Source organism: Rhizobium sp. CG4, assembly GCF_023701965.1.
Lineage (GTDB): Bacteria > Pseudomonadota > Alphaproteobacteria > Rhizobiales > Rhizobiaceae > Agrobacterium.
The window spans coordinates 56,690-114,360 of sequence record NZ_JABAEG010000001.1 but is presented as its reverse complement, the minus strand read 5'-3'; the positions used below and the strand labels follow the sequence as shown (position 1 = coordinate 114,360).

The following is a 57,671-nucleotide window of genomic DNA, read 5'->3' as shown; positions in this document are numbered from 1 at the left end:
CATGGTGCGGTTATACCTGTCCCCAGACCGTCTGGGTCGACCTCTTTCTGGTGGTCGAGCGGGCGGTCGAAGGTGACAGAAATGCCCGCATGAAGCTGGATGCCGCGCCGTGGAGCTTCGACAAGATCCGCAAGCGCCTGCTCAAACATTCGATCTGGCTTGTCATCGGTGTTGCGACCGGTGGTGCCTGGATTTTCTATTTTGCCGATGCACCAACGCTTGCCATGGAGTTCATGACGGGCCAAGCCGCCATGGTAGCTTATTCGACCGTCGCTACGCTGACTGCCACCACCTATATTTTCGGTGGCCTGATGCGCGAGCAGGTCTGCACCTACATGTGCCCGTGGCCACGTATTCAGGCTGCAATGCTCGACGAACATTCACTTGTGGTGACCTATAATGACTGGCGCGGCGAACCACGCTCACGCCATTCGAAAAAGCTGATTGCCGCCGGGGAACCGGTGGGAGATTGCGTGGACTGCAATGCCTGTGTTGCCGTCTGTCCAATGGGCATCGATATCAGGGACGGGCAGCAGCTGGAATGCATTACCTGCGCATTGTGCATCGACGCCTGTGACAGCGTCATGGACAAGATTGGCAAGCCTCGCGGGCTGATCGCCTATGCGACACTCAGCGAATATGAAGCCAATATGGAGCTTGCAACCGGCAACAGCACGCATCCGATCCGCCCATCCAATATTCGGGATCAGGATGGCAAGTTCGTGGATGCCATCAGGCACTTCAATTGGCGCATCATCTTCCGGCTGCGGACCCTTCTTTACATGGGCATCTGGTCGGCTGTTGGTTTAGCCATGCTGTTTGCGCTGGCGACCCGTGATCGTCTGTCGGTCAACGTGCTGCATGACAGAAACCCGCAATATGTACTGGAATCGGATGGTTCGATCCGTAACGGCTACACGGTTCGTTTGTTGAACATGGTGCCGCAGCCGCGCCAGATCACGCTGTCGATCGAAGGCGTGCCGGAAGCGGTCATGAAGATCAACGGTGTGCAGGATGCGCCATCGCGCTCGTTTACCGTGATGGTCGAGCCGGACGAAGTCACGACGCTGAAAGTGTTTGTGACGCTGCCAGGCAAGGCAATCACCTCGACCTCAGAAGACTTCGATTTCATTGCGATCGACAATGAAATTCACGAAACTGCCCAATACAAGGCCGTCTTTATTGCTCCGGGAGCTAAGAAATGAGTGCTGAACAACAAAAACAACAGGGTTTCGTTTTTACCGGCTGGCATATGCTTGCAATCATGGTTCTGTTTTTCGGAACCATCATCTCGGTCAACATCACCATGGCCTGGAATGCAGTGACCAGCTGGAGCGGCCTGGTGGTGCCCAATACCTATGTGGCAAGCCAGCAGTTCAACGGCAAGGCAGCTGCTGCCAAGGCGCGTGCTGCCTCCGGTATCATCGGCAAGCTTGAGGTCAAGAACGATATTGCCCGCTACGAGATTTCGCATCCTGAACGCGGCGCCATCGATACCGATAGCGTGACCTTGCATTTCCGCCGTCCGGTTGGTGAAAAACAGAATTTCGACATGGAACTGCAAAAGGCCGAAACCGGTGTATTCTCGGGCCAGCATGACATTCCCGGCGGTCACTGGATCGTTGAGGCGATTGCCATGAAAGACGGCAAGGTCATCGTGCATGAGGGTGAACGCATTGCTGTAACGGGAGACGTGCAATGAGCTGCTGTGCACCGGGTACAGAAGGCGCGCTGGAGCAGGCCGGTTTCAACCGCACCCTGCCTTCATCGGAAGAGTTGTTCCTGGCAAGCCGGGACCTGGGGCAGGGGCTGCGCCAGACCGATCTCGGCGTTCCCGGTGTTTATTGCGGTGCCTGCATCACGACCGTCGAAGGCGCGTTGAGAAAGCTGCCGCAGGTTGAGAAGGCACGCGTCAACCTGTCTTCAAAGCGTGTTTCCATCGTCTGGAAGGAAGAAATTGACGGCGTGAAGACCGATCCGGTCATCCTGGCGCAGGCGGTGGTCTCGACCGGATATGAAACGCATCTGTTCACATCGCTGCAAGACAGTTCCGACGAGCTGCGCAACCAGTTGATCCGCGCGGTTGGCCTTTGCGGTTTTGCCGCCGTCAACATCATGCTGTTGTCGATTTCTGTTTGGTCGGGCGCCGATGCCTCGACCCGCGACATGTTCCACTGGATTTCGGGTCTGATTGCTGCGCCAGCCTTGATCTATGGCGGTCGTTTTTTCTACCAGTCAGCCTTTAATGCCTTGAAACATGGCCGTACCAATATGGACGTGCCGATTGCTCTGGCCATCACGCTTTCCTATTCGGTGTCGGTCTGGGAAACCATTCACAGCGGCCCACATGCCTGGTTTGACGCTACCGTATCGCTGCTGTTCTTCCTGCTGATTGGCCGCACGCTGGATCACGTCATGCGGGACCGTGCGCGCTCGGCCGTTGCCGGGCTTGCACGTCTGTCACCGCGTGGTGCCACGGTGCTGATGGAAGACGGTTCGCGGGAATATCTTCCAGTGACCGATATCGTGCCCGGCCATCACATTGCCATTGCCGCCGGCGATCGGGTGCCGGTTGACGGCCGTATCCTCAGCGGCACCAGTGATCTCGATGTGTCTATCGTCAATGGCGAAAGCGCCCCTTTGACAGTCCGTCAGGGTGACGCGGTTCAGGCCGGTACACTTAATCTGACCGGTGCTCTGGTAATCGAGGCAACCGCGCTGGCAAGGGATTCGTTCCTGTCGGAAATCATCGGCCTTATGGAGGCTGCCGAAGGTGGTCGGGCGCGTTATCGCCGTCTGGCTGACCGGGCTGCCCAATATTATTCACCGGTCGTGCATTTGCTGGCGCTGACGGCCTTTATCGGCTGGGGCGTTTTTGGCGGCGACTGGAAGCAGGCCATGCTGATTGCCATTGCCGTTCTGATCATCACATGCCCATGTGCGCTTGGTCTTGCCGTACCGGTCGTGCAGGTGGTTGCGGCCGGTCGTCTGTTCAAGCACGGCATCATGGTCAAGGATGGTTCGGCGATGGAGCGCCTTGCCGAAGCGGATACGGTTTTGTTCGACAAGACCGGTACGCTGACACTTGGTCGGCCACAGCTGGTCAATGCCAGTGAGATTGCACCTTCGCTGATGAAGACCGCCGCCGGCATTGCCGTCAATTCGCGGCACCCGCTGTCGCAGGCTTTAGCCCGTTCGGTGGATGGCCCATTGCCGGTGTTTGCCGGCGGTCGTGAAATTCCCGGTGCCGGTGTTGAGGTGGAAACCGCTGATGGTCTCTATCGTCTCGGCAGCAGACGTTTTGCGCTGCCTGACAGGGCAGGTGATTCGAACAGTGACTTTGCGTCGTCTGAAGTGGTGCTGTCGCTGGATGGCCATGAACTGGCGCAGTTCCTTTTTGAAGATACGGTTCGTCCTGGCGCGGCGGAAGCCGTTTCGAGGCTGCTTGGCGACCACATGAAAAGCGAAATTGTCTCAGGCGATCGTCCGGCAGCGGTTGAGACACTGGCGCGGCGGATCGGCATCACGCAGTGGAATGCCGGACTTGCTCCAGCCGAGAAAGCCGCCCGCTGCACCGAGCTTGCCGAACAGGGCCGGAAGGTGCTGATGGTGGGCGATGGCATCAACGATGCCCCGGCACTTGCCGCAGCCCATGTGTCGATTGCACCGGCAACGGCGGCGGATATTGGCCGTCAGGCCGCAGATTTCGTGTTCATGCAGGACAATCTGAGTGCGGTGCCGTTTGCGGTCGAGGCATCACGCAAGGCCGGACGGCTGATCCGCGAGAACTTTGCACTGGCCATCGGCTACAACATCATTGCCGTGCCAATTGCGCTTGCCGGTTACGCCACACCCATGATTGCCGCCATTGCCATGTCGACCTCGTCGATTATCGTGGTAGCCAACGCATTACGTCTTAACAGCCTTGCAAATACTGCACAGGCCGATATTGCCAGCAGCAATCGCAATATCAAAACGGACGATGCTAGCGGCGTGGAAAAAGGAGCGCGTTTCGCATGAACATGCTTTCGTTTCTTATTCCAGTTGCCTTGTTTCTCGGCGGTTTGGGACTTTTTGCTTTTCTCTGGTCGCTGAAAAGCGGCCAGTATGAAGACATGGATGGGGCCGGTTGGCGGGCGCTGGATGACGGAGACGACCACCCGGCGCAGTAAAATTTGCCTGCCTTATTTGAAGGCAAAGATGATTTTCGTCATCAAAATATAATCGTTTCGTTCATGTCCAGCCTTGCCGTTTTCCATTTACAGTGCCACAACATGCGCCATTGAACGAAAGATGGAGGCACATCCGTGGAACAGGCAGAAATCGGTTTGATCGGTCTCGGTGTCATGGGCTCTAACCTTGCCCTGAACATTGCAGAAAAGGGCAACAAGATTGCCGTATTCAACCGCACCCCGGAGGCAACACGAAAATTTTACGCTGAAGCCGGTGAATTGCAGGGCCAGATCATTCCTTGCGAAACAATCGAAGAATTCGTCGCTGCTATTCGTCCGCCGCGTCCGATCATCATCATGATCAAGGCCGGTGACCCGGTTGACCAGCAGATGGAAATCCTGAAGCCGCATCTGGCCAATGGCGACATCATGATCGATGCCGGTAACGCCAATTTCCGCGATACGATTCGCCGCTTCGACACCCTGAAAGAAACTGACCTGACCTTTATCGGCATGGGCGTGTCCGGTGGTGAAGAAGGCGCACGTCATGGTCCTTCGATCATGGTTGGCGGCACGGAAGACAGCTGGAAGCGCGTTGAGAAGGTTCTGACCTCGATCTCCGCCAAGTACAATGAAGATCCTTGCGTTGCATGGCTCGGCAATGATGGCGCAGGCCACTTCGTCAAGACAATCCACAATGGCATTGAATATGCCGACATGCAGATGATTGCCGAAATCTACGGCATCCTGCGCGACGGCCTCAAGATGAGTGCAGCTGAAATCGCTGACGTGTTCGCGACCTGGAACAAGGGCCGCCTGAACTCCTACCTCATCGAAATCACTGAAAAAGTGCTGCGCGCAGCAGACCCGATCACCGGCACGCCGATGGTAGACCTTATCCTCGATAAGGCTGGCCAGAAGGGTACTGGCAAGTGGTCGGTTATCGAAGCGCAGAACATGGGTGTTGCTGCAACGGCTATCGAAGCTGCTGTTGCTGCGCGTATCCTGTCTTCGCAGAAGGACGAGCGCGTTGCAGCAGAGAAGATTTTCGGCCTGCCGGACGTTCTGCCAGCACCTGCTGACAAAAAGGCGTTTATTGCTGATCTGGAAAGCGCGCTTCTGGCCGCCAAGATCGGTGCTTACGCGCAGGGCTTTGCCATCATGTCTGCGGCGTCCAAGGAGTTCAACTGGAACCTGCCAATGCCAACCATCGCCCGTATCTGGCGCGCAGGTTGCATCATTCGTTCGCAGTTCCTTGATGAAATCACATCGGCTTTCACCAAGGATCCGGATGTTGCAAACCTCATCGTGACACCTGCCTTCGCGCAGATGGTCAAGGACACCGACAAGTCGCTGCGTTCGGTTGTTTCCTACGCCACCCTGTCGGGTCTGCCGGTTCCGGCACTGGCATCGGCGCTTGGTTACTTCGACGCTTACCGCCGCGGCCGTGGCAGCGCAAACCTCATCCAGGCACAGCGCGACTTCTTCGGCGCACATGGCTTTGAGCGTACCGACGGCGTGGATAAGCCACACGGTCCATGGGGCAGCGGTGCTGACATATTCTAATATGATTTCTCCTGGGGGCGATTATCGCTTCCGGGAGAATGACCTGTTGGAAAGTCGACTTTAGATACAAAAATGGCCCGCTTGTCGGGCCATTTTTATTGCGATTTTGGAGATGTTGAACTGTCGCGGTTTCAGTCTGGGAAAGCGCGCGACCAAACCGGTTTGCTGAGACTTTGCAGCTGGGCCGGTGGATTGCCGCCAATGCTGGCCAGAACCGCTTTGGCAAGCTCGCGGCCCGCCTCACGCACATCTTCATTGATGGTGTAGATTTCCGGGCGGATCCAGTTCAGGAACTCCGCGGATTGTTTTGAAATCATGTCGAAGTCGACACCGAGCTTTTTGCCGGCTGCTTCAAAGCCGGCAATCAGCGCAATGGTGGAGCTGCCGCTGATCGAGATGAAACCATCCGGCGGGGTGGCTGAGCGCATCAGCTGTTCGCCGTGGTTGCGGGTTTCCTCAAGATTGGTTTCGATGGTCACATGATCCAGCGGTACTTCGCTGATGTCGAAGTCCTTGATTGCCCGGTCAAATCCAGCCCGCGCATGATCGTGGAAGGACAGTTTTTTCGGCGGCAACAGGATGGAGATGCGTTTGCGACCCTTTTCGACCAGCTTCTTGACGGCTTCGTAAGCGAACGCCTCGTTGTCGAAGTCGTGGTAGGGGTGGACGATATTCATGTCCGTTCTGCCGTGGGTGGAAAAGGGCATCTTGCGGTCGGTCAGCAAGCGCACGCGCTCATCCTTCGGCTCGATACGCGAAATGATCACGCCATCGGCAGAGCCGGTGTCAAGAATGTAGCGGATCGGTCCCATCGGGTCCTTGCTGTGGGAATGCGGCATGACCACCAGATGATATTGCGTTCCGGCCAGCACTTCGGAAATGCCGAACACCATCTGGCTGGTGAAGCCCATCAGCTCTTCTTCGATGCTGAGCACCAGAGCGATAACGTTGGTTTTACCGGTTCTGAGGCGAACGCCGGCTCGGTTTGGCTGGTAGCCGATCTGATCGGCAATAAGACGGACACGTTCCTTGGTGTCGGCGCCAATATCCGGCGCATCTTTCAGCGCTCGCGACACCGTGGTTATACCCAGCCCGGTCATCTGGGCGATGGTTTTGAGAGTGGGTCTCTCATTTGGCGCCAGTGTGATAGCTGCCGGTGGTGTCACGCTTTCGTTCATTTGGAATCAGTGGCCGTAGAGGTATTGAATGAGAGTGAAAGCCATGAAGCCGGTTCCAGTAGAGAACGCGGAGCAAGGCGCGACGTATTTCCATGCCTGTCATCACGCACTGCCAAGCCCCATTTCAGAAGTATGGCATTCGGGCAAACCGAAAATCATCCGATTTTCCGGTCCGCGACGCTAAGTAAAACAGGTTTGTTTGTTCCCGAAAAATTCGGCTTTGCCGAAGCCGCCCATATTTCGCAGGGCCAGTTGCAAATACTGTATAATATTTTTTTCAATTTGAAAATATATACAGCCGCCTAACCGATGTGATCGTCCGCCGTTGCTGTTGATTTGCAACACATATTCGCCGGTGGATGCGGTGGCTGGCGGAACCCGTCCTTGCTGTTTGCATTTTTATCTGTAACGTTTCCGCCCGGTTGGCCAACGATGAGGAGGACGTCGTAGGATGGCTTTGATGTCCATATCTGTCGTTAGTCACCTGGCACCGGGCCATCCGTTGATGATTCTAGTACAGGACTTCCCATGACTTCGCACGAATCCGCAAACATGATCGATCTTTCCGGCGAGTGGTCTCTTACCTCCGCTGATGGCGCCCACAAGACGATCATGAGCTTGCCGGGAGACGTCCATTCTGCACTGCTTGCGGCCGATCTCATTCCTGACCCGTATCGTGGCCGCAACGAAAATGACGTGCAATGGGTGGCGCAGCAGGACTGGATTGTGGAGCGTCGTTTTACCATCAATGAGGTGGATGCATCCTGGTATCTGGATATCGATAATCTCGATACGGTGGCCGTGGTGTTTTTGAATGATGCACCGGTGCTGAGTGCCGACAATTGTTTCCGCCGGTATCGGCCGGATGTCTCAAAGGCATTGCAGCAGGGTGAAAATGTCATTCGTATTCATTTCCATTCCAGCATCCGGGCAGGTGAGGAACGGCAGGCCAAACAGCCGTTTTACGTGCCGTATCACACTGGCAATTCGCCGATTGCCAATGGCAACATGCTGCGCAAACCGCAATCGCATTTCGGCTGGGACTGGAACCTCGCCATTGCACCTTTGGGTTGCTACGGCACGATTGCGCTGAAAAAGCTGGAAAGCGCGCGTGTCGAACATGTCGTGACACACCAGTTGCATGTCGATAGCGGCGTTGAGGTGCATGTGGCGGTAACATTGTTTGCGGCAGAACCAGTGATCGTGCCGCTGCATCTGTCACTGGGTGATGACAGGTTGCGTCTGGATATTGGCGTTTCAGCTGGCGAGACCGTGGTGCGGCATGTGTTCCATGTCGAGAATCCCAAGCTGTGGTGGCCAGCGGGCAGTGGCGAACAGGCGCTTTACGAGTTGAAGGTTGAACTGCCCGACGAGACTATTGTCAGGCAAATTGGTTTGCGCACAGTGGAATTGCTGACCGACAAGGATGAGGCGGGCAGCCGGTTTGCCTTCCGCATCAATGGCCGTGAGATTTTCTGCCGAGGTGCCAACTGGATACCGGCCGACGCGCTGTTTTCGCTGACATCGCATGACAAGACAGAAGATTTGTTATGCTCGGCCGTTGAGGCCAACATGAACATGATCCGTGTCTGGGGCGGCGGATTTTACGAGGCGGACTGGTTCTACGATCTGTGCGACCGGCTTGGACTTATGGTGTGGCAGGACTTCATGTTCTCCTGCAACCTTTACCCATGCACCGACGATTTCCTCGAAAATGTCGACAAGGAAGTCGATTATCAGGTGCGCCGCCTGTCATCACATCCCTCCATTGTTTTGTGGTGTGGCGACAATGAGCTGGTCGGCGCGCTGACATGGTTCAAGGAGCCGCTGGAAAACCGCGACCGGTATCTGGTTGCCTATGACCGGCTGAACCGCACCATCGAGACCGCCTTGAAGAAAGCTGCGCCGGAGGCAATCTGGTGGCCATCCAGCCCGGCATCCGGCTATCTCGATTATGGTGATGCATGGCACGCCGATGGTTCCGGCGACATGCATTACTGGTCGGTATGGCACGAGAACAAATCCTTCGACAATTACCGGTCGATCCGTCCGCGCTTCTGCTCGGAATTCGGTTTCCAGTCCTATACGTCGATGAATGTCATCCGCAGTTACGCCGATGACAAGGACATGAATATCTCTTCGCCTGTCATTGAGCATCACCAGAAGAATGTCGGGGGCAATGAGCGGATTGCAGGCACCATGTTCCGCTACTTCCGCTTCCCTGGGAATTTCGACAACTTCGTTTATCTTAGCCAAGTGCAGCAGGCGCTTGCCATCAAGACCGCCGTTGAATTCTGGCGTTCGCTGAAACCTCACTGCATGGGGACATTGTACTGGCAGCTGAATGACACATGGCCGGTGGCCTCATGGTCGAGCCTTGATTATGGTGGCAGCTGGAAGGCGCTGCACTATCTGGCCCGACGGTTTTTCCAGCCGGTATCGGTGGCTGCCATTCCCGGAGATGATTGCCAGACGCTTGCGTTCTCGATGGTCAATGACACCACGGAGAATGTTGCTATCGACATGAATGTCTATGTCATGGGACTGGATGGCGAACGCATTCCACTGCGCTCTGCCAATGGTGAATGCGGCACTAATGCTGCCGCGACACTGCTTGAGGTGAAACTGTCCGATATTCCGGCCGATGCCATTCTGGTCTGGGATTTCATTGCCTCCAACGGCATGACGGGCGAGGGGCATCATGTGCCTGATACCTACAAGATGCTGGATTTCAGACCGGCCGGGCTGGAAATTGAAACGGCGACACTGGCCAGTGGTCAGGTGGAAATCAGCGTGAGGGCCAGTGGTCTTGCATTGTTCGTGATGCTGGAAAGCGATGTGCCGGGCCGTTATTCGGACAATGTGTTTGATCTCTCTGCCAGCGAAGTGCGCAAGATCATCTTCACGCCAACCCGGAAAAGCGAGGATAATTCCACCCCGCAATTCCGCATTTATGATCTCTATTCCAGCTACGGATGAAAGCAATTTTTCGCCACAGGTTGAAATGAAAACGGCCTGTGACTAGTCTGCACTTGGTGAGCCGATGCCTGTTTGTATCGGTTCATTTTCATGACGCCCCCGACCATCTTCTAAACAGGGGGCGATTACCGAAAATTAGAGGAGGAGAGGCACATGGCCTGGCAACCGGCTGAAAACCGTTATGCAACCATGAAATACAATCATTGCGGCAAGACCGGATTGAAATTACCGGCCATTTCGCTCGGCCTGTGGCATAATTTCGGTAACGATACCCCACATTCGACCAAGCAGGATATCTGCCGCACGGCGTTCGATCTGGGCATTACCCATTTCGACCTGGCCAACAATTACGGCCCGCCTCCCGGCAGCGCCGAAACGGCATTTGGTGAAATCCTAAAAGCTGATTTCGCCGGTTACCGTGATGAGCTCATTATCTCGTCCAAGGCCGGTTACAACATGTGGCCGGGTCCTTACGGTGAGTGGGGCAGCCGCAAATATCTGATTTCGTCCTGCGACCAGAGCCTGAAGCGCATGGGTCTCGATTATGTGGATATTTTCTATTCCCACCGTTTTGACCCGGATACACCGCTTGAGGAAACCTGTGGTGCGCTTGATCATATCGTGCGCTCCGGCCGCGCGCTTTATGTCGGCATCTCGTCCTACAATTCCAAGCGTACCCGCGAAGCGGCTGCGATCCTGAAGGATCTCGGCACGCCATGCATTATTCACCAGCCGAGCTACTCTATGCTCAACCGCTGGATTGAAGAGGATGGTCTGGTCGATACGCTGGAAGAGCTGGGCATTGGCTCCATCGTGTTCTCGCCGCTGGCGCAGGGCATGCTGACCACCAAATATCTCGGTGGCATTCCAGACAGCAGCCGTGCAGCACAGGGCAAGTCGTTGAACCCGAAGTTCCTCAACGACAAGAATGTCGAGAATATCCGTGCGCTCAATTCGCTGGCTGAAAAGCGTGGCCAGACACTGGCGCAAATGGCCATTGCCTGGGTGCTGCGCAACGGCCGCATCACCTCGGCACTGATTGGCGCCAGCAAGCCGGAACAGGTTATCGATTGCGTCAAGGCGCTCGACAAACCGGATTTCACGGCGGAAGAACTGGCGTTCATCGACGGCCACGCCAAGGAAGCAGATATCAACCTTTGGGCCAAATCTGCTGAGTTGAAGAAGTAAGTCATGGATACGCCCGGGCATTGAGATCCGGGCGGTTTCACATCAATCAATGCTTGAGGAATGGTTCTCAAGTGTTAATAACCATTACTAAAATGTAATTTAAAATTCAGTTTTCATTCATCCTTGGGGTCTTAGGTTCGAACCATCGAAACGCTGAGGAAACCCCAATGAAAAAACTTTTTGCTACGCTTCTTGCCGCTACTGTATTGGCCGCTCCTTTGGCTGCCGAGGCACAGAGCCGTTACGACAATGGTCCCCGTCATGACCGTGGCCGCAATGAGCGTGTGGTCATTGAACGGCACGTTGAAAAGAAGGTCATCGTCAAGAAGCGCAACTGGAAGCGTGGCGAGCGGCTCTCGTCTGCACAGCGCAACCATTACATCGACCAGCGCGAATACCGCCGTTACAAGTTGCGCGAGCCAAAGAGAAACGAGCGCTGGGTACGGGTTGATAACCAGTTCCTTCTGGTCAATGCATTGACCGGCCTGATCGTTGGTCTGTCGGCTGCGCGCTGATTGGTCCGCACAAATCTGACAGTTTTGGATCCCCGATGCGCCTGCGTCGGGGATTTTGTTATTCCTGCATTGCACAAATAATCGAAACGCGATGATATGCGCGCAGCACGTGTTCATACAAATGTCGCCAATGGGTATTCTATCTTGGCAGTTAATTGATCTCTCCCTTTTTAAATTTAGGAGATGCCGTGTTTTCTGCTGATTCTGCGATTACGCAGTCTGTCGACCATCTGGTGTTGCCGGTTTCCGGCCTGGAGTCGACGCGCGACCGTTTGGTGTCGCTTGGTTTTACCGTTGCTGCGGATGCCCGACATCCGTTCGGCACCGAAAATGCCTGTGTGTTTTTCTCTGATGGTACCTACCTTGAGCCGCTGGCGATCGGCGACAAGGCGGTCTACAAATCCTCTATTGATGCGACCAACAGTTTTACCCGGCGCGACCAGCTGTTTCGCGCCGCCCGTGGTGCAGAAGGTTTCAGCGCCATTGTTGCCAAGACCTCCGATGCGGTGAGTGACCACGCCCGGTTTGAGGCGCGCCACATGTCCGCTGGCAGCATGCTGCAATTTTCACGACCGATGAAAAAGCCTGACGGTACGACAGGTGAGGGACGTTTCCTGTTGTCTTTTGCCGCTGAAGCGCGCATGCGGGCATTTTTCCTGTTTTCCTGCCAGCGGCTGGTCGCCTTGCCGGTCGATCGTTCCGCCCTTGAAAAACATGCCAATGGCGTGAGCGGCATTGGTACGATCATTTTGTCCGCCAAACGGCCGGCTGACTATGCTGACCTGATCACCGCGGTTTTTGGCAAACCTCCACAGCTGCTTGCTGACGGCGTGACGTTTGAAACACGCAATGCCCGCATCACCATTCTTACCACCGAAGTGGCACAGGCGCTGCCGGGAATGGAGGATGTTGTCATTCCCCATGAATTATACGGTGCCGGTATCGTCTACACAGTTGCCGATCTTGCCGTGACAGAGTCGCTTCTTGCTGCTAATGGCGTGGCATCTACACGTACGGGCGGCCGCATAACGGTAGCGCCTGCTTCTGGACAAGGCGCATTTTTTGCGTTCGAGGAGTAATGTCTGTCATGAAAAATAATCTGGACGTGGTTGCTGGTGAAGGTGCGGGACAGGTGGTGTTTTGCAACACCAAACAATTCTCGCTGATTGCCGGTCCGTGCCAAATGGAAAGCCGCGATCATGCCTTCATGATTGCCGGTACGCTGAAAGAACTGTGCGCCAAGCTCGGTCTCGGTCTTGTCTACAAGTCGTCCTTCGACAAGGCCAACCGCACATCGCTGTCTGGCAAGCGCGGCATCGGCCTTGATAAGGCACTCGACGTGTTTGCCGACCTGAAAAAAGAATTCGGCTTTCCTGTTTTGACCGATATCCACACCGAAGAACAATGCGCCATCGTGGCACCTGTTGTCGATGTGCTGCAGATACCTGCTTTCCTTAGCCGCCAGACGGACCTGCTGGTGGCGGCCGCCAAGACCGGCCGTGTCGTCAACGTCAAGAAGGGCCAGTTCCTTGCGCCTTGGGACATGAAGAATGTTCTGTCCAAGCTGAATGAAAGCGGCAACCCCAATGTGATGTTGTGTGAACGCGGTGCGTCGTTCGGTTACAACACGCTGGTGTCAGACATGCGCTCGCTGCCAATCATGGCATCGCTTGGCGCACCTGTTATCTTTGATGCGACTCACTCCGTGCAGCAGCCGGGCGGGCAGGGTGGCTCCACCGGTGGCCAGCGTGAATTCGTGGAAACACTGGCGCGTGCGGCGATTGCCGTTGGTGTTGCCGGCGTGTTCATTGAAACCCATGAAGACCCAGATAATGCGCCGTCCGACGGCCCGAACATGGTGCATCTGAAGGATATGCCACGTCTGCTGGAAAAGCTTCTGGCCTTCGATGCTATCGCAAAGGCCTGATATGCCCAGCTTTTGCTGCACTTTAACTTAAAATTGAGCTTAATTGCGTGGCGGCGTCCCTCAACGGGATTGCCGTCATTGTAATTTCTTGCCCATCCGCTAAGACAGGCTCAGAACGACTGTTCCATTCCCAAGGGAGAGACCATGACCGCTATTACCGATATCATTGCACGTGAAATTCTCGACAGCCGTGGTAACCCGACCGTTGAGGTCGATGTTTACCTCGAAGACGGCTCCATGGGCCGCGCTGCTGTTCCGTCGGGCGCCTCGACAGGTGCACACGAAGCTGTAGAACTGCGTGATGGCGGCAAGCGTTACCTGGGCAAGGGTGTTGAAAAGGCTGTTGATGCAGTCAATGGCGAAATCTTTGATGCTATTGGCGGTTTCGACGCCGAAAACCAGATCCAGATCGACCAGATGATGATCGCTCTCGATGGCACACCGAACAAATCGCGCCTCGGCGCCAACGCCATTCTCGGCGTTTCGCTGGCGATTGCAAAGGCTGCTGCCGAATCGTCCGGCCTGCCGCTGTACCGTTACGTTGGCGGCCCGAATGCCCATGTTCTGCCGGTGCCAATGATGAACATCATCAATGGCGGCGCACATGCCGACAACCCAATCGACTTCCAGGAATTCATGATTCTGCCAGTCGGCGCCGATAACATTCGTGATTCCGTCCGTATGGGCGCAGAAATCTTCCACGTTCTGAAAAAGGAACTGGCAGCACAGGGCCACAACACCAACGTTGGTGACGAAGGCGGTTTCGCACCGGGCCTCAAGAGCGCGCCTGAAGCTCTCGATTTCATCATGAAGTCGGTTGAAAAGGCTGGCTATACGCCGGGCGACGACGTTTTCCTCGGCCTGGATTGTGCATCGACCGAATTCTTCAAGAACGGCAAATACGAGATGGAAGGCGAAGGCCGCACGCTCGAGCCGGAAGCCATGGCTGATTATCTCGCTGAACTGGCTGCCAAGTACCCGATCATCTCGATCGAAGACGGCATGGCTGAAGACGACTGGGATGGCTGGAAGTACCTGACCGACAAGATCGGCTCCAAGGTTCAGCTGGTTGGCGACGATCTGTTCGTGACCAACTCTGCGCGCCTGCGTGACGGTATCAAGATGGGCGTTGCCAACTCGATCCTCGTCAAGGTCAACCAGATCGGTTCGCTATCCGAGACGCTCGACGCTGTCGAGACTGCACACAAGGCCGGTTACACGGCTGTGATGTCTCACCGCTCCGGTGAAACCGAAGATTCGACCATTGCCGATCTCGCAGTTGCCACCAACTGCGGTCAGATCAAGACCGGTTCGCTGTCGCGCTCCGACCGTCTTGCCAAGTACAACCAGTTGATCCGCATTGAAGAAATGCTCGGTCCACAGGCGACCTACGCAGGTCGTTCGATCCTGCGCGGTTAATATCTGCGTCTGGTGACATGATTTTTAAAAAGCCCGTGCCTTCTGGTGCGGGCTTTTTTGTTCCCGTCTGGCTTGAAAATATCAGGCCAAACTCGGCTCTATGGTCAACGGATGGTTAAGCAATCCGCGTTACTGTTGCGAAAAGGTAATGCGTTTCAAGGCTTTTTCCGGAATGTGGACACGACATCACAAGAAAAGAAAATTCGGGCGTTTCGTCGTGCCCGCTATCACAGTCGCTTTTCTCTCTTATTTTGGCTACCACTGCATCCACGGTGAATATGGACTGATTGCGACCGAGCGTTTTGAACGCCAGCGCCTGGCCAGAAGCGGTGAGCTTTCACGCTTGACCGAAACCCGTGTTGCCCTTGAACGTCAGGTTGAAGCATTGAGCGATGGTTCGCTTGAGCGGGACATGATTGACGAAATTGCGCGCTATCAACTGAATGTGTCCCGCACCGACGAAATTGTCATCCTGAATGGATATTTTTGATTAACTCAATTCAAGTTAATCAACTTTTTCTGTTGAAAATCAGCTATTTAATTTGAATACGAGCCATGCATTTATGGCATTGCTGTGGCGCGCTTTCTTGCATATTGTACGCGCCATATGAACAAGCAACCGGCAACTCAGGGAGGGATCAATGGCGCCACGTAAAACCGCGTCCGTATCCGGCCGTAAGACGACGGCGAAAGCCGCCGCAAAGGACTTCACCGGAAAAAATGCAGCCGAATTCGGCAAAGACGAAGAGCTTCATGCCTACAAGGAAATGTTGCTGATTCGCCGTTTCGAAGAAAAGGCTGGCCAGCTTTACGGTATGGGCTTCATCGGCGGCTTCTGTCACCTTTACATCGGTCAGGAAGCTGTCGTTGTCGGCATGCAGATGTCCCAGCAGGAAGGCGACCAGGTTATCACCGCTTACCGTGACCACGGCCACATGCTGGCAGCTGGCATGAGTGCCCGTGGCGTTATGGCCGAACTCACCGGCCGTCGTGGTGGTCTGTCCAAGGGTAAGGGCGGCTCCATGCACATGTTCTCCAAGGAAAAGCATTTCTACGGTGGCCATGGTATCGTTGGTGCGCAGGTTTCGCTCGGCACTGGCCTTGCTTTTGCAAACCACTACCGTGGCAATGGCAATGTTTCCGTGACCTATTTCGGTGACGGCGCTGCCAACCAGGGTCAGGTTTACGAGAGCTTCAACATGGCAGCTCTGTGGAAACTCCCTATCGTCTACATCGTGGAAAACAACCGTTACGCCATGGGTACATCGACTGCCCGTGCAACGGCGCAGTCCAACTACTCGCTGCGCGGTGAATCTTTCGGTATCCCTGGTATCCAGGTTGACGGCATGGATGTTCGCGCCGTGAAGGCTGCAGCTGACGAAGCGCTTGAACATTGCCGCTCCGGCAAGGGTCCGATCATTCTTGAAATGCTGACCTACCGTTACCGTGGTCACTCGATGTCTGACCCTGCAAAGTATCGCTCCAAGGAAGAAGTGCAGAAGATGCGCTCCGAGCAGGATCCGATCGAACAGGTCAAGGCACGCCTCCTTGAAAAGGGTTGGGCAAGCGAAGACGAACTCAAGGCTATCGACAAGGATGTCCGTGACGTCGTTGCCGACAGCGCCGACTTCGCCCAGAACGATCCGGAGCCGGATGTATCCGAGCTCTACACCGATATTCTGCTCTGATCCGGGGAGAAAGAATCCATGCCTATTGAAATTCTTATGCCTGCACTTTCCCCGACCATGGAGGAAGGCACGCTTTCCAAGTGGCTCAAGAAAGAAGGCGACAAGGTTACCTCCGGTGACGTGATCGCTGAAATCGAGACCGACAAGGCAACCATGGAAGTGGAAGCTGTTGACGAAGGTGTTATCGGCAAGATCCTGATCGATGCCGGCACTGAAAACGTCAAGGTCAACACGGCCATTGCAGTTCTGCTGCAGGATGGCGAAAGCGCTGACGCCATTTCTTCTTCAGCACCGAAGAAGGAAGAGCCGAAGGCTGAGGCTGCTGCCTCTGACGCTGCTGGCGGCAAGGCACGCGAAGCAAGTGAAGAGCCATCCGCTTCCAAAGAAGCTGCCAAGGTTCCTGCTGCTCCGAAGATCGAAGTTGCTGCTGATCCGGATATTCCGGCTGGTACAGAATTTGTGTCCACCACTGTTCGCGAAGCTCTTCGTGACGCGATGGCTGAAGAAATGCGCTCTGACGAAAAAGTCTTCGTCATGGGTGAAGAAGTTGCCGAATACCAGGGTGCCTACAAGATCACCCAGGGTCTTCTGCAGGAGTTTGGTGCAAAGCGCGTTATCGATACGCCAATCACCGAACACGGCTTTGCCGGTATCGGCGTCGGCGCTGCGATGACTGGCCTGAAGCCAATCGTCGAGTTCATGACCTTCAACTTCGCGATGCAGGCCATTGACCAGATCGTTAACTCTGCTGCCAAGACGCTGTATATGTCTGGTGGTCAGATGGGTGCGCCAATGGTGTTCCGTGGTCCGTCGGGCGCTGCTGCGCGCGTTGGTGCACAGCACTCGCAGTGCTATGCCGCCTGGTACAGCCACATTCCGGGCCTCAAGGTCGTCATGCCGTACACGGCTGCTGACGCCAAGGGTCTGCTCAAGGCTGCTATCCGCGATCCGAACCCGGTTATCTTCCTTGAAAACGAAATCCTGTACGGTCAGAGCTTCGATGTTCCGAAGCTGGATGATTTCGTGCTGCCAATCGGCAAGGCACGCATTCACCGCCAGGGCAAGGATGCGACCATCGTTTCCTTCGGTATCGGCATGACCTATGCGGTCAAGGCTGTTGCCGAACTCGAAAAGCTCGGCATCGATGTCGAACTGATCGACCTGCGCACCATCCGTCCGATGGACCTTCCTGCCGTTATTGAGTCCGTCAAGAAGACCGGCCGTCTGGTAACTGTTGAAGAAGGCTTCCCGCAGTCATCGGTTGGTGACTTCATTGCCAACCAGGTTCAGCGCGCTGCATTTGACTATCTGGATGCGCCGATCCTGTCGATTACCGGTAAGGATGTTCCAATGCCTTACGCGGCAAATCTCGAGAAGCTGGCTCTGCCGAACGTGGATGAAGTCGTACAGGCCGTCAAAACCGTCTGCTACAAATAAGGGGAGGGCGTTTCGATGCCTATCAACATTACAATGCCTGCCCTGTCTCCCACGATGGAAGAGGGTAATCTCGCCAAGTGGCTGGTCAAGGAAGGCGACAAGGTTGCTCCCGGCGACGTGATTGCCGAAATCGAAACCGACAAGGCAACCATGGAAGTGGAAGCTGTCGATGAAGGCGTTGTTGCCAAGATCGTGGTTCCAGCTGGAACCGATGCGGTCAAGGTCAACGCACTGATCGCCATTCTTGCCGAAGAAGGTGAAGATGTAGCGGCTGCGGCCAAGGGTGGCGATGCTGCCCCGGCCAAGGCTGAGGCAAAGGCAGAAGCACCGAAGGAAGAAAAATCCAAGGCTGCACCTGCTCCTGCCGCTAACGCTGCACCTGCTGCGGCACCGGCACCTGCTGCTAAGGCTGAACAGTCTGGCGAACGCGTTTTTGCGTCGCCACTTGCACGCCGTCTGGCCAAGGAAGCTGGTCTTGATCTGTCTGCGGTTTCCGGTTCCGGTCCACGTGGCCGTATCGTGAAGTCTGACATTGAAAAGACCGTTGCGTCCGGTGGTGCAAAGGCTGCTCCGGCAACCACTGCTGCTGCTGCTTCGGCACCTGCTGCTGCAAAGGGCATGAGCGAAGAGGCTGTTCTCAAGCTGTTCGAGCAGGGTTCTTACGAACTTGTGCCACATGACGGCATGCGCAAGACCATTGCCAAGCGCCTGCAGGAATCCAAGCAGACCATTCCGCATTTCTACGTTTCCGTGGATTGCGAACTGGATGCCCTGATGGCACTGCGCGCACAGCTCAACGCTGCTTCCCCTGAAAAGGATGGCAAGCCGGCCTACAAGCTGTCGGTCAATGACATGGTCATCAAGGCGCTTGCCCTTGCCCTGCGTGACGTTCCGGATGCCAACGTATCCTGGACCGAAACCAACATGGTCAAGCACAAGCATGCTGATGTTGGCGTTGCTGTGTCGATCCCTGGTGGTCTGATCACCCCGATCGTTCGTCAGGCTGAGCTCAAGTCGCTGTCTGCCATCTCCAACGAGATGAAGGATCTCGGCAAGCGCGCCAAGGAGCGCAAGCTGAAGCCTGAAGAATATCAGGGCGGAACGACTGCCGTGTCCAACATGGGCATGATGGGCGTGAAGAGCTTCTCGGCTGTTGTGAACCCACCACATGCCACCATTCTGGCTGTTGGTGCCGGTGAACAGCGTGCGGTTGTCAAGAATGGCGAGATCAAGATCGCCAATGTCATGACGGTCACACTGTCCACTGACCACCGTTGCGTTGATGGCGCGTTGGGTGCTGAACTTCTCGGTGCTTTCAAACGCTACATCGAAAACCCGATGGGCATGCTGGTTTAAGAAAAGAGCAGAGCCGAAAACCGCATATGGTTTTCGGCTCGCTGTATTCAGGAGCTGCACGTGACGAAGACTGTTCTTTGCTATGGCGATAGTCTGACATGGGGTTATGACGCCGCCAATATGGGGCGTCATGCGATTGATGATCGTTGGCCGACTGTCTTGCAAAAGGCATTGGGTAATGACGTTGTTGTCATCGCGGAAGGCCTGAACGGCCGTACCACTGTTTATGACGATAACCTGTCTGACTTTGATCGCAATGGTGCACGCACCTTGCCAACGCTGTTGCACAGCCATGGTCCGCTTGACCTCGTCATCATCATGCTTGGCACCAACGATTTGAAACGTGGCCTTGCTGGCGGCGGTTTTGCCGTTGCTGCGACAAGCGGCGTTAAAAGGCTTGTCAGCCTGGTGCGCCGTCACGAATGGCATTTCGGCTCGGACGAGCAACCGGAAATTCTAATCGTTGCACCGCCACTGATCTGCGAAACCGCAAATTCCTATTTCGCGGCAATGTATGCAGGTGCAGTTGAGGAATCCAAGATGCTGGCCTCGCTTTACCGCGATCTGGCGGACGAGAAGGAATGCGGCTTCTTTGACGCCGGTTCGGTCTCTGTTGCCACACCAATTGATGGCGTGCATCTGGACGCAGAAAATACCTGTGCGCTTGGTCGCGGCTTGGAGCCGGTCGTGCGCATGATGCTTGGATTGTAATGCAATTTGACGGGTTTTGATCAGGATCAAGGAGCGAATGCAGCGGGCGTCTAGCCTGACCGTATCAACCGCGAAACGGAGGTTACGGCATGTCGAACACACCGCACCAACTGCCCGAGGAATTTGCTGAATATGTCAGCCTCATTCGCCATCTGCGCGAGCGTGACGGACACTTTCATAGGATCAGCGCCGCTTACGAGGTGCTGAACCAGAAGATTCACCGGGCGGAGACAGATATCGAGCCATGCGATGATTTTCATATGGCCGATATGCGCAAGCGCAGAATGGTCCTGAAAGACGAAATATACGGGATGCTGACAGCGGCCGAGCCAATACCGGAAGATTTCGGACAATAGGCTTCAAGCCCAGGCTTTGCTCCCGACAAAAGGGTGGAATGCGAATGCCTCGCGCCACCTCAAAAATGAAACAAGGAGTGATAGCCTAAATGTCGAACGCCTATGACGTCATCATTATCGGTTCCGGTCCCGGCGGTTATGTCACTGCCATTCGTGCTGCCCAGCTTGGTTTGAAGACGGCCATTGTCGAGCGCGAGCATCTGGGGGGCATCTGCCTTAACTGGGGCTGCATTCCAACCAAGGCACTGCTGCGCTCTGCCGAAGTGCTTGATAATGCCAATCACGCCAAGAATTACGGTCTGAAGCTGGACGGCACCATCACCGCCGACGTGAAGGAAGTTGTTGCACGTTCGCGTGGCGTTTCCGCTCGTCTCAACGGCGGCGTTGCCTACCTGATGAAGAAGAACAAGATCGACGTGATCTGGGGCGAGGCAAAGCTGACCAAGCCAAACGAGATCGTTGTTGGCAAGACGGCCAAGCCTGCCGTTCAGCCACAAAACCCTGTTCCAAAGGGCGTTCTGGGTGAGGGCACCTACACAGCCAAGCACATCATCGTTGCCACAGGTGCACGTCCGCGTGCGCTGCCAGGCATCGAGCCGGATGGCAAGCTGATCTGGACGTATTTCGAAGCGATGAAGCCTGACTTCATGCCGAAGTCTATTGTCGTGATGGGCTCCGGCGCCATCGGTATCGAATTTGCGTCCTTCTACCGCTCCATGGGCGTTGACGTGACCGTTGTCGAACTGATGGCCAATGTCATGCCGGTCGAAGATGCGGAAATCTCCGCTTTCGCCCGCAAGCAGCTTGAAAAGCGTGGCCTGAAGATCATCACCGAAGCCAAGGTTTCCAAGGTCGAAAAGGGTGCAAACTCGATTACGGCGCATGTTGAAACCAAGGATGGCAAGGTTCAGCAGATCACGGCTGATCGCCTGATCTCGGCTGTTGGCGTGCAGGGCAACATCGAAAATCTCGGTCTGGAAGCTCTGGGTGTGAAGACTGATCGCGGTTGTGTGGTCATTGACGGTTACGGCAAGACCAACGTGCCGGGCCTTTACGCCATTGGCGACGTTGCCGGTCCTCCAATGCTCGCCCACAAGGCCGAGCATGAAGGCGTGATCTGCATTGAAAAGATTGCCGGTCTGCCGAATGTTCACCCGATGGACAAGAGCAAGATCCCAGGCTGCACATACTGCAACCCGCAGGTCGCTTCGGTCGGTCTGACGGAAGCAAAGGCGAAAGAACAGGGCCGCGAAATCCGCGTGGGCCGTTACTCCTTCGCTGCCAACGGCAAGGCAATCGCGCTGGGTGAAGACCAGGGCATGATCAAGACCATCTTCGACAAGAAGACCGGTGAGCTGATCGGCGCGCACATGGTTGGTGCAGAAGTGACCGAACTGATCCAGGGCTTCGTGGTGGCGATGAACCTCGAAACCACAGAAGAAGAACTGATGCACACGATCTTCCCACATCCGACCCTGTCGGAAATGATGAAGGAAAGCGTGCTGGACGCCTATGGTCGCGTTCTGAATGCTTGATTGAAATCTGCCGCTCCCTATCTGGAGTAAACCCTTTTGGGGAGCGGAACTTTAACGGAGTAGATCATGGAAAGTGTTGGCTGGATTGGTGCAATTATCATTGGCGGTCTGGGCGGATGGCTCGCAGGCAAGCTGATGGATATTCGCTTCGGCGTTTTCATGAATATTATTCTGGGTATCGTCGGTTCTGTTGTGGCTGTTGCCGTGCTGCGCCAGTTCGATGTTTTCGTGCAGGATAGCCGTCTGGGCTATTTCATCACCGCGTTTCTTGGTGCCAGCCTGTTGCTGTTTGTTGCCAAAATCGTCCGGCGGTAAATCAAGACAGGACAGGTTGTTTCACGGCAACGTGTCCTGAGACCCATTATTTTAGGCCCTTCCAGAAAATCCCCTTACAGTTTTTCTGGAATTGTTCTAATGAGCCGTAAAACTCGGTGAAAGCAGGTTTTCATGGTCACCATTCTCGACAGGACTTCGCAGGAAGAAAAGCGTGTTCGCCACCCGGAAAAGGCTCACAAGCCAGATACCGAGGTTGCGCGCAAACCTGAGTGGATTCGCGTCAAGGCGCCGACCTCGAAAGGGTATCAGGAAACCCGCGAACTGGTTCGTTCTCACAAGCTGGTGACCGTGTGCGAAGAAGCAGGCTGTCCCAACATTGGCGAGTGCTGGAGCAAGAAACACGCGACATTCATGATCATGGGTGAAATCTGCACCCGTGCCTGTGCTTTCTGTAACGTGTCGACCGGCAAGCCGAATGCACTTGATCAGAACGAGCCTGAGAACATCGGCAAGGCCGTCAAGCAGATGGGCCTGTCTCACGTCGTTATCACCTCCGTGGACCGTGACGATCTGGCCGACGGTGGCGCTGAACATTTTGAAAAGGTGATCTGGGCCATTCGTGCGGCATCTCCTGGCACAACCATCGAAATCCTGACGCCAGACTTTCTGAAGAAGCCTGGCGCGCTGGAGCGTGTTGTTGCGGCCAAGCCTGACGTGTTCAACCACAATATGGAAACCGTACCGGGCAATTACCTGACGGTTCGTCCGGGTGCGCGTTATTTCCATTCGGTACGTCTGTTGCAGCGCGTGAAGGAACTGGATCCGACCATGTTCACCAAGTCCGGCATCATGGTTGGCCTTGGCGAAGAGCGTAACGAAGTGCTGCAGCTCATGGACGACCTGCGTTCTGCCGATGTGGATTTCATCACCATTGGCCAGTATCTGCAGCCGACCCGCAAGCACCACAAGGTCGAGAAGTTTGTCACACCGGAAGAGTTCAAGTCCTATGAAACTGTGGCGTACACCAAGGGGTTCCTGATGGTGTCGTCCAGCCCGCTGACCCGTTCTTCGCACCATGCCGGTGATGACTTTGCACGTCTGCGCGCCGCACGTGAGAAGAAGCTTCTCGTTGCTGCCGAATAATCGGGACAACGGCCTGATCAGGACAATAAAAAAGCGCCTCAAGGGCGCTTTTTTTATGGGTCGCATTTCTGCTTGTCAGTTGGCTGCCACATCACAGGCGGCAGCCTGTTGCGTCATGCTGTGGTTTCTTCTTTCGCGGTAGACTCGCCACGCTTGCGCTTGCGAAGTGTCGGCTTGTTCTCGCGCGCTTCACATTTGGCAACATCGATAAGATAGGCCAAAACAGGCATGCCATTCATCGATGCCAGTTGCTTTGCGGATTCAAGAAGGTTGATGATATTTGAAAAATCGTCCATCGGCTCACTCGGCAGGTCAAACCTGAATTGTTGTTAAGGCAAGTATTCTTCGGATGTCCGATACAGAAACAAGTTGGGAGGCTTGCCTCGTTTGCACCCAAAAGATGTACTCATTGTGGCAAATCAATAGCAATCCTGTAGGCATGGTTGCAATAGTCAATTTCGGGAAGCTGCATTGAGGTGAGGGGTATGATGCAGAAAATTGATGAAGCGCAAAAAGCGGCAAGTCTCATTCGACAGGCATCCCGCATCATGGTGGTTGGCTGCTCAGGTGGCGGAAAAACAACGCTTTCTCTCAAGCTGGCCGCAAAATTCGGGCTGGAATATCAGTCGATCGATCGTGACATCAGGTGGTTACCCGGTTGGCAGCAGCGGGACAGGGTTGAGCAGCACGCATTGCTCGAAGAGCTGATTGCGCGGGATCGCTGGGTGATGGATGGCAGCAATCCATCAACCTTTGACATTCGTTTGCCACGCACCGACATCGTCATCTGGGTGCGCATGTCGCGCTTTGTGTGCCTGACCGGCATTGCCCGCCGCGTGGCACGTTATTATGGCACAGTCAGGCCGGCTATGGCGGATGGCTGTGCGGAGCCTTTGCCGGACGGGGAGTTCCTGGAATATATCTGGAACTTCGAGAAGAAATACGCGCCGGCTTTCTTGCGCAATTTTGAACGATACGGCCCCGATGTGCCGATCTTTCAGGTGAAATCACGCCGCGACATGCAAAGGCTTCTTGATATTCTGATGCTCGCAGATTAACTGCGGACTATGCCGCAGTTTGAAACCAGTCGCCCCGTCAAGCATTCCCCAGAACGCATGTATGCTTTGGTTGCCGACGTTGAGCGATACCCCGAATTTCTGCCTCTGTGCGAAGGCCTGACCGTGCGTTCCCGCAAGGAACGGGACGGCAAGGCGCTGCTGATTGCGGATATGACGGTTGGTTACAAGGCGATCCGCGAAACCTTCACCACACAGGTTCTGCTGAATGGCAATGATCTGGCCATTGATGTGAAATATCTCGATGGCCCATTTAAATATCTCGATAATCGCTGGCGCTTCGAGCCAATGGACGATGGCGGTTGCTCGGTTCACTTCTTCATCGATTACGAATTCAAAAGCCGCATTTTAAGTGCCGTCATGGGCACGATGTTTGACCGGGCCTTCCGGATGTTTGCCGAAGCCTTCGAGGCGCGGGCCGACAAGATTTACGGCACCTGATTATTTTGCTCCGGACACGTCCAGCAGCATTTCCAGTGCCGTTTTGACGGTGGCGAGACGCACTTGATCACGACCAATGTCGCCGTAGCGCATTTCGCGGTGCAGGATCGCGCCGTTGCGGCTCATCGCCGCCAGATGCACAAGGCCAACCGGCTTGGCGTCAGAACCGCCGCCCGGACCGGCAATGCCGGTGACCGCCACGGCGTGGCTGGCCCTTGAGCGCAGCAGCGCACCCTGGACCATCTGCAATGCGGTCTCTTTCGACACCGCGCCGAATGTTTCAAGCGTTTTGCCCTGTACGCCCAGCATGTCGGCCTTGGCCTCGTTGGTGTAGGTGACAAATCCCCGGTCGACCACAGCGGATGAACCGGCGATTTCGGTCAGTGCGCCGGCAATCAGGCCGCCGGTGCAGCTTTCCGCTGTCGAGACCATCTCACTGCGGGCCGTGCCGTGCGAGATCATCTTTTGCGCCAATGCTGCGATATCGTCCGGGAAGATGCTCATGCCTGGCGGCCTTGATAGACCACGGTCGCAGTGGCAATGGCGGCAATGCCTTCCTTGCGGCCGACAAAGCCGATCTTTTCATTGGTGGTGGCTTTGACCGAGCAACGGTCCAGTGTGATGCCGAGAATTTCCGACAACATTTCGCGCATGGCCTGACGGTGCGGGCCGATCTTCGGTTCTTCGGCAATTAGCGACACATCGGCATTCATGATGGTGCCGCCATTTCCGCGCACGACGTTGGCAGCATGTTCCAGAAAGATGCGCGATGCGGCACCCTTCCACTGCGGATCGGATGGCGGGAAGTGGTCGCCGATGTCGCCTGCGCCGCAGGTGGCCAGCAGGGCATCGGTCAGCGCGTGCAGGGCAACGTCAGCATCCGAGTGTCCCATGAGTTTCTGGTCATGGGGAATGAACACGCCGCACAGGGTCACGCCATCACCTGGCTCAAGCTGATGAACATCATAGCCGTTACCTGTGCGTACATCCGGCAGTGCCTGGGTGAGTTTTTCATCGGCCATGGTGATATCCCGTTTCAAAGTCAGTTTTACATTGTCGACCAGCCCTTCGACGAGCTTGACCGGCAGCCCCGCCCATTCGGCAATCGAGGCATCGTCGGTAAAGTCATCCCGTCCGGAAGAGGCGGCCTGTTCGTGGGCGTGCGTAATTGCCTGATAGGCAAAAGCCTGCGGTGTCTGGGCGGCGTAAAGGCCAGCGCGCGGTACGGTCTCTTCGCTGTAACCGGCGGCCGAGCCACGCTTCAGCGTATCGGTGACAGCAAGCACGGGCAGGGCGCTTTGGGCACCTTGCGACAGCGTGTTGGCCACGCGGTCCAGAAGATCGTGATCGATGAAGGGCCGCACGGCGTCATGGATCATGACGTGGCTAAGGTCATCCGGCGCCATGGCTTTCAGGCCAGCGAGGACGGATTGCTGGCGGGTTGCGCCACCAAGCACGGTGCGAATGCGGTCGCCTGCATCGAGGCGTTGCAGCACGGGGGCAATCAGGTCCTTGTCGTCTGGATGAATGACCACGGTGATGGCAGGGGATTTTGCCCAGGCCAGGAAAACCTCAAGCGTGTGCTCAATGACGGGCTTTCCTCCAATCAACCGGTATTGTTTCGGTCCATCCTGCGGGGAGCCTGCCCGTTCGCCACGGCCAGCGGCAACAATAATGACGCCGGTTTTCATGCTGTCTGTCTCACTTCTCTCATCAATTGATCCAAGATGCTGTCTGCTCGTAAAGGAGTTGACTTGAGCGGTCCAGAGTCCCAAACAACAAAAGGCTTTTGCAGCCTTGGCGTTGCTTGGTCAAAGGCTTGAGAGTAAATCGATCATTTGCCCGGTTTTTAAGATCACGCGCGTCGTTATCACGCCTCTGCAATCCCTGATCTTTATAAAAGCAGCACATTGCCGTGTGAAAGTGCTTGGCAACTGCGCAATATATGTCTAAAAATAATGCAAAGCATAATTCTGCACGAAAGATCATCAATTGCCCATCCCGGAGTTGTCAGCGCCTTTTAATATCGGCTCCGTAACCGTTCGTAACCGGGCTGTCCTTGCGCCTATGTCGGGGGTAACTGATCTGCCGTTCCGGCAGATCGCTTGGCGTTTCGGTGCCGGGCTGGTGGTAACGGAAATGGTGGCAAGCCGCGAGCTGGTGGCCAACCGTGGTGAATCCTGGGCGCGGCTGAGAAACGCAGGCATGACGCCGCACATGGTGCAGCTGGCCGGACGTGAGGCGCACTGGATGGCCGAGGCTGCCAAGATCGTTGAAGCCAATGGCGCAGATATCGTCGATATCAATATGGGCTGTCCAGCCAAGAAGGTGACGGGCGGTTATTCCGGCTCGGCGCTGATGCGTGACCCTGACCATGCGCTGACGCTGATCGAGGCGACAGTCAATGCCGTCAAGGTTCCAGTAACATTGAAGATGCGTCTTGGCTGGGATGAGAACGCCCTCAATGCGCCAGAGATCGCACGGCGTGCACAGGATGCGGGCGTGCAGCTGATTACCATTCATGGCCGCACCCGCATGCAGTTTTACGAGGGACGGGCCGACTGGGATGCCATTCGCGCCGTTCGTGATGCCATTTCCGTACCGTTGATTGCCAATGGCGATGTCGAGACGGTGGAAGATGCCAAGGAAATTTTGCGCCGCTCGGGTGCCGATGCGGTGATGGCGGGACGTGGCGCACAGGGCCAGCCGTGGTTGCCAGCCGTGCTTGCCGGACATGACGGCCCTGCGCGACAGGATATCGCAGCCCTCGCCGTTGAACATTATGAAATGATGCTTGAGTTTTATGGGCTTGAGGCAGGGTTGCGCCACGCGCGCAAACACCTTGGCTGGTATCTGGAAAGGTTCGCGCCGCACATGGCGGGACAGGACAAGGCAACGATCATGACATCGAAAAATGCAGCGCAGGTCACGCAGATGGTGCGTGCTGCTCTGGAAGAAGGCGCAGCATTGTTTGCTGCAAGGAAGGCAGCATGACTGTTCCGACACATGATCCGGCAGCCAGCAATGCGCTTGCCATGGCTGTTCTCAACGCGGTGCAAAATCCGGTGGTTCTGGTTGATGCCGAAGGATTCATCGCCTTTGCCAACTGGGAAGCGGAAGCGTTTTTTGGCGCCAGTGCCGCCCATCTGGCACGGTACCGAATCTCGACCTTCATTCCGTTCGGCAGTCCGCTGCTGGCGCTGATCGAGCAGGTGCGCGAACGTCGCGCGCCGGTCAATGAATACCGCGTGGACCTGAGCTCGCCGCGGCTTGGCCAGGAAAAGCTGGTTGACCTTTACGTGGCACCGGTTGTCAGCGAACCCGGCTCGGTGGTTGTGGTGTTTCAGGAACGTTCGATGGCCGACAAGATCGACCGTCAACTGACCCATCGTGCCGCTGCCCGTTCGGTGTCCGGCCTTGCCTCGATGCTGGCCCACGAAATCAAGAACCCGCTTTCGGGCATTCGTGGTGCAGCACAGCTTCTCGAGACATCGGTTGCCGATGATGACCGTGCGCTGACACGCCTGATCTGTGACGAGACCGACCGTATCGTGTCGCTGGTTGACCGTATGGAAGTGTTTTCCGACGAGCGTCCCGTGGACCGCGTTCCCGTCAACATCCACTCGGTGCTGGATCATGTAAAGGCTGTTGCCAAGGCGGGCTTTGCCCGCAACATCAAGATCAGCGAAAATTACGATCCGTCCTTGCCGCCGGTTTATGCCAACCGCGACCAGCTCGTGCAGATTTTCCTCAATCTGGTCAAGAACGCCTCCGAGGCGATTGGCAACCAGCAGGATGGCGAAATCGTTCTGACCACAGCTTACCGTCCGGGCATCCGGCTTTCGGTTGCCGGAACGCGTGAGCGTATTTCGCTGCCGCTTGAGTTTTGTGTGGTGGATAATGGTCCCGGCGTTCCGTCGGACCTTTTGCCGTATCTTTTTGACCCGTTCATTACCACCAAGACCAATGGCTCCGGCCTCGGTCTGGCGCTGGTGGCCAAGCTGATTGGTGCCCATGGCGGCATTATCGAATGCGACAGCCAGAACCATCGCACAACATTCCGTGTTCTCATGCCCGTTTCACCGGAAATAGCGCAGGAAGAGCGTACAATTCCGAACCCGACAGGAAATACCCCATGACAGCGACGATCCTTGTGGCCGACGATGACGCGGCCATCCGCACTGTGCTTAACCAGGCTCTCAGCCGAGCCGGTTATGACGTGCGTATTACTTCCAATGCCGCCACATTGTGGCGCTGGATTTCTGCAGGTGAGGGGGACCTGGTTATCACCGACGTGATAATGCCTGACGAAAATGCATTTGACCTGCTGCCACGCATCAAGAAGGCTCGTCCCGAACTGCCCGTGCTCGTCATGAGTGCGCAGAACACCTTCATGACGGCCATCAAGGCGTCGGAAAAGGGTGCCTATGATTATCTGCCAAAGCCATTCGACCTGACTGAGCTGATTGCCATCATTGGTCGCGCCCTGGCTGAGCCGAAGCGCAAGCCTGCCAAGCTGGATGATGACATGCAGGACGGCATGCCGCTGGTTGGCCGCTCCGCTGCCATGCAGGAAATCTACCGCGTGCTGGCGCGTCTGATGCAGACCGACCTGACGCTGATGATCACAGGTGAATCCGGTACGGGCAAGGAACTGGTGGCACGGGCGCTGCATGATTATGGCAAGCGTCGCAACGGTCCTTTCGTGGCGATCAACATGGCGGCCATTCCGCGTGACCTGATTGAATCCGAACTGTTCGGCCACGAAAAGGGTGCCTTTACCGGCGCACAGAACCGCTCCACCGGCCGGTTTGAGCAGGCCGAAGGCGGTACACTGTTCCTTGATGAAATTGGCGATATGCCAATGGATGCACAGACCCGACTGTTGCGGGTGCTGCAGCAGGGCGAATACACCACTGTTGGCGGTCGTACACCGATCCGCACCGATGTCCGCATTGTTGCTGCCACCAACAAGGATCTGAAACAGTCCATCAATCAGGGTCTGTTCCGTGAAGACCTTTACTACCGCCTTAACGTGGTGCCGCTGCGCCTGCCGCCGTTGCGTGACCGTGCAGAAGACATTGCCGATCTGGTGCGCCACTTCATCCAGCAGGGTGAAAAGGAAGGACTTGAAGGCAAGCGATTCGAAACCGAAGCGCTGGAACTGATGAAGGCCTATGCCTGGCCTGGCAACGTGCGCGAGCTGGAAAACCTTATTCGTCGTTTGATGGCTCTTTATCCGCAGGAAGTCATCACCAAGGAGATCATCGATTCGGAATTGAATTCCGATGTGCCTGAACGTCCGATGGACAAGATGAATGTCCGCACCGGTACGCTAACAATCTCGCAGGCCGTGGAAGAAAATATGCGCGAGTATTTCTCCGGTTTTGGGGACGATTTACCGCCTGCTGGCCTCTATGACCGTGTCCTGCGCGAGATGGAATATCCGCTTATTCTCGCGGCTTTAACGGCCACGCGGGGCAACCAGATCAAGGCAGCCGATCTTCTCGGTCTCAACCGCAACACGTTGCGCAAGAAAATCCGTGAGCTGGGTGTCTCGGTGTATCGTAGCTCGCGTACGACCTGAGATATTGACAGGCGCGAAATTCTCGTTGCATTTTCGCCACATTGTGTTGCTTGAAAAACACGCGGGACAATTTCATCAGAGTGATTCCGCTGTCAGGCTGCCATTGGACAAGTGGCTGCAATCAGGAGAATTGAATGCGAACACCTGCCGCCGACTACGCTGCGGACAGTGACGTGAGTGATGCAAGTGTGAAAGACCGGCGCATATCCTTTGCGTTGCCCGGTCTTTTGCTGGCTGGCGCTGCGCTTTCGTGCGCCATCTTCTCCCTGTTTATTCTCGTTGGCCTGACCCCCATTTCGCCAACATCCAACGTTGTGATCGGCCTTGGTGTCATCAACGGGTTGTTCGTGCTTGGCCTGATGTATCTGATCGGCCGTGAAGTCAGCCGGCTGCTGAAAGCCCGCCGGGTGGGACGCGCTGCTGCGCGCCTTCATATCCGCATCGTTGTGCTGTTTTCGATTGTGGCGATTACACCGGCTGTTCTTGTGGCGATTTTCGCCAGTATCACGCTCAATGCCGGTCTTGATCGCTGGTTCTCGATCAGAACCCAGTCGATCGTGGAATCGTCCAGCAATGTGGCGCAGGCCTATATGATGGAAAATGCCTCCTATGTTCAGGGGCAGACGCTTTCCATGGCCAATGACCTCGAGCGCAACCGCGCTCTTTTCTATCTCGACCGCACCGGTTTTGTGGACCTGCTGACACGGCAGGCCAAGGGCCGTGGCCTGCTTGGCGCGTTTTTGGTGCGTGAAGATGGCGATGCCATTGTGCAAGCCAATATCGAAACGGAAAAACCGCTGCCAGCCATTCCGCAGGACGCGCTGGAAAAGGCCGCTGCCGGTCAACCGACCCTTATTCCGCCTGGCATTACCAACCTGGTTGGCGCCATCATCAAGCTCGACAGCATTGGTGGCACGTTCCTTTATACCGTGCGTGCGGTTGACCCCAAGGTCATGGTCGCCATGCGGTTGATGGATGAAAACCGCGATGAATACAAAGCCATGGAGGCGGGTCGCGCTTCGTTGCAGGTGGCCTTTGCGATTCTTTATCTCGGTTTTGCGCTGATCGTGCTGCTGGCCGCCATCTGGACTGCCATTGCTGTGGCCGACCGTATCGTGCGGCCGATCCGCCTGTTGATTGGTGCGGCCGACAGTGTGGCAACCGGCAACATGAATGTGTTGGTGCCAGTGCGCGCCGTTGACGGCGACGTTGGCAGGTTGTCGCGCACCTTCAACAAGATGATTTCGGAGATCCGCACGCAGCAGCGCGAAATTCTCGAAGCCAAGGACGATATCGATGCACGCCGGCGCTTTATCGAGGCTGTGCTGTCAGGTGTGACAGCGGCGGTTATCGGTGTGGATGAGGACCGGCAGATCACCATTGCCAATCCATCGGCCGAGGATTTCCTCGCCATGCCATCCGACAAGCTGATGGGAGTGAAGTTGGGTGATGCAGCGCCTGAGATCGATCAGGTGGTGACTGAGGCTGCCGTCTGGTCGCGTGGTGAGTTCCACAAGCAGATCAACATCATGCGACGTGGCAAGGAACGGGCACTCAACGTAAAGGTAACGCGCGAAGCGGCCCGTGACGCCTATGTCATTACGCTTGATGACATTACCGATCTGGTGATTGCGCAGCGCTCTACCGCTTGGTCGGATGTGGCGCGCCGTATTGCCCATGAAATCAAGAACCCGCTGACGCCGATCCAGCTGTCTGCCGAGCGCATCAAGCGCCGCTTCGGCAAGCAGATTGCCGATGAGGATCGTCAGGTGTTTGACCAGTGTACCGACACGATCGTGCGCCAGGTGGGCGATATCGGCCGCATGGTCGACGAGTTCTCGGCGTTCGCGCGCATGCCGAAGCCGACCAAGGAAAAATCCGATCTACGCGATATTCTGAAGGATGCGGCATTCCTGCGGGAAATTGGCGCAAGCCACGTGAAGATCAGCACCGAACTGGGTGAAGATGCCCAGAACGGGTTGTTTGATGCACGTATGCTGGGGCAGGCTTTTGGCAATCTGATCAAGAATGCCGTTGAGGCAATCGACGCTATTGACGTTGATGGCGGCGAGCGTCGTGAAGGCCGAGTTCTGGTGCGCAGCCAGTTCGATACGGATCACTTCGTGGTTGACGTCATCGACAATGGCCGTGGCCTGCCGGCTGAAAATCGGCACCGCATTCTGGAGCCCTATATGACGATGCGGGACAAGGGCACCGGCCTTGGTCTGGCAATCGTCAAAAAGATTATTGAAGAGCATGGTGGGCAGATCGAACTGCATGATGCACCCGCCGATTTCGACCATGGCCATGGTGCCATGATTAGAGTGATTCTGCCGCATCTTGATGCGACCGAAGCAGCAAGTGACAAGGAAGTGGCCTATGGCGTCTGATATTCTGGTCGTGGATGACGAAGCTGACATTCGCGAGATTGTTGCGGGTATTCTGTCCGATGAAGGGCATGAAACACGTATGGCGCATGACGCCGACAGCGCGCTTGCAGCGATTTCGGAACGCGTGCCGCGGCTGGTGTTTCTGGATATCTGGATGCAGGGCAGCCGTCTTGACGGTCTGGCATTGTTGGATGAAATCAAGAGCCGCCACCCGGACCTGCCGGTGGTGATGATTTCCGGTCACGGTAATATCGAAACGGCCGTCAACGCAATCAAGCGCGGTGCGTTTGACTTCATTGAAAAGCCGTTCAAGACCGACCGCCTTATTCTGATTGCTGAACGTGCGCTGGAAAACTCCAAGCTGAAGCGTGAAGTGCAGGAACTGAAAAAGCGCACCGGTGATGCGGCGGAACTGATCGGTGCGTCGCTTGCCGTATCGCAACTGCGCCAGACCATTGATCGTACAGCCCCGACCAACAGCCGTATCATGATCCTTGGGCCTTCCGGTTCCGGCAAGGAACTTGTGGCGCGCATGATCCACAAGAAGTCCAGTCGTGCTTCCGGCCCGTTCGTGGCGCTGAATGCCGCGACGATTACGCCGGACCGCATGGAGATTGCGCTGTTTGGCACCGAAGGTCAGCCGGGACAGCCACGCAAGATCGGTGCGATGGAAGAGGCGCATCGCGGTATTCTCTACCTTGACGAGGTCGGAGAAATGCCACGCGAAACCCAGAACAAGATCCTGCGCGTGTTGATCGATCAGCAGTTTGAACGTGTGGGTGGCGGCAAGCGGGTGAAGGTGGATATCCGCATCATCTCGTCGACAGCCTATAATCTTGAAAGCCTGATTGCCGAAGGGCGTTTCCGCGAAGATCTCTATCACCGTCTGGCGGTGGTGCCGGTCAAGGTACCTGCCTTGTCGGAACGCCGTGAGGATATTCCATATCTGGTCGACATGTTCATTCGCCAGATTTCCGAGCAGGCCGGTATTCGCTCACGCAAGATTGGCGATGACGCCATGGCCGTGCTGCAGAGCCATGACTGGCCCGGCAATATTCGCCAGCTGCGCAACAATATCGAGCGGTTGATGATCCTGGCGCGTCCTGAAGGTGGTGATCCGACGATTACTGCCGACATGCTGCCGTCAGATATTGGCGACATGCTGCCGAAGATTTCCGCGCAGGGCGATCAGCACATCATGACGCTGCCACTGCGTGAAGCGCGTGAAATGTTCGAGCGGGATTATCTGGTGGCGCAGATCAACCGGTTCGGTGGCAATATTTCCCGCACGGCAGAATTTGTCGGAATGGAGCGTTCCGCACTGCATCGCAAATTGAAATCACTCGGCGTATAAGCATCGGGAAGGCACGCGATCTGCGTGTCGATTCGGCGGGTGAAGAGGTATCATGAAGGTCATCATTTGTGGTGCGGGGCAGGTTGGCTACGGCATTGCCGAGCAGCTGTCGCGGGAAGACAATGAAGTCTCCGTCATTGATACATCCGCCGCGCTGATTACTGCCATTACCGAGACGCTCGACGTGCGTGGTTATGTCGGGCACGGCGCGCATCCTGACATGCTGGCCAAGGCCGGTGCCGATCAGGCCGACATGATCATTGCCGTGACGTTGCACGACGAAATCAACATCGTTGCCTGTGAGGTCGCACATGCACTGTTCAGCGTGCCGACCAAGATTGCCCGTATCCGTGACCAGAGCTATCTGCAGCCGGAATATGCCGACCTGTTCAGCCGCGAAAACATGTCGATCGACGTGACGATTTCGCCGGAGGTTGAGGTCGGTAAAATGGTGCTGCGGCGCATCGCCTTTCCCGGCGCCAATGACGTTGTGCGTTTTGCCGACGACAATATCTCCATGCTGGCAATCGAGTGCATGGAAGATTGCCCTGTCATCAACACGCCGCTGCAGCAGTTGAGCAGCCTGTTTCCGGATCTGATTGCCACTGTGACCGGCATCTACCGTAACGGCCTGCTGATCGTGCCACGCTCCTCCGATCAGTTGCGCACCGGTGACTTGGCCTATGTGATCTGTCAGCGCCAGCATGCGCGCCGCACGCTTGGTCTGTTTGGCCATGATGAGCAGGAGGCGCGGCGCATCATCATCGCTGGTGCCGGCAATATCGGCCATTACGTGGCCAGCAAGATCGAAGAATTGCAGCCCAATACCAGGGTCAAGATCATCGAATTTGATCGTGAGAAAGCAGTCACTGCGTCCGACCTGTTGTCCAAAACCATTGTTCTCAATGGTTCTGTGGTCGATCAGAAGATATTGCTGCAGGCCGATATTCAAGATGCAGACCTGATCGTGACGCTGACCAATAATGACCAGACCAATATTCTTGGTGCGGTCATGGCAAAGCAGCTTGGCTGCAAGTCAAACCTCGTTTTGTTGAACAGCACGTCTTTCCATGATGTGACGAAATCACTTGGCATTGATGCCTTCATCAATCCGCGTGCCGTGACCATTTCGCGTGTGTTGCAGCATGTGCGCAAGGGGCGCATTCGCTCGGTCTATTCGGTGCAGAAGGGCTCTGGCGAGGTCATTGAGGCCGAAGCACTGGAAACGTCACCATTGGTTGGGCAGATGTTGCGTGACCTCGATTTGCCTGACGGTATCCGTATTGGTGCCATCTATCGTGAAGGCAAGGTGCTGCGTCCGGATGGCTCGATGAAAATCAAGGCCAGGGACCGGGTTGTGCTATTTGCCGCCGCAGATGCGGTGCGTGATGTGGAACAATTGTTCCGGGTGTCGATACAGTATTTTTAGGCTGGTTTTTCTTTGCGGAATTGGTGCATCATATGTTGCTGGCGAACCATTCCGTACGCTTTCGACATTGCGCAAAATTGCGCGATTTGGTACCAGAGTCGCGGACGAGGGTTATGAGGGGGTGAACCCACTCAACCAGCGGTTATTGATTGATTATTTTCCGGTGTTTTTGCCGGCAAGAAAGAAAGAAGCGGCGCCATGGCGGAACGTTCTCAGAATTTGCAAGATCTCTTCCTTAATACCGTTCGCAAACAAAAGATTTCGCTGACGATTTTCCTTATCAATGGTGTGAAGCTGACGGGTGTTGTCACGTCGTTTGACAATTTCTGCGTTCTTCTTCGTCGTGATGGCCATTCGCAGCTTGTTTACAAGCACGCGATTTCGACCATCATGCCCGGTCAGCCGATGCAGATGTTTGAAACCGAAGAGGGTGCTGCCTAAATATAGGCTGACCTCGCGGTTAGAGCGTTAAAAACATAGCGATCCAAAAGGGCAAGGGAACGTTTAGGCGTATTTCCCGTTTGCCCTTTAGGCGTTTTCTAGACAGGATATAAGACCATTTCGACACGCGACACATCAAGTGAATCCATTATTCCCGAACTGGAAAAGCATCGGGACGATATGCGCGCGGTGGTGCTGGTGCCGGTTCTCAAGCCGGGACGTGAGTCAAAAGACCCTTCGATAATCGTGGCTCCAGTACGCTCCAGCGATGCGAAGCTGGAAGAGGCAAAGGGTCTGGCGCTCGCCATTGATCTTGAAGTTGTTGCCGGTCTGGTCGTCTCCGTGAACCAGCCGCGCCCGGCGACACTGTTTGGCACTGGCAAGATTGAAGAAATCAACCACCTGCTGAATGAGCATGATGCCGGCCTGGTCATCGTCGACCATCCTCTGACACCCGTGCAGCAGCGCAATCTTGAAAAACACTGGAATGCCAAGGTCATTGACCGCACCGGCCTCATTCTGGAAATCTTCGGACGTCGTGCATCCACCAAGGAAGGTACGCTACAGGTTGATCTTGCCCATCTGAACTACCAGAAGGGCCGTCTGGTCCGCAGCTGGACCCACTTGGAGCGTCAGCGCGGTGGTGCGGGTTTCATGGGTGGTCCAGGTGAAACCCAGATCGAAGCAGACCGTCGTCTGTTGCAGGATCGTATCGTCAAGCTGGAACGTGAGTTGGAGCAGGTTGTTCGCACACGCCAGCTGCACCGTTCAAAGCGCCGCAAGGTGCCGCATCCGATCGTCGCGCTGGTGGGCTATACCAATGCCGGCAAGTCGACGCTGTTCAATCGTATTACCGGTGCCGGCGTATTGGCCGAGGACATGCTGTTTGCCACACTTGACCCGACGCTGCGTCGAATGAAGCTGCCGCATGGCCGCACCGTCATTCTGTCCGATACGGTTGGGTTCATTTCCGACCTGCCAACCCACCTTGTCGCGGCGTTCCGCGCGACGCTGGAAGAGGTGCTGGAAGCCGATCTCATCCTGCATGTGCGGGACATGTCGGACCCCGACAATGCCGCGCAGTCGGCTGACGTGCTGCGTATTCTCGCCGATCTCGGGATCGATGAGAAGGAAATGTCCGAACGCGTTGTCGAGGTGTGGAACAAGGTCGACAGGCTGGAAACCGAGGCCCATGACGCCATCATGCAGCGCGTGCAAGGGCGTGACAACATCAAGGCCGTATCGGCTGTGACGGGTGAGGGCGTTAATGCCCTGATGGACGAGATTTCGGTGCGTTTGTCCGGCGTGTTGACCGAAACGACGGTCATCCTGCCGGTCGACAAGCTACATCTGCTGTCGTGGGTTTATGACAATGCAATTGTCGATGAGCGTGAGGACCGTGAAGATGGTTCCGTCGCGCTTGATGTGCGCATGTCGGAAGCGCAGACCGCGCAGCTGGAACGCAAGCTTGGCAAGATAGCGATAAGCCAGCCTGAGGACTGGGAGCGGTAATCACCGCTTCCAACACACATTCACATGATAAACTTGCAAACAGGCTTAATGAAGTGTCTGCGACCGGTGGCGTGCTCGCTATGGAAGTAGTTTTATCTTAAAACAAACAGTTAGCGCTCAATGTTGATATATCAGAACCGCTGTTGGGGTATATTTTCGCCTCCAGGGTGTGTGGCTGATATTGTCAAATCCCGGTTGTTTTTTCTATTTTTTTACTTTTTTGCGCAACGAGGTTTTATCGGTTGTGGTTTGGGAGGGCCTTTCTGATAATAGGCATACTGTACCGATGAGTTTTTGAATGACTGAACCTCTTGATACGCAAACCGTCCTGCTGCTGCACCAGATGTCGTTTTTTGTCGGTGCGCTGTGTTTCCTTTACGTGCGCTCACGCTCGTCTGGCAATATTGGTCTCGGTCTTCTGTCGATAGGTTTTTTCCTCAGCGCCCTTGCTTCAACCTTTGTGATCTTTGGCCGCAAGACGCCCGAGCAGATCTACTTGTGGTCGGTGGTGGCGTTTATGGCGGGTGCGATTGGTTATGCAGTGTTCGTCGTGGGCGTGTGCCGGGTCAGCAGCCAACGCAAAAGCAACCGGCAGTGGCTGGTCATGCTGGTTCCCATCATAGGTACAGGTTTTCTGGTTGGTGCCGCTTGGTATATGGTCGCCGAATTGCGGGCGAGCCTTTTTAATGCACTGGCCGCGATGTTGTTGTTGATTGCCGCATTTTGCGTCTACCGCGACCGCATGCTGGAGAAATTGCCTGTGCGGGTGGTGCTGAGCCTTGCGCTTGCCACCTCCGCCATGCTGCGGATCATGGCCATTGTCGGATATCAGTTTCCGACGGTTGCGATCATTGCGCCGACCAACGCGTTTTTCCTGTCGATTGTCTGCCACTTCGCCATTGCTGTTTTTGTGATGGCGTTGGTCAAGGAACGGGCAGAGGCAGACTTGTTGCGCCTTGCCAACATTGATGCGCTGACCGGCATTTCCAACCGTCGTTCGTTTTTCGAGACCCTGCCGGAAACGCTGCGGGTGGGTGATGCCATCGTCATGGCCGATATTGATCACTTCAAGAAGATCAACGACACGCATGGCCACTTGGCTGGCGACGAGGTATTGGCGCGGGTGGCGCAGGAACTGTCGGCCATGCTGCGCCCTAATGATGTGATTGCCCGGTTCGGCGGCGAGGAATTTGTCATTTTCCTGCGTGCTTCCGGCAAGGACAATCCGGCCATCCTGGCCGGGAAGATACGCACCTGCGTCAGCGCCATCATTCACACAGCTGAAGACAAGGAAATATCGGCTACTCTCAGCATGGGCATTGCCGTGTGCGAGGAAAAGGTAAACTTTGCCAAGCTGCTGTTGAAAAAGGCCGATATCGCCCTTTATGCCGCCAAGGGTGCCGGGCGTAATCGCCTGACGGTGTTCCGTTCGCAAGACCTTGTGCCGGTTGAGGCTGGATCGGCTGACGCCGTACGCACAGCAATCTCCTGATATGGCACCTATGGTCCGTGACCGGGCCATAGCAATAGAAACACTCAATCAGTCCAGTTGCCGCTCAATAGCCTTGGCAGCCTGCCACAGCGCTTCCATGCGCTCAAGGCCCGCGTCTTCAAGGCGCTCATTATTTGATTCAAGGCTTTGTTCTATGTGGTTGAAACGGCGACGGAACTTCGTGTTCGTGCCTCTCAGTGCCGTCTCCGGATCCGCACTGACATGGCGTCCGATATTGACCAGTGCAAAAATCAGGTCGCCGAGTTCGTCAGCCACTTTTTCCGGTTTGCCAGATGCCAGCGCCTCGCGCAGTTCTGCCACTTCCTCCTCGATCTTGTCGAGGATCGGTTCAGGTTGGGACCAGTCGAAACCGACCCGTGCGGCCTGTTCCTGCAGTTTCAGTGCTTCGGTCAATGCTGGCTGACTGCGGTGAACATTGCCAAGGAAACCGGCCTTGAAATCCTCGGTGATACCACGCTTGGCACGGCGTTCCGCACGCTCGCGTTTTTCGGCAGCCTTGATGGTATCCCATTGCAGTTTTACCGTTTCAGGCGTGTCCGCATCGGACACGGCAAAGACATGCGGGTGCCGGCGGATCATTTTCGAGGTAACGGCATGAACCACGTCACCAAAGGAAAACTGACCCATTTCCTCGGCAATGCGGGAATGGAATACCACCTGTAGCAGAAGGTCACCGAGTTCTTCGCAAAGATCATCCGTGTCCTTGCGTTCTATTGCGTCTGCGACCTCATAGGCTTCTTCGATCGTGTAGGGTTTGATCGTTTCAAAGGTTTGCACGATATCCCACGGGCAACCGGTCTCCGGTTGGCGTAACGCCTCCATGATCTCGATGAGGCGGGAGATGTCCTTCGAGGCTTCCATGCTGCTGCTTTCGGCTATGTCCGTTACGGGTCAGTTAAGGGGAATGTCGTTGTCGGTTTTGGAGGATTGGTAGGTGTCGGAAAGGCTGTTGTAAATCGCCTTGATGCGATCTGTCTGCGCTTTCAGCGTCGTGCGGGTCGGTTCTTCCTCGCTGTCCACAAGGTCGGCAATGAAATAGGAATTCCAGAAGGCATTGTTGCGGCGATATCCGCCTGGTTCAAGGCCAAAAACCTCCTTCAGGATCTTCAGGTCATGCGGAATGGCGAAGGCATCGCGTGAATCCTCATGGCTGAAGAAAGAGTAGAAATTATCAAATCCCGCCCAGGTGATGGCCGACATACACATGGTGCAAGGCTCGTGGGTAGACAGGAAAATCAGATCCTTGGTGTTGAGCTTTTCGCCCATCTCGTAGAAGCGTTTCAAGGTGTGAACCTCACCGTGCCACAGCGGGTTTTCAAGCTCGTTATTGGTCTCGGCAATCACCACCGACAGGTCGGATTTTCGCAGGATGGCGGCGCCAAAAACCTTGTTTCCGGTCGCGACACCTTTTGTCGTCAGCGGTAATATGTCATGCTCGATAACATCGAGAAGGCGGGACGCAATCGTTGTGGTTTTCACGGTTTCATTCCTCGAAATTTATCCCCGACCATATTCGCGTTTTGCCAAAAATGTGAAGCAAAAACATCGGTTTTTCGATGGATTTAGGGCTTTTTAGGCGGATGTTTTAGGGAGGGTTGGTTAGTTATCCTCAAAAGCCACCAATCGCAGAAAAGAAAAATCCAGCTAGTGGGTTAGGCGGAATTTCTGTTTCTTCAAGTATTTGGCCGGATCAGCGATACTTTGAAACATGTATCAGGACAGTGCCTCCCCATATGCCAGTGACCGGCTTTCGACCTTTCCCGCCTTCTTCAAGGTGGAGGGCAAGTGCGTTGCCGTGTTTGGCAATGGCGATGAGGCTTTTGCCAAGGTCCGCCTGCTGTTGAACACCAATGCCGGTATCATCGCCTATGCCGATCAGCCGCAAGCAGACTATGCCGGTTTTCTGCGTGAGCATGAAGGCCGTGGTGTGCAGCATGTGGCGCAGGCTTTTGTCCCTGATGTGCTTGCTGGCGCATCGCTGGTTTTTGCCGCCACCGGTGATGGTGCGCAGGACCGCGCCATCGTCGATGCTGCCCGTGCAGCCCGCATTCCGGCCAATGCTGTCGACCAGCCTGATTATTGCGATTTCTTCACACCGGCACTGGTGTCGCGTGCACCGGTGGCCATTGCCATCGGCACGGAAGGTGCAGGCCCGGTTCTCGCGCAAATGATCCGTGCCCGCATTGACCAGATGCTGTCGCCATCGCTTGGTGCCTTGGCGCGTTTGGCCGTTGAATATCGTGACGCGGCTGAAAAGCTGGTGCCGAAGGGTGCCTTGCGTCGCAGCTTCTGGCGTCAGTTCTTTTCGGGTTCTGTTGCCGACGCGGTTGCCATCAATGATGGCGCTTCGGCGCGCTCTGAGGCCAACAGGCTGCTGAACACGGCTGGCAACACCAAGGGGTATGTCTGGCTGGTGGGTGCCGGTCCAGGTGCCGAAGACCTTTTGACGCTGCGTGCCCAGCGCGTGCTGATGGAAGCCGATGTGATCGTTTATGACGCGCTTGTTCCGCAGGCTGTTGTCGATATGGGCCGGCGTGATGCCGAGCGTCTGTCGGTTGGCAAACGCAAGGGCTGCCACAGCAAGTCGCAGGACGAGATCAACAAGCTGCTGGTGCAGTTGGGACTGGAAGGCAAACGTGTCGTGCGCCTGAAATCCGGCGATCCCTTGGTTTATGGCCGTGCGGCCGAAGAAATGGCGGCACTGCGTGAAGCCGGTATTTCCTACCAGATCGTTCCGGGCATCACCTCTGCCTTTGCTGCCGCTGCCGATTTCGAACTGCCGCTGACACTGCGTGGCGTTGCCTCTTCGCTGATCTTCACTACCGGCCATGATCTGACCGGCGATATCCTGCCGGACTGGGCAAGCCTTGCCGTCTCTGGTGCGACGGTTGCCGTCTATATGGGCCGCACGGTTGCCGCCTCGGTGGCAACCCGTCTGATGAATGCCGGGCTGGCTGCGGAAACCACTGTGGCGGTTATTGAAAATGCAAGCCGAAGCGATAAACGCCTGTTGCACGGCACGTTGAACGATTTGCCCGACCTCGAATTCCGGGATGAACTGACAGGTCCTGTCATGGTTATCATCGGGGAAGCGGTTGCTGGCGCGAATTTTGAGAGATCCGAGGCTCTGGCCCTGTCTGGCCGGGTCGCGGATCGCAAGAAGGAGTATGAAAATGGCTGACAAGGTTCTGACTGCGAACCGGCTGGGCGATGGCATTGCCGTGTGGCTTGATGCCAATGGCACATGGACGGAAGACCTGCAGGCGGCCTTTGTTGCCCGCCACGCCGAAGCGGTTGCTTCGCTGGAAGAGGTTGGCAAACGCGACTTTTCCGCAAACCGTGTGGTTGACGTCAATCTGGTTGATGTCGCCGAACAGGATGGCCGTCTTTGGCCGACGCGTTTGAGAGAGCGCATTCGTGCGGCTGGCCCGACCATTCATTATGCTGCCGGTTTCAAGCCAGCAGATTCCGCCTTTATTGCAGTCTGAGGAATAAGATGTACCGCTACGACGAATTCGATCACGCTTTCGTAAAGAGCCGTGTGGACCAGTTTCGTGATCAGGTAGAGCGCCGCCTTTCTGGCGAACTGGCTGAAGATGCGTTCAAGCCCCTCCGACTGATGAATGGTGTTTACCTTCAGCTGCATGCCTACATGCTGCGTGTTGCCATTCCCTATGGTACGTTGAATGCGCGGCAGATGCGCATGCTGGCGCATATCGCCCGCAAATATGACCGTGGTTACGGCCATTTCACCACCCGCCAGAACATCCAGTATAATTGGCCAAAACTGTCGGATACGCCTGATATTCTGCACGAGCTTGCCAGCGTGGAAATGCACGCGCTGCAAACATCCGGCAACTGCATTCGCAACGTGACTGCCGACCATTTTGCCGGTGCTGCTGCCGATGAGGTGGCCGACCCACGGCCTTACGCGGAAATCCTGCGCCAGTGGTCGTCGGTTCACCCGGAGTTTTCCTACCTGCCGCGCAAGTTCAAGATTGCCGTGACCGGTGCCGAGCGCGACCGCGCCGCCATTCAGGTGCATGACATTGGTCTGCACCTGAAGAAAAACGACAAGGGCGAGATCGGTTTTGCCGTTTACGTCGGTGGCGGGCAGGGCAGAACGCCGATGATTGCCAAGAAACTGCGCGACTTCCTGCCGGAAGAGGACCTGTTGTCCTACATCACGGCCATCATGCGCGTGTATAACCTGCACGGCCGCCGCGACAACAAATACAAGGCACGTATAAAAATCCTGGTCCATGAAACCGGCACGGAAGAGCTGGCCCGTCAGGTGGACGAAGAATTTGCGCACCTGCGCAATGGCGAGCTGAAGCTGCCGGAAGCCGATGTTCAGGCTATTACCGCCTATTTTGCTGCCCCTGACCTGCAGGCGCGTGCAGAGGGATGGGAAAGCCTTGCCCGTTGGAAAAAAGCTGATCCGGCCTTTGCACGTTGGGTCGACCAGAATGTACAGCCGCACCAGCACCCTGACTACGGCATGGTGACCATTTCTCTGAAGCCGATTGGCGGCATTCCAGGCGATGCGACCGATGCACAGATGGATATTGTGGCAGACATTGCCGAGGAATATGCGCTGGATGAAATCCGCATCAGCCATGAGCAGAATATCATTTTGCCGCATGTGGCGCTGGCTGATCTGGAACCGGTTTACCGTGCTCTGGCCGAAGCGGGTCTTGCAACCGCCAATGCCGGTCTGATCACCGATATCATTGCCTGTCCCGGGCTCGATTATTGCGCGCTTGCCAATGCGCGTTCCATTCCCGTGTCGCAGGAAATCTCCACACGTTTTGGTTCGCCAGAGCGTCAGGCGGAAATCGGGGAACTGAAAATCAAGATTTCCGGCTGCATCAATGCCTGCGGACACCACCATGTCGGCCATATCGGCCTGCTGGGCGTGGAAAAGAAGGGTGCGGAGCTTTACCAGATCACGCTGGGTGGTTCTGGTGATGAAAACACCTCGATCGGTGAAATCATCGGCCGTGGTTTCGAGCCTGAAAAGGTCACCGACGCCATCGAGACCATTGTCGATACCTATATTGGCCTGCGCCTTTCGAAAGAGGAGACTTTCCTTGAAGCCTACCGTCGTGTCGGGCAGCAACCTTTCAAGGATGCGCTCTATGGCTCTGCGGCAGAAGCGGCATAAGGAAGGCTGGACATGACAAAAATCTGGAACGAAAGCGGCTTTGTCGAGAACGACCCCTGGGTTATCGAAACCGAGGACGTAAAGGCCACTGACGATCAACAGGCGATCCTTGATCTTGATAGCTTCCTTGTGAAGGTAGAGGAAAGCAATGACGTGAACCTTGGCGTGCTGATCAAGCCTGCCGATGATGTGTTGCGTTTGGCACCTTATCAGGACCGTATCGCGCTGGTCGCCATTTCATTTCCGGCCTATAATGACGGTCGCGGCTTCAGCCACGCCTCATTGCTGCGCTCGCGCCTTGGCTTTGTTGGCGAGGTGAGGGCGGTGGGCGATGTGCTGCTTGACCAGATTCCGCATATGTTGCGCACCGGGTTTTCCAGCCTGTCGGTGACCAATGAAACGGCGATCCGCAGACTGTCTGAACATCGTATTCCAGGCATTGATGTTCACTATCAGCCAGCGGTCAAGGAGGCTGTGACCACTGATTCATACAGCTGGCGTCGGCGTGCGGCAGTATGACATCTCGTATTTTGCAAGCCGAAGCTTAATTTTGGTGGGTGATTTGCAACTGATCTCATGAAAACATGAGGTTCTGGTGCATATTTTCCAAACGTAGACCAGCTATGACATTCCATGCCTTTAAAAGCGGCATGGAATGGTATAATTGCCCTGCAATATCCATCGTAGACCTGAAATGGACGGACCAACGCATGAATGCTCCAGCCAAGAATGAAGAATTCGCAGCCAAGATTCCGGACGGCGTTTACGCCGAGACGGTGATTTCGGTTGAGCATTATACCGACCGTCTGTTCCGTTTCCGCATGACGCGCCCGGCCGGTTTCCGTTTCCGCTCTGGCGAGTTCGCCATGATCGGCCTGATGGTCGGTGAAAAGCCTGTTTACCGTGCCTATTCGATTGCCAGCCCGGCTTGGGATGAAGAACTTGAGTTCTTCTCGATCAAGGTGCCAGATGGTCCTTTGACCTCGCACCTGCAGGCCATCAAGCCAGGCGACACGGTGCTGATGCGCAAGAAGCCGACAGGCACGCTGGTGCTGGACGCGCTGACACCCGGCAAACGTCTTTACATGTTCTCGACCGGTACCGGCATTGCGCCTTTCGCAAGCCTTATCCGTGACCCCGAAACCTACGAAAAGTTCGAGGAAGTCATTCTCACGCATACATGCCGTGACGTGGCTGAGCTGAAATATGGTTTTGATCTGGTCGAGGAAATCAAGAACCACGAGTTCCTGAGCGAACTGGTTGGCGACAAGTTGAAACATTACGCAACGGTGACCCGTGAAGATTATCCCTTCACCGGCCGCATCACCGACCTGATTGAAAACGGCAAGATGTTTGCCGATCTTGGTGTATCTGCGTTCGATCCTGAAATCGATCGCGGCATGATCTGCGGCTCGTCCGCAATGCTGAAAGACACCAAGGAACTGCTGGAAAAGGCTGGCCTCAATGAAGGCGCCAACAATAAGCCAGCAGAATTCGTGATCGAACGCGCCTTCGTCGGTTGATCGACAGGACCTTGTGAATTGAAAAAGGAGACCTCGCGGTCTCCTTTTGCGTTTCAGGCTTTCTGGACATCCGTTGGCGGCACGATGTCGTGTCGGAACAGCAGGAACAAGGCGATGGCAATGGCCGCGATGCCGCCGCCAACAAGATGCGAAAGCGCATAACCACCCTTGGTGGTCAACCAGCCTGCAACGCCGTTGCTCAAGGAGGCGCCGATGCCTTGCAACGTCATGACGCTGGCAAGGCCGACATTAAAGCGGCCCGTGCCTTTCAAAATACGTTCCACCGCAACCGGGGTGGCAATGCCAAGCAAGCCAGCACCAATGCCATCAAGCAATTGCACGGGGTAAATAACCCAGAACTGTTCGAAGGATGCGGCAAGCAGGCCGCGAATGGGCAGGGCGATTAGCGCGATCAGAAATACGGTTGAGAGGCCAAAGCGTCTGATAAGCCAAGGTGCCGCGGCTGCCACGAAGATCATCGCAAATTGCGCGACACCGGTAATGATGGCGGTGGTACGAAACGGCGAGTTGAGCTCAATGGCAAAATCCTGCGCGATCAAGCGGCCCATTGGTGCGTTGCCGAAGTGAAAGATCAGCAGGATGATGGCCAGGAAAATCAGGCCTTTTTCATTCAGTAATATCTTTATTCCGGACGGCCCCGGCTCACCCTTGTCCTCGGCCAGGCCGCGGGCAACCTTGTGATCAATGCGTTTCGGATCAATGGCAGCAATTGCGGCCAGTGCTCCGACAGCGGTGACGATCATCAGGCCGATGACGCCCGAAATACCAAAGGCCGACACGGCCATATAGGTGGCAAACAGTGAGACGAAATTGCCGCCATGGTTCCAGAACTCATTGCGGGAAATCTGGCGTGGAAACAGTTTTTCGCCAACAAGACCGAGCGTCAGTCCGGCAAGGGCGGGTCCTATGACTGCGCCAACAACCGCCGTCATGATTTGGCCGGTCCACACGACGGCCTCGTTGGTAAAGATCAACGTGATCAATGCACCAACGGTGACGATAATGACCGGCACGGCAATCAGCAGCCGTTTCCAGGTCGAACTGTCGACCAATGCTCCACACAGGGGCGTTGCTGCAAGACCGATCAGCCCGCCGACCGTTGCAATCAGGCCAAGCTGCATGGCCGACCAGCCATTGGTGGCGAGAAACGCGTCCAGAAATGGCCCCAGCCCATCGCGCGCATCGGCCAGGAAAAAATTCAGCACAGCCAGTGCCAGCAGTGAACGGTCAGAGATGCCGGAATGTGGGGTTTTGCCCAGTGATTGGCCGTCTGAGTGGATGGGTGTTGTTAGCGTTGTCATCGACGGCTCTTTCTGATGTGAGGCGAAGCTGGCGTGAAACGCGCGATTTTGAAATTGGTTGCTGTTACAGTTAACGCTTCTGTGTGAAGGAACTATCGGCACTGCTGGACGTTGGCTGTTCATGTGAAAAGGAACAGCGTCATGAGCTATAAGTTAGCATCGATCATTATGCTTGCCGCAGTTGTTGCTGCACCGCCCGCAATGGCGAATGAAAGCCAGTTTCTCGCTAGTCTTGGCGGCAGCTGGAAGGGCACCGGCACCGTGCGCATGCAGACCAATGCATCGCCGGTGAAGGTTACTTGCACATTCCAGTCCAATCCGGCGGGCCCATCGCTGCGCATGGAAGGCACGTGCCGTGGACTGGTGGTGGTCAAACGCGAGATATCTGCCGACTTGGCGGCCAGTGGCAACAGCTATAAAGGCAATTATGTTGGCCCGTCCGGCCGCCCGTCAGCGCTCAGCGGCAAACGTCAGGGGGATGCTATCAATCTGACCGTGCGCTGGAACCGTGAAATCAATGGCGACCGGGTGGCCAATATGACCATCAGCAAGGTGGGCAATAACGGCCTTCGCCTGCGCACCACCGACAAGGACGGTGCAAACGGAAAGAACGTTGTGACGAGTGATATTCAGCTGACGCGGTAAACGGTTCAGTCGCGCTTGATGGTCAGCAACATGTCCCACATGTCGGCGCCGGTTTCGAAAACGACGGCATTGGCCTTGAAGCCAATTTCGGCGTTGATTCTATCAAGCATTTCGTTGGCGAGGTCGACGTTCTGGCCATCAGCAGATGGGCTGACAGACGCGGTGACGCCACCAGAGGTGTGGCTTGAAAAGCTGGTTTCAAGGTGGGCGTAACCTGGCGTGCTGACATTGGCGACATTGTTGGCGGTTGCCGCAAGGCTTCGGCTATGGGCCTGCATGCCTGATAGAGCGTTGCTGGTGATTGCTGAAATGCTCATGCGTTCCCCTGCCTGTTCTGGCCCCATCTACCTATCGTGCACATTAAGCGGCACGGCTTATGGAAAGGTGAAGCGACGCGGTAAGCGAAATCTTCTTAGAGTTATCGTCACTGTCGCAAAACAGTACATGTCCGTGCCGTGGACTTAAAAGAAAAGCGCCGCTGGTGAGGGCGGCGCTTTCTGTTTGGGCAGGACGTTCTGTCTTACGCTGCGTAACGGCTTTGCGCGTAACCTTGCGTCTGCTGCTGGCCGAGCTTGAACTGGCTCATCAGCTGTTTCATGCGTGATGCTTCAGAGGCGAGTGTAGCACTGGCCGCATTGGTCTCTTCGACCATGGCAGCGTTCTGCTGGGTGACCTGATCCATCTGGTTGACGGCAACATTGACCTCCGACATGCCGGTGGACTGTTCACGCGACGATGTTGCGATGGATTCAACATTGTGGTTGATCTCGTCAATCATCTCTTCGATGGATTTCAGTGCCGTGCCTGTTTCGGAAACGAGCTTCACGCCGTTTTCAACTTCGTTGCCGGAATTTCGGATCAGTTCCTTGATTTCCTTGGCGGCCTGCGCGGAACGTTGTGCCAGTTCGCGCACTTCCTGCGCGACAACGGCAAAACCCTTGCCAGCTTCGCCAGCGCGGGCAGCTTCAACACCTGCGTTCAGAGCCAGAAGGTTGGTCTGGAAGGCGATTTCATCGATCACACCGATGATGCTGGAGATCTGCGTCGAGGACTGGACGATTTTCTGCATGGCAGCCACCGCATTCGCGACCACTTCGCCAGACTTTTTAGCGTTTTCATTGGCCTGTCCGGTCAGCTTGCGGGCGTCGTTGGTGCGCTGCGCGGAATTCGACACATTGGCGGTGATCTGGTCGAGCGCTGCTGCGGTTTCTTCCAGAGACGCGGCCTGCTGTTCGGTACGGCGCGAGAGGTCGGTGGCGCTCTGGCTGATCTCGAATGTACCGCTTTCAATGCTGAATGCGGCCTGGGTGATTTCGATCATGGTGGTGTTCAACTGGCTGACCGCACTGTTGAGGTTGTGGCGCAGCGCATCAAAATCTGCCGAGAAGGGTTCGGTGATTTGGAAAGCAAGATCACCAGCAGCAAGGCGCTGCAGGCCTGTTGCAAGACCAGATGTTGCGGCTTCAAGCCGTGCCTGGGCTGCGGCTTCCGCCTCTGCTGTCAGGCGAGCGCGTTCCTGCTCGGCGCGCGCACGGGCACCGGCGGCATCTGCTTCCAGTTGACGGTTGGTAATGGCAGATTGTTGGAACACGGCAACGGCGGCAATCATCTTGCCGATTTCATCTTTACGGTCTTCGCCAAACAGCTTTACCTCAAGGTCGCCAGAGGCAATGCGGCGCATCAGGTTTTCAAGCCGCGACAGGGGTTTGGAGACTCCGCCGATAACGACAGCTACCGAGAAACCAACGATGCCAAGTGCGACGAGGCTAAGAGCACTCATCCAGAAGAATATGGAATTCTTTTCCTTGAGCGTTGCCTGATAATCGGACTTTGCAGTTTCGATTTGCAAATTGATTAGATCGTTGATCGGGCCGGAAAGCGGGTCAATCGTCGGATAGAGCTTGGTGCGGCTGAACATCACCAGAGACTGCATGTCGCGCTTTGCAATGATTTGCGACAATTCGTTCAAGACAGGGCCGGATTCGGCAAGATGCGCCTTGAATGTCGTCGCAAGATTTTTTTCCTCCGGCGTCATGTAGCTGCTCTCGTAAGCACTCCAAGCCTTGTCAATGTTTGACTGAGCGCTTGCCAGACTGCTGCTGCCGTCCTCCCAGCTCATTTCACCACCAGCGATTTTGTGCGTGGTGTCGACAATATTGACGGCATACATGTCTGCAACCATCTTGAGCTGGGCCATTGGCTGAATTCTGTCTTGCAGCAATGAATAAGTGCGCTCGGAAACGGTGGAAATACTGAAAAATGAGACAGCAACGATCGTGGCAATAGCTACCGATAGCATCGAGATGCTTGCAATAAGCTTGAAGCGGATAGACATATGCTTGGGATCCACAGGGAGGAAAGTAGGAGGGGATATGCTGTGGATATAATTAGTTATATTTGTTTTATCGTTTGTTAATAAAACTAATTTTTGTGAGAGCTGTTCTCCAGGAAGCCATCCCTTTCGCTAGAAAAAAGGCCCGCCAGAGGCGGGCCATTTCATTTTATTCTGCGGCTTCCTGGTACTCGCTCATCGGCGGGCATGTGCAGATGAGGTTACGGTCACCATAGACGTTGTCGATGCGGTTGACCGGCGACCAGTATTTGTCGATGCGGAAGGCGCCGGGCGGGAAGCAACCCTTTTCGCGGGAATAAGGACGATCCCATTCGCCAACCAGATCTTCCACCGTGTGCGGCGCATTCTTCAACGGATTGTTGAGCTTGTCGCTGCGGCCTTCCTCGATGTCGCGGGCTTCCTCACGGATGGCCAGCATGGCATCGCAGAAACGGTCGAGTTCTGCCTTGGTTTCCGATTCTGTCGGCTCGATCATCAACGTGCCGGCGACCGGCCAGCTCATGGTCGGTGCGTGGAAACCGCAGTCGATCAGACGTTTTGCCACGTCATCCACCGTCACGCCGCAGCTATCGACCAGCGGGCGGGTGTCGATGATGCACTCATGGGCTACACGGCCGGTTTCGGACTTGTAGAGCACATCGTAAGCACCCTTGAGGCGGGCCGCGATGTAGTTGGCGTTGAGGATGGCAACCTTGGTTGCCTGCGTCAGGCCTTCACCGCCCATCATCAGGCAGTAGCTCCATGAGATCGGCAGGATCGATGGTGAACCGAACGGTGCAGCAGAGACCGCGCCTTCACGACCATCGCTTGCCACGTGGCCGGGCAGGAACGGTGCAAGATGTGCCTTGACGCCGATCGGACCCATGCCGGGTCCACCACCACCATGCGGAATGCAGAAGGTCTTGTGCAGGTTAAGGTGCGATACGTCGGAGCCGATATCACCTGGGCGGGCAAGGCCGACCATGGCATTCATGTTGGCGCCGTCGAGATAGACCTGGCCGCCATGCTTGTGGGTGATATCGCAAATTTCGCGAACCGTTTCCTCAAACACGCCGTGGGTGGACGGGTAGGTGATCATGCAGCAGGAAAGGTTTGCCGCATATTGTTCAGCCTTTTCACGGAAATCATCGATATCGATGTCGCCGTTTTCACGAACCTTGATTGGTACAACCTTCATGCCAACCATTTGTGCCGACGCCGGGTTGGTGCCGTGCGCGGAGGTTGGGATAAGGCAGACGTCGCGGTGCGTGTCACCATTGGCAAGGTGATAGTTGCGAATGGTCAGAAGGCCGGCATATTCGCCCTGCGCGCCGGAATTCGGCTGCATGGAGAAGGCGTCATAACCGGTGACCGAGCACAGCTTTTCGGAGAGATCGTCGATCATTTCCTTGTAGCCCAGGGCTTGGTTGGCCGGGACAAAAGGATGGATGTCGGAGAATTCCGGCCAGGTGATCGGCAGCATTTCGGCTGTGGCGTTCAGCTTCATGGTGCAGGAGCCGAGCGGGATCATTGAGCGGTCGAGCGCCAGATCGCGATCCGAAAGACGGCGGATGTAACGGGTCATCTCGCTTTCGGCGCGGTTCATGTGGAAGATCGGATGCGTCATGTACTGGCTGGAGCGCAGCAGATCCTTCGGCAGACGGTAATCAGCCTCGAAATCGGCAACAACGAAGTTGCCACCAAATGCGCGCCAGACGGCTTCCAGCGTTGCCGGGCGGGTGCGCTCGTCAAGGCTCATGCCGATCTTGGTTGCACCGACCTTGCGCAGGTTCACACCTTCGGCAACGGCTGAGCGCATGATGACGCCCTGCATGTGGCCAACATCAACGGTGATGGTGTCGAAGAAGGTTTCCGGCTCGATGGTGTAACCAAGCTTTTCCAGGCCCTTGGCCATCAGAACAGCCTTCTTGTGGGTCTGCTGGGCAATGGCCTTGATGCCCTGTGGGCCGTGGAACACGCCGTACATCGATGCCATGACGGCCAGAAGCACCTGCGCGGTGCAGATGTTGGACGTGGCCTTTTCACGGCGGATGTGCTGTTCGCGGGTCTGCAGCGACAAGCGGTAGGCGCGGTTGCCGCGTGCATCGACCGATACACCGACGAGACGGCCCGGCATGGAGCGCTTGATGGCGTCCTTGACCGACATGAAGGCGGCGTGCGGGCCGCCGTAACCGACAGGTACGCCGAAACGCTGCGAGGAACCGATGGCGATATCGGCGCCCATTTCACCCGGAGATTTCAGCAGTGTCAACGCCAGCAGGTCCGTGGCAACTGCGGCAATGGCGCCAGTCTGGTGCAGACGGGCAATCAGGCCGGAGAAGTCAGTGACGTGACCGTGGGTGCCGGGATACTGGAAGATTGCGCCAAACACGTCGACCGGGTCCAGATCGGTGAACGGGTTGCCGACAATGACTTTCCAGCCAAGTGGAGCGGCACGGGTTTCGATCAGCGCAATGGTCTGCGGATGGCAGTTTGCGTCAACGAAGAACGATGTTGCCTTGGACTTTGCAACGCGCTGGCACATGGCCATGGCTTCGGCAGCAGCGGTTGCTTCGTCGAGAAGCGACGCATTGGCAACGTCAAGGCCGGTCAGGTCACAGATCATCGTCTGGAAGTTCAGGAGCGCTTCAAGGCGACCCTGCGAAATCTCCGGCTGGTAGGGCGTATAGGCCGTGTACCAAGCCGGATTTTCCAGAATGTTGCGCTGGATAACAGGCGGCGTGATGGTGCCGTAATAGCCCTGACCGATCAGCGAGGTCAGAACCTGGTTCTTGTTGGCGGTTTCGCGCAGACGGTCCAGCGCTTCACGCTCGGACAGTGCCGCACCCCAGGTGAGCGGGGTTTTCTGGCGAATGGAGGAAGGCACGGTGGCATCGATCAGCGCATCAAGGCTGCGATAACCGATAACTTTGAGCATTTCCTCCATTTCAGCCGGCGACGGGCCGATATGACGACGGTTTGCGAAGTCATAGGGCTGGTAGTCGGTGAACTGGAAATCAGCGGGCGTTGTCATTACGCAATCAGCTCCTTGTAGGCTGCTTCGTCGAGCAGCGCATCAGCATCTGACGGGTTGGCAAGTTTCAGCTTGAAGAACCAGCCGGCACCCTGCGGGTCGGAGTTAACGAGCGAAGGGTCGTCAACGATTGCCTGGTTGATCTCGGTGATTTCGCCATCAAGTGGACAATAAACGTCGGATGCAGCCTTCACGGATTCAACGGTTGACGCTTCGCCATTTTTTGCGAATGTCGCGCCAACTTCCGGCAGTTCGACAAACACGAGGTCACCCAGCTGCTCGGCAGCGTGGCTGGTGATGCCAACGGTGGCAACGCCGTCTTCAAGTTTCAGCCATTCGTGTTCAGCGGTAAATTTCAACATGGTTCTCTCCGGGAGGTCTTGAAAGAGTTTATCGTTTGTAAGTCGGTGTGATGAAGGGCAGGGCCGCAACTGATACTGGCAGATACTTGCCACGAACTTCAGCGAAAATTGCGGTGCCAGCAGCAGTGTATTCTTTCGGTACGTAGCCCATGGCAACGGGGCCTTCCACGGAAGGACCAAAGCCACCTGAGGTCACTTCACCAATTTCAGTCTTGCCTTCAGCATCTGCAAACAGCTTGGCGTGGCCACGAACCGGGGCCTTGCCTTCCGGCTTCAGTCCAACCCGTCGGCGCGATGTGCCATTTGCCTGTTCTGAAAGGATGCGCGATGCGCCGGGGTAACCGCCTTCGCGTTCGCCGCCCGCACGCCTGGCCTTTTGAATGGCCCATTCCAGTGCAGCCTCGATTGGCGAAGTCGTGGTGTCGATGTCGTTGCCGTAAAGGCAAAGACCGGCTTCCAGACGCAGGCTGTCGCGTGCACCAAGGCCAATCGGCTCACAGTCGGGATGCTCAAGCAGTGCCTTGGCAATGAACTCCGCCTTGTCGGCGGGTACGGAGATTTCGAAACCGTCTTCACCGGAATAACCGGAACGGGAAACGATGCAGGACACGTCAAGCAATGGCACTTCACGCACATCCATGAACTTCATGCCGGAAACACCGGCCCACAACTCTGCCAGAACTGCTTCCGCTCGCGGGCCTTGCAGGGCAATCAGCGCGCGATCATCAATAAGAGTAATGTCGCAGCTGTCGGAAAGATGCGCTTTCATATGTGCCAGATCGGCGTCCTTGCAGGAGGCGTTAACGACGACAAACAGATGGTCACCACGGTTGGTGATCATCAGGTCATCGAGAATGCAGCCATTGTCATCGGTGAAGAAACCGTAACGTTGGCGGCCTTCTTTCAGGGCCAGGATATCAACAGGAACCAGCGTTTCCAGCGCAAGCGCTGCATCTTCAACCTTGCCGGATTTTGCCTTGATGATGACCTGACCCATGTGGGACACGTCAAACAGACCAGCAGAGGTGCGCGTCTGGATATGCTCCTTCATGACACCGGCTGGATATTGCACAGGCATGTCATAACCGGCAAATGGCACCATGCGGGCGCCAAGCGACAGATGCAGGGAATGAAGCGGGGTGATTTTAAGCTCGGCGGTATCGTCCAAAAGACGCCTCCAGGGTTGCGCGAAAACGCGCGGGCTCGTGTTTTGGCGCAAATGCGCCGGTTCAAGAGCCCCCTCTGTCCTTGTCGCCTGAGATTGTTATCCCTTCGGCGAGCCTATTCCTTCATGCAAAGGCGGCTTCTCTCCAGAGTCATGCATTCCCCGCTGGTCCTTTTGCCTGAGAGTTTCCGGGGCGGTTGCTCCTTCGGCACCGCACCTAAGCGGCTTCTCCCAGCGGTGAAGTTTGCTCATTATCTGCGAACCCCGTGGCTTGGCAAGGACCAAATGCCGCAGGCGAACAGATAATTGTCGTCATGACGTTACCCAAGCATTTTTACGGGCATGTCACAAGGTGTGCTGTCCGTTCAGTCTTTTTTATCGACACGCTCCGGCAGACCCTTATGATCAGTGGAGGCAAACTCCTCAAGTTGCTTTTTGGTCATGGACTTGGCCATTTCTTTTGAAGCACCTTGTAAGGACGATTTCTTGATCTCGCCGCGTTTGGCGGCGAGGGCGGCTCCTGCTGCTTTCTGCTGTGCCTTGGATTTTGCGGGCATGATTTCATCTCCTGAAACTGCACATTGATGAAATGAAAAGCCTTGGGAAAACCAATTGTTCCTTTTGCAGGACGCGTTATAAATCGTGCGTGTTTGATTTGCGGCAAAAAGCAGAGAGCGCTTTGCTGTAAACAGGTGGGCCATGAACAAGAGATCAAAATCGATAGAGAGGTTTGTGCGCATTTTTTGCGCCATGCTGATGCTGTCGCTTGGGTTTGCCCACAAGCCGGTTGAGGCGGCGGTTGCCGCGCCGGTGCTGGATGAGAGCTATCGTCTACCAGACGGTACTTTTGCCGAAATATGCTTTGGACATGATGGCGAGGATGCGCCAGGCGCAACCGTTGGTCACGCCGGTGACCCCGCAGGCCACCTCGATATCAGCGGCAAGCTGTTCTGCGAGGCTTGCCTGCTTGCCTCATCCATTCTGCTGCCGCTGCCGGATGAAGAAGCGTGGTTGGTCACAAGCTTCACCTGGCTGGACAATACACCAGCCCCGCAGCGTTTCCTTGCCGATACCACTGTTCTTGAAAGATCCAGAGCCCGCGCACCTCCCTTTTTCATCTGATCCGTTGTTACGCATTGAATGAAAACGCCTGTTTTGGGCATAAGGCGGCAGATGGTCCGGGGGACCCGCCGCAGGGATAACAAGATGAAAAAGATTAGCGTTCTGGCCTATGCCACATTGCTCACGTCGGTTGCTGCAACACAGGGCTTTGCCCATTCTACCTTCGTCAATGAAACCGCGACGGCGGAAAGCACATTTATCGCTGCCCTTCAGGTGCCGCATGGCTGCGATGGTGGTCTCGCCACCACGGAGGTTCAGGTGCAGTTGCCGGAAGGTTTCATTTCCGCCAAACCACAGCCAAAGGCTGGTTGGGAACTGGAAATCATCAAGGGCGATTACCAGAAGGCCTACAGCAACCACGGCAAGGAGATCAAAAGCGGCCCGGTTGAGTTTCGCTGGAAGAACGGCAATCTGCCGGACGAGTTTTACGATACCTTCGTTTTTCAAGGCAAGATATCAGGCGTAGAGGCGGGCACCGACCTGCCGTTCAAGGTCAAACAGCTGTGCGGCGACAAGGGCACCGTTGTCTGGGATCAGGTGGCAGAAAAGGGTGCGGACCCGCATTCCCTAGCCAATCCCGCTCCGGTTTTGAAGGTGGCCGCCAAGGCCGAGCATGGCGGTGGTCATGATCATGGTGCGGCACCTGCCGGACATGGTGCTGATCATGCTGCGGCAGCCGTCAAGGTTGGTGATCTAGAGGTTGCTGGCGGTTTCTCCAAGGCCATGTTGCCGGGCCAGCCGGTTGGCGGTGGTTTTGTGACCATTACCAATTCCGGCAAGGCTGATGACAAGCTGGTATCGGCAGTATCAGATGTCGCTGGCCGTGTTGAGTTGCATGAAATGGCCATGCAGGGCGAAGTGATGAAAATGCGCAAGCTGGATGACGGCATCACTGTTCCGGCAGGCGAGACAGTTGAGCTGAAGCCCGGCGGTCTGCACTTCATGTTCTTTGAAGTCAAAAAGCCGTTTGCCGAAGGTGACACTGTGCCTGTTACTCTGACCTTCGAAAAGGCAGGCAAGGTTGACATTACCCTGTCGGTGCAGAGCGCCAAGCCAGGTGAGGCCAGGGAACACAAGCACAACTGAGGTATTACTCTGAGAAGTCAGAGTGTTGTTAAAAACAAAAAGCGCCGTAGGAATCTCTCCGGCGCTTTTCTCTTGGGGGGAATTGAAACGGGCAGTCCCTGCGTGGCCTATGCGGCCTCGTGTTTGCTTTCATTATCCTCATAGGCTTCTTGAACCTGTTCATAGGTCGCCTGGGGATTCTGATGATGGCTGCTGGTCAGGAAATAAAGCGCCAATGATGGTGGTTTGACTACGTTGATGAGCGCGCGCAGTTGTTGGTCGCTGCCTTGCTCGACCCGGCGAGCAAGCGCATGGATCGCTTCTTCCACGACCGTCTTTTTCGGTTCGCGTTGAGCCGGCTTTAACGCCTCCATAGCGTATGCGGCAGTATTTGCCGAAATGCTTAAGACCTGCGTCATGATCTCTTTCCACTATCTGACAATCTTGACCATAGTTCATCCTATGTCCTGCAAGTTGCATTCCTGCTAAATCTTGTGGTTGTATTTTAGTAAAATTGGATTTTGTTTGGCGTGGTGTATCGGGACGAAACGCATTGAATTATGCTGCAAGCATGATTCATGTTTTACTTGTTGCCATTGGCGGTGCAGTCGGTTCTGTTGCTCGTTATTTCGTGAACCTTTGGGCGTTTCGCCTGTGGGGTGCACATTTTCCGTGGGGAACGCTGGCCGTGAATGTTGTCGGCGGCCTGGCAATTGGCTTTCTGTCGGAAGTGATTGCGCGCAAG

General features: G+C 55.7%; 54 protein-coding genes and 1 riboswitch (2 of these 55 running past the window's edge). Of the genes, 40 read left to right on the top strand and 14 right to left on the bottom strand.

All coding sequences use genetic code 11. The annotated features are described in order from the left end of the window. The 5 genes from ccoG to gnd form a co-directional block, all read left to right on the top strand. A protein-coding gene (gene ccoG, locus HGO37_RS00560; protein WP_250981729.1) for a cytochrome c oxidase accessory protein CcoG crosses the window boundary here: on the top strand, positions 1 to 1,205 show its 3' portion. It extends 382 nt beyond the left edge of the window; only the last 1,205 of its 1,587 coding nucleotides appear in the window; its start codon lies beyond the left edge, outside the window; it ends in the stop codon at positions 1,203 to 1,205. After that, positions 1,202 to 1,702: a FixH family protein gene (locus HGO37_RS00555; RefSeq protein ID WP_250981728.1), complete on the top strand. Its 501-nt coding sequence runs from the start codon at positions 1,202 to 1,204 to the stop codon at positions 1,700 to 1,702. The genes ccoG and HGO37_RS00555 overlap by 4 nt, the downstream gene beginning before the upstream one ends. After that, positions 1,699 to 4,020, top strand: coding sequence for a cation-translocating P-type ATPase (locus HGO37_RS00550; protein WP_250981727.1), 2,322 nt, complete (start codon positions 1,699 to 1,701; stop codon positions 4,018 to 4,020). Before HGO37_RS00555 ends, HGO37_RS00550 begins: the two co-directional genes overlap by 4 nt. Continuing rightward, positions 4,017 to 4,172: a cbb3-type cytochrome oxidase assembly protein CcoS gene (ccoS, locus tag HGO37_RS00545; RefSeq protein WP_250981726.1), complete on the top strand. Its 156-nt coding sequence runs from the start codon at positions 4,017 to 4,019 to the stop codon at positions 4,170 to 4,172. The genes HGO37_RS00550 and ccoS overlap by 4 nt, the downstream gene beginning before the upstream one ends. Positions 4,173 to 4,307: 135 nt before the next feature. After that, complete coding sequence (gene gnd / locus HGO37_RS00540; protein WP_250981725.1) at positions 4,308 to 5,738, top strand: NADP-dependent phosphogluconate dehydrogenase; 1,431 nt, start codon at positions 4,308 to 4,310, stop codon at positions 5,736 to 5,738. 131 nt (positions 5,739 to 5,869) lie between these two features. Here the strand turns inward: gnd and HGO37_RS00535 are convergent, their stop codons facing one another. After that, a complete protein-coding gene (locus HGO37_RS00535) occupies positions 5,870 to 6,916 on the bottom strand; it encodes a LacI family transcriptional regulator (RefSeq protein WP_250981724.1) in 1,047 nt (348 codons plus the stop codon). Between the two features lie 528 nt (positions 6,917 to 7,444). Here HGO37_RS00535 and HGO37_RS00530 point away from each other — a divergent pair. From HGO37_RS00530 to lipA, 15 genes are all read left to right on the top strand, one after another. Further along, positions 7,445 to 9,895, top strand: a complete 2,451-nt coding sequence (locus HGO37_RS00530; RefSeq protein ID WP_250981723.1) for a beta-mannosidase — start codon at positions 7,445 to 7,447, stop codon at positions 9,893 to 9,895. A 153-nt stretch (positions 9,896 to 10,048) separates the two neighbouring features. Then, complete coding sequence (gene mgrA / locus HGO37_RS00525; RefSeq protein WP_250981722.1) at positions 10,049 to 11,083, top strand: L-glyceraldehyde 3-phosphate reductase; 1,035 nt, start codon at positions 10,049 to 10,051, stop codon at positions 11,081 to 11,083. Positions 11,084 to 11,250: 167 nt separating this feature from the next. Then, positions 11,251 to 11,598: an RcnB family protein gene (locus tag HGO37_RS00520; protein ID WP_192488715.1), complete on the top strand. Its 348-nt coding sequence runs from the start codon at positions 11,251 to 11,253 to the stop codon at positions 11,596 to 11,598. Positions 11,599 to 11,786: 188 nt separating this feature from the next. Continuing rightward, a complete protein-coding gene (locus HGO37_RS00515; protein WP_250981721.1) occupies positions 11,787 to 12,677 on the top strand; it encodes a VOC family protein in 891 nt (296 codons plus the stop codon). Then, a complete protein-coding gene (kdsA, locus tag HGO37_RS00510; RefSeq protein ID WP_250981720.1) occupies positions 12,677 to 13,525 on the top strand; it encodes a 3-deoxy-8-phosphooctulonate synthase in 849 nt (282 codons plus the stop codon). Before HGO37_RS00515 ends, kdsA begins: the two co-directional genes overlap by 1 nt. 144 nt (positions 13,526 to 13,669) lie before the next feature. After that, the gene (gene eno / locus HGO37_RS00505; RefSeq protein ID WP_250981719.1) at positions 13,670 to 14,944 is read left to right on the top strand and encodes a phosphopyruvate hydratase; all 1,275 of its coding nucleotides are present in this window, start codon (positions 13,670 to 13,672) and stop codon (positions 14,942 to 14,944) included. Between the two features lie 172 nt (positions 14,945 to 15,116). Then, entirely contained in the window at positions 15,117 to 15,434 is a 318-nt protein-coding gene (locus HGO37_RS00500; protein WP_192488887.1) for an FtsB family cell division protein, read from the top strand. A 151-nt stretch (positions 15,435 to 15,585) separates the two neighbouring features. Then, the gene (gene pdhA / locus HGO37_RS00495) at positions 15,586 to 16,632 is read left to right on the top strand and encodes a pyruvate dehydrogenase (acetyl-transferring) E1 component subunit alpha (protein ID WP_192488718.1); all 1,047 of its coding nucleotides are present in this window, start codon (positions 15,586 to 15,588) and stop codon (positions 16,630 to 16,632) included. Positions 16,633 to 16,650: 18 nt separating this feature from the next. After that, complete coding sequence (locus tag HGO37_RS00490; protein WP_250981718.1) at positions 16,651 to 18,069, top strand: pyruvate dehydrogenase complex E1 component subunit beta; 1,419 nt, start codon at positions 16,651 to 16,653, stop codon at positions 18,067 to 18,069. A gap of 15 nt (positions 18,070 to 18,084) precedes the next feature. Then, positions 18,085 to 19,425, top strand: a complete 1,341-nt coding sequence (locus HGO37_RS00485; RefSeq protein WP_250981717.1) for a pyruvate dehydrogenase complex dihydrolipoamide acetyltransferase — start codon at positions 18,085 to 18,087, stop codon at positions 19,423 to 19,425. A 60-nt stretch (positions 19,426 to 19,485) separates the two neighbouring features. Continuing rightward, on the top strand, positions 19,486 to 20,136 hold the full coding sequence (locus HGO37_RS00480) for an SGNH/GDSL hydrolase family protein (RefSeq protein WP_250981716.1): 651 nt from the start codon (positions 19,486 to 19,488) through the stop codon (positions 20,134 to 20,136). A gap of 89 nt (positions 20,137 to 20,225) precedes the next feature. Further along, the gene (locus HGO37_RS00475) at positions 20,226 to 20,492 is read left to right on the top strand and encodes an HP1242/YdcH family protein (RefSeq protein ID WP_250981715.1); all 267 of its coding nucleotides are present in this window, start codon (positions 20,226 to 20,228) and stop codon (positions 20,490 to 20,492) included. Between the two features lie 89 nt (positions 20,493 to 20,581). Beyond that, the gene (gene lpdA, locus HGO37_RS00470) at positions 20,582 to 22,027 is read left to right on the top strand and encodes a dihydrolipoyl dehydrogenase (RefSeq protein ID WP_250981714.1); all 1,446 of its coding nucleotides are present in this window, start codon (positions 20,582 to 20,584) and stop codon (positions 22,025 to 22,027) included. Positions 22,028 to 22,093: 66 nt separating this feature from the next. Further along, a complete protein-coding gene (locus HGO37_RS00465) occupies positions 22,094 to 22,342 on the top strand; it encodes a GlsB/YeaQ/YmgE family stress response membrane protein (RefSeq protein WP_192488724.1) in 249 nt (82 codons plus the stop codon). Between the two features lie 132 nt (positions 22,343 to 22,474). Further along, a complete protein-coding gene (gene lipA / locus HGO37_RS00460; protein WP_250981713.1) occupies positions 22,475 to 23,446 on the top strand; it encodes a lipoyl synthase in 972 nt (323 codons plus the stop codon). A 113-nt stretch (positions 23,447 to 23,559) separates the two neighbouring features. Here the strand turns inward: lipA and HGO37_RS00455 are convergent, their stop codons facing one another. Further along, positions 23,560 to 23,742, bottom strand: coding sequence for a hypothetical protein (locus HGO37_RS00455; protein ID WP_192488726.1), 183 nt, complete (start codon positions 23,740 to 23,742; stop codon positions 23,560 to 23,562). Between the two features lie 192 nt (positions 23,743 to 23,934). On the opposite strand from HGO37_RS00455, the gene HGO37_RS00450 reads away from it, so the two are divergent. Both HGO37_RS00450 and HGO37_RS00445 read left to right on the top strand, forming a co-directional pair. Continuing rightward, on the top strand, positions 23,935 to 24,504 hold the full coding sequence (locus tag HGO37_RS00450) for a P-loop NTPase family protein (protein ID WP_405049407.1): 570 nt from the start codon (positions 23,935 to 23,937) through the stop codon (positions 24,502 to 24,504). Between the two features lie 9 nt (positions 24,505 to 24,513). Beyond that, positions 24,514 to 24,963, top strand: a complete 450-nt coding sequence (locus tag HGO37_RS00445) for a type II toxin-antitoxin system RatA family toxin (RefSeq protein WP_250981711.1) — start codon at positions 24,514 to 24,516, stop codon at positions 24,961 to 24,963. On the opposite strand, the gene HGO37_RS00440 is transcribed toward HGO37_RS00445, so the two are convergent. Together HGO37_RS00440 and HGO37_RS00435 are read right to left on the bottom strand one after the other, a co-directional pair. Further along, positions 24,964 to 25,467, bottom strand: a complete 504-nt coding sequence (locus tag HGO37_RS00440; protein ID WP_250981710.1) for a CinA family protein — start codon at positions 25,465 to 25,467, stop codon at positions 24,964 to 24,966. It lies immediately after the preceding gene. Next, positions 25,464 to 26,654, bottom strand: a complete 1,191-nt coding sequence (locus HGO37_RS00435) for a bifunctional 2-C-methyl-D-erythritol 4-phosphate cytidylyltransferase/2-C-methyl-D-erythritol 2,4-cyclodiphosphate synthase (protein ID WP_250981709.1) — start codon at positions 26,652 to 26,654, stop codon at positions 25,464 to 25,466. Before HGO37_RS00435 ends, HGO37_RS00440 begins: the two co-directional genes overlap by 4 nt. Positions 26,655 to 26,970: 316 nt before the next feature. On the opposite strand from HGO37_RS00435, the gene dusB reads away from it, so the two are divergent. From dusB to HGO37_RS00390, 9 genes are all read left to right on the top strand, one after another. Beyond that, a complete protein-coding gene (gene dusB / locus HGO37_RS00430) occupies positions 26,971 to 27,957 on the top strand; it encodes a tRNA dihydrouridine synthase DusB (protein WP_502941377.1) in 987 nt (328 codons plus the stop codon). Beyond that, positions 27,954 to 29,102, top strand: a complete 1,149-nt coding sequence (locus tag HGO37_RS00425) for a two-component system sensor histidine kinase NtrB (protein ID WP_192488732.1) — start codon at positions 27,954 to 27,956, stop codon at positions 29,100 to 29,102. The genes dusB and HGO37_RS00425 overlap by 4 nt, the downstream gene beginning before the upstream one ends. Next, entirely contained in the window at positions 29,099 to 30,550 is a 1,452-nt protein-coding gene (gene ntrC / locus HGO37_RS00420; RefSeq protein WP_250981708.1) for a nitrogen regulation protein NR(I), read from the top strand. The genes HGO37_RS00425 and ntrC overlap by 4 nt, the downstream gene beginning before the upstream one ends. Before the next feature lie 134 nt (positions 30,551 to 30,684). Continuing rightward, the gene (locus tag HGO37_RS00415; RefSeq protein ID WP_250981707.1) at positions 30,685 to 32,940 is read left to right on the top strand and encodes a sensor histidine kinase NtrY-like; all 2,256 of its coding nucleotides are present in this window, start codon (positions 30,685 to 30,687) and stop codon (positions 32,938 to 32,940) included. Next, positions 32,930 to 34,294, top strand: a complete 1,365-nt coding sequence (gene ntrX, locus HGO37_RS00410) for a nitrogen assimilation response regulator NtrX (RefSeq protein WP_192488735.1) — start codon at positions 32,930 to 32,932, stop codon at positions 34,292 to 34,294. The genes HGO37_RS00415 and ntrX overlap by 11 nt, the downstream gene beginning before the upstream one ends. Before the next feature lie 52 nt (positions 34,295 to 34,346). Continuing rightward, positions 34,347 to 35,723: a Trk system potassium transporter TrkA gene (gene trkA / locus HGO37_RS00405; RefSeq protein ID WP_250981706.1), complete on the top strand. Its 1,377-nt coding sequence runs from the start codon at positions 34,347 to 34,349 to the stop codon at positions 35,721 to 35,723. 198 nt (positions 35,724 to 35,921) lie between these two features. Continuing rightward, entirely contained in the window at positions 35,922 to 36,164 is a 243-nt protein-coding gene (gene hfq / locus HGO37_RS00400) for an RNA chaperone Hfq (protein ID WP_027673217.1), read from the top strand. Positions 36,165 to 36,344: 180 nt separating this feature from the next. Next, positions 36,345 to 37,676, top strand: a complete 1,332-nt coding sequence (gene hflX / locus HGO37_RS00395; RefSeq protein ID WP_250981705.1) for a GTPase HflX — start codon at positions 36,345 to 36,347, stop codon at positions 37,674 to 37,676. Positions 37,677 to 37,974: 298 nt separating this feature from the next. After that, positions 37,975 to 39,168 carry a GGDEF domain-containing protein gene (locus HGO37_RS00390; RefSeq protein WP_250981704.1) on the top strand — a complete coding sequence of 398 codons (1,194 nt, stop codon included), beginning with the start codon at positions 37,975 to 37,977 and terminating at the stop codon, positions 39,166 to 39,168. A gap of 48 nt (positions 39,169 to 39,216) precedes the next feature. Here HGO37_RS00390 and mazG read toward each other — a convergent pair whose 3' ends face one another. Both mazG and HGO37_RS00380 read right to left on the bottom strand, forming a co-directional pair. Next, a complete protein-coding gene (mazG, locus tag HGO37_RS00385; RefSeq protein WP_250981703.1) occupies positions 39,217 to 40,050 on the bottom strand; it encodes a nucleoside triphosphate pyrophosphohydrolase in 834 nt (277 codons plus the stop codon). Between the two features lie 30 nt (positions 40,051 to 40,080). Then, the gene (locus HGO37_RS00380) at positions 40,081 to 40,668 is read right to left on the bottom strand and encodes a deaminase (protein WP_250981702.1); all 588 of its coding nucleotides are present in this window, start codon (positions 40,666 to 40,668) and stop codon (positions 40,081 to 40,083) included. Between the two features lie 229 nt (positions 40,669 to 40,897). On the opposite strand from HGO37_RS00380, the gene cysG reads away from it, so the two are divergent. From cysG to HGO37_RS00355, 5 genes are all read left to right on the top strand, one after another. After that, entirely contained in the window at positions 40,898 to 42,370 is a 1,473-nt protein-coding gene (gene cysG, locus HGO37_RS00375; RefSeq protein ID WP_250981701.1) for a siroheme synthase CysG, read from the top strand. Then, on the top strand, positions 42,363 to 42,677 hold the full coding sequence (locus HGO37_RS00370; protein ID WP_250981700.1) for a DUF2849 domain-containing protein: 315 nt from the start codon (positions 42,363 to 42,365) through the stop codon (positions 42,675 to 42,677). The genes cysG and HGO37_RS00370 overlap by 8 nt, the downstream gene beginning before the upstream one ends. Positions 42,678 to 42,685: 8 nt before the next feature. Continuing rightward, entirely contained in the window at positions 42,686 to 44,356 is a 1,671-nt protein-coding gene (locus tag HGO37_RS00365; RefSeq protein WP_250981699.1) for a nitrite/sulfite reductase, read from the top strand. A gap of 12 nt (positions 44,357 to 44,368) precedes the next feature. Then, positions 44,369 to 44,875 carry a DUF934 domain-containing protein gene (locus HGO37_RS00360; RefSeq protein ID WP_250981698.1) on the top strand — a complete coding sequence of 169 codons (507 nt, stop codon included), beginning with the start codon at positions 44,369 to 44,371 and terminating at the stop codon, positions 44,873 to 44,875. A 191-nt stretch (positions 44,876 to 45,066) separates the two neighbouring features. After that, positions 45,067 to 45,879, top strand: coding sequence for a ferredoxin--NADP reductase (locus HGO37_RS00355; protein ID WP_250981697.1), 813 nt, complete (start codon positions 45,067 to 45,069; stop codon positions 45,877 to 45,879). 53 nt (positions 45,880 to 45,932) lie between these two features. On the opposite strand, the gene HGO37_RS00350 is transcribed toward HGO37_RS00355, so the two are convergent. Then, positions 45,933 to 47,201, bottom strand: coding sequence for an MFS transporter (locus tag HGO37_RS00350; RefSeq protein ID WP_250981696.1), 1,269 nt, complete (start codon positions 47,199 to 47,201; stop codon positions 45,933 to 45,935). 141 nt (positions 47,202 to 47,342) lie between these two features. Between HGO37_RS00350 and HGO37_RS00345 the strand changes: the two genes are divergently transcribed. Next, entirely contained in the window at positions 47,343 to 47,846 is a 504-nt protein-coding gene (locus tag HGO37_RS00345; protein ID WP_250981695.1) for a hypothetical protein, read from the top strand. Positions 47,847 to 47,851: 5 nt separating this feature from the next. Here HGO37_RS00345 and HGO37_RS00340 read toward each other — a convergent pair whose 3' ends face one another. The 6 genes from HGO37_RS00340 to HGO37_RS00310 all read right to left on the bottom strand — a co-directional run bounded on the left by HGO37_RS00340 (position 47,852) and on the right by HGO37_RS00310 (position 55,296). After that, entirely contained in the window at positions 47,852 to 48,163 is a 312-nt protein-coding gene (locus tag HGO37_RS00340) for a flagellar basal body protein (RefSeq protein WP_250981694.1), read from the bottom strand. 203 nt (positions 48,164 to 48,366) lie between these two features. After that, the gene (locus HGO37_RS00335; protein WP_285200243.1) at positions 48,367 to 50,181 is read right to left on the bottom strand and encodes a HAMP domain-containing methyl-accepting chemotaxis protein; all 1,815 of its coding nucleotides are present in this window, start codon (positions 50,179 to 50,181) and stop codon (positions 48,367 to 48,369) included. 166 nt (positions 50,182 to 50,347) lie between these two features. After that, complete coding sequence (gene gcvP / locus HGO37_RS00325) at positions 50,348 to 53,212, bottom strand: aminomethyl-transferring glycine dehydrogenase (RefSeq protein WP_250981693.1); 2,865 nt, start codon at positions 53,210 to 53,212, stop codon at positions 50,348 to 50,350. Next, positions 53,212 to 53,574: a glycine cleavage system protein GcvH gene (gene gcvH, locus HGO37_RS00320; protein WP_250981692.1), complete on the bottom strand. Its 363-nt coding sequence runs from the start codon at positions 53,572 to 53,574 to the stop codon at positions 53,212 to 53,214. The genes gcvP and gcvH overlap by 1 nt, the downstream gene beginning before the upstream one ends. 28 nt (positions 53,575 to 53,602) lie before the next feature. Next, positions 53,603 to 54,742: a glycine cleavage system aminomethyltransferase GcvT gene (gcvT, locus tag HGO37_RS00315; RefSeq protein ID WP_250981691.1), complete on the bottom strand. Its 1,140-nt coding sequence runs from the start codon at positions 54,740 to 54,742 to the stop codon at positions 53,603 to 53,605. A gap of 153 nt (positions 54,743 to 54,895) precedes the next feature. Next, a riboswitch (glycine riboswitch) is annotated at positions 54,896 to 54,983 on the bottom strand. Between the two features lie 121 nt (positions 54,984 to 55,104). Beyond that, the gene (locus HGO37_RS00310) at positions 55,105 to 55,296 is read right to left on the bottom strand and encodes a DUF3008 family protein (RefSeq protein WP_192488890.1); all 192 of its coding nucleotides are present in this window, start codon (positions 55,294 to 55,296) and stop codon (positions 55,105 to 55,107) included. 175 nt (positions 55,297 to 55,471) lie between these two features. Between HGO37_RS00310 and HGO37_RS00305 the strand changes: the two genes are divergently transcribed. Beyond that, positions 55,472 to 55,861 (top strand): hypothetical protein, encoded by a 390-nt coding sequence (locus HGO37_RS00305; protein ID WP_502941361.1) that lies wholly within the window; start codon positions 55,472 to 55,474, stop codon positions 55,859 to 55,861. 84 nt (positions 55,862 to 55,945) lie between these two features. Beyond that, complete coding sequence (locus HGO37_RS00300) at positions 55,946 to 56,947, top strand: copper chaperone PCu(A)C domain-containing protein (RefSeq protein ID WP_250981689.1); 1,002 nt, start codon at positions 55,946 to 55,948, stop codon at positions 56,945 to 56,947. 107 nt (positions 56,948 to 57,054) lie between these two features. Here the strand turns inward: HGO37_RS00300 and HGO37_RS00295 are convergent, their stop codons facing one another. After that, positions 57,055 to 57,345 carry a hypothetical protein gene (locus HGO37_RS00295; protein ID WP_192488753.1) on the bottom strand — a complete coding sequence of 97 codons (291 nt, stop codon included), beginning with the start codon at positions 57,343 to 57,345 and terminating at the stop codon, positions 57,055 to 57,057. 152 nt (positions 57,346 to 57,497) lie between these two features. On the opposite strand from HGO37_RS00295, the gene crcB reads away from it, so the two are divergent. Continuing rightward, positions 57,498 to 57,671, top strand: partial view of a fluoride efflux transporter CrcB gene (crcB, locus tag HGO37_RS00290; protein WP_250981688.1) — the beginning only. The gene runs 204 nt beyond the window's last position; the window shows 174 of its 378 coding nt (coding positions 1-174); its start codon is at positions 57,498 to 57,500; its stop codon lies off the right edge, out of view.

Coding starts and splice junctions, on each gene's coding strand:
- HGO37_RS00535 (WP_250981724.1), bottom strand. CDS start 6,916: ATGAACGAAAGCGTGACACCACCGGCAGCTATCACACTGGCGCCAAAT.
- mazG (WP_250981703.1), bottom strand. CDS start 40,050: ATGGAAGCCTCGAAGGACATCTCCCGCCTCATCGAGATCATGGAGGCG.
- HGO37_RS00335 (WP_285200243.1), bottom strand. CDS start 50,181: ATGTCTATCCGCTTCAAGCTTATTGCAAGCATCTCGATGCTATCGGTA.
- ntrC (WP_250981708.1), top strand. CDS start 29,099: ATGACAGCGACGATCCTTGTGGCCGACGATGACGCGGCCATCCGCACT.
- HGO37_RS00475 (WP_250981715.1), top strand. CDS start 20,226: ATGTCGAACACACCGCACCAACTGCCCGAGGAATTTGCTGAATATGTC.
- HGO37_RS00530 (WP_250981723.1), top strand. CDS start 7,445: ATGACTTCGCACGAATCCGCAAACATGATCGATCTTTCCGGCGAGTGG.
- HGO37_RS00300 (WP_250981689.1), top strand. CDS start 55,946: ATGAAAAAGATTAGCGTTCTGGCCTATGCCACATTGCTCACGTCGGTT.
- HGO37_RS00415 (WP_250981707.1), top strand. CDS start 30,685: ATGCGAACACCTGCCGCCGACTACGCTGCGGACAGTGACGTGAGTGAT.
- eno (WP_250981719.1), top strand. CDS start 13,670: ATGACCGCTATTACCGATATCATTGCACGTGAAATTCTCGACAGCCGT.
- hflX (WP_250981705.1), top strand. CDS start 36,345: ATGCGCGCGGTGGTGCTGGTGCCGGTTCTCAAGCCGGGACGTGAGTCA.
- cysG (WP_250981701.1), top strand. CDS start 40,898: ATGTATCAGGACAGTGCCTCCCCATATGCCAGTGACCGGCTTTCGACC.
- HGO37_RS00355 (WP_250981697.1), top strand. CDS start 45,067: ATGAATGCTCCAGCCAAGAATGAAGAATTCGCAGCCAAGATTCCGGAC.
- HGO37_RS00310 (WP_192488890.1), bottom strand. CDS start 55,296: ATGCCCGCAAAATCCAAGGCACAGCAGAAAGCAGCAGGAGCCGCCCTC.
- HGO37_RS00295 (WP_192488753.1), bottom strand. CDS start 57,345: ATGACGCAGGTCTTAAGCATTTCGGCAAATACTGCCGCATACGCTATG.
- kdsA (WP_250981720.1), top strand. CDS start 12,677: ATGTCTGTCATGAAAAATAATCTGGACGTGGTTGCTGGTGAAGGTGCG.
- HGO37_RS00435 (WP_250981709.1), bottom strand. CDS start 26,654: ATGAAAACCGGCGTCATTATTGTTGCCGCTGGCCGTGGCGAACGGGCA.
- hfq (WP_027673217.1), top strand. CDS start 35,922: ATGGCGGAACGTTCTCAGAATTTGCAAGATCTCTTCCTTAATACCGTT.
- HGO37_RS00370 (WP_250981700.1), top strand. CDS start 42,363: ATGGCTGACAAGGTTCTGACTGCGAACCGGCTGGGCGATGGCATTGCC.
- HGO37_RS00450 (WP_405049407.1), top strand. CDS start 23,935: ATGCAGAAAATTGATGAAGCGCAAAAAGCGGCAAGTCTCATTCGACAG.
- HGO37_RS00365 (WP_250981699.1), top strand. CDS start 42,686: ATGTACCGCTACGACGAATTCGATCACGCTTTCGTAAAGAGCCGTGTG.
- gcvH (WP_250981692.1), bottom strand. CDS start 53,574: ATGTTGAAATTTACCGCTGAACACGAATGGCTGAAACTTGAAGACGGC.
- HGO37_RS00350 (WP_250981696.1), bottom strand. CDS start 47,201: ATGACAACGCTAACAACACCCATCCACTCAGACGGCCAATCACTGGGC.
- ccoS (WP_250981726.1), top strand. CDS start 4,017: ATGAACATGCTTTCGTTTCTTATTCCAGTTGCCTTGTTTCTCGGCGGT.
- lpdA (WP_250981714.1), top strand. CDS start 20,582: ATGTCGAACGCCTATGACGTCATCATTATCGGTTCCGGTCCCGGCGGT.
- gcvP (WP_250981693.1), bottom strand. CDS start 53,212: ATGACAACGCCCGCTGATTTCCAGTTCACCGACTACCAGCCCTATGAC.
- HGO37_RS00465 (WP_192488724.1), top strand. CDS start 22,094: ATGGAAAGTGTTGGCTGGATTGGTGCAATTATCATTGGCGGTCTGGGC.
- lipA (WP_250981713.1), top strand. CDS start 22,475: ATGGTCACCATTCTCGACAGGACTTCGCAGGAAGAAAAGCGTGTTCGC.
- HGO37_RS00440 (WP_250981710.1), bottom strand. CDS start 25,467: ATGAGCATCTTCCCGGACGATATCGCAGCATTGGCGCAAAAGATGATC.
- pdhA (WP_192488718.1), top strand. CDS start 15,586: ATGGCGCCACGTAAAACCGCGTCCGTATCCGGCCGTAAGACGACGGCG.
- HGO37_RS00485 (WP_250981717.1), top strand. CDS start 18,085: ATGCCTATCAACATTACAATGCCTGCCCTGTCTCCCACGATGGAAGAG.
- mgrA (WP_250981722.1), top strand. CDS start 10,049: ATGGCCTGGCAACCGGCTGAAAACCGTTATGCAACCATGAAATACAAT.
- HGO37_RS00550 (WP_250981727.1), top strand. CDS start 1,699: ATGAGCTGCTGTGCACCGGGTACAGAAGGCGCGCTGGAGCAGGCCGGT.
- HGO37_RS00425 (WP_192488732.1), top strand. CDS start 27,954: ATGACTGTTCCGACACATGATCCGGCAGCCAGCAATGCGCTTGCCATG.
- ntrX (WP_192488735.1), top strand. CDS start 32,930: ATGGCGTCTGATATTCTGGTCGTGGATGACGAAGCTGACATTCGCGAG.
- HGO37_RS00360 (WP_250981698.1), top strand. CDS start 44,369: ATGACAAAAATCTGGAACGAAAGCGGCTTTGTCGAGAACGACCCCTGG.
- HGO37_RS00500 (WP_192488887.1), top strand. CDS start 15,117: ATGTGGACACGACATCACAAGAAAAGAAAATTCGGGCGTTTCGTCGTG.
- HGO37_RS00490 (WP_250981718.1), top strand. CDS start 16,651: ATGCCTATTGAAATTCTTATGCCTGCACTTTCCCCGACCATGGAGGAA.
- trkA (WP_250981706.1), top strand. CDS start 34,347: ATGAAGGTCATCATTTGTGGTGCGGGGCAGGTTGGCTACGGCATTGCC.
- HGO37_RS00520 (WP_192488715.1), top strand. CDS start 11,251: ATGAAAAAACTTTTTGCTACGCTTCTTGCCGCTACTGTATTGGCCGCT.
- HGO37_RS00455 (WP_192488726.1), bottom strand. CDS start 23,742: ATGGACGATTTTTCAAATATCATCAACCTTCTTGAATCCGCAAAGCAA.
- HGO37_RS00445 (WP_250981711.1), top strand. CDS start 24,514: ATGCCGCAGTTTGAAACCAGTCGCCCCGTCAAGCATTCCCCAGAACGC.
- HGO37_RS00345 (WP_250981695.1), top strand. CDS start 47,343: ATGAGCTATAAGTTAGCATCGATCATTATGCTTGCCGCAGTTGTTGCT.
- HGO37_RS00555 (WP_250981728.1), top strand. CDS start 1,202: ATGAGTGCTGAACAACAAAAACAACAGGGTTTCGTTTTTACCGGCTGG.
- HGO37_RS00340 (WP_250981694.1), bottom strand. CDS start 48,163: ATGAGCATTTCAGCAATCACCAGCAACGCTCTATCAGGCATGCAGGCC.
- HGO37_RS00390 (WP_250981704.1), top strand. CDS start 37,975: ATGACTGAACCTCTTGATACGCAAACCGTCCTGCTGCTGCACCAGATG.